Annotated in this window: 56 protein-coding genes, 1 tRNA gene and 1 pseudogene (2 of these 58 running past the window's edge); 20 read left to right on the top strand and 38 right to left on the bottom strand. The window is 72.1% G+C overall.

Going from position 1 to position 56,063, the window contains the following annotated elements; translation table 11 throughout:
• Nucleotides 1–901, top strand: the 3' portion of a protein-coding gene (locus ACERM0_RS14690; RefSeq protein WP_373679362.1) for a PspC domain-containing protein. It extends 356 nt beyond the left edge of the window; only the last 901 of its 1,257 coding nucleotides appear in the window; its start codon lies off the left edge, out of view; its stop codon occupies nucleotides 899–901.
• Entirely contained in the window at nucleotides 898–1,548 is a 651-nt protein-coding gene (locus tag ACERM0_RS14695) for a response regulator (RefSeq protein WP_373679363.1), read from the top strand. The genes ACERM0_RS14690 and ACERM0_RS14695 overlap by 4 nt, the downstream gene beginning before the upstream one ends.
• A 22-nt stretch (nucleotides 1,549–1,570) precedes the next feature.
• Here ACERM0_RS14695 and ACERM0_RS14700 read toward each other — a convergent pair whose 3' ends face one another.
• The 3 genes from ACERM0_RS14700 to ACERM0_RS14710 form a co-directional block, all read right to left on the bottom strand.
• The gene (locus tag ACERM0_RS14700) at nucleotides 1,571–3,466 is read right to left on the bottom strand and encodes an EVE domain-containing protein (protein WP_373679364.1); all 1,896 of its coding nucleotides are present in this window, start codon (nucleotides 3,464–3,466) and stop codon (nucleotides 1,571–1,573) included.
• 78 nt (nucleotides 3,467–3,544) lie between these two features.
• The gene (locus ACERM0_RS14705) at nucleotides 3,545–4,729 is read right to left on the bottom strand and encodes an MFS transporter (protein WP_373679365.1); all 1,185 of its coding nucleotides are present in this window, start codon (nucleotides 4,727–4,729) and stop codon (nucleotides 3,545–3,547) included.
• Nucleotides 4,730–4,822: 93 nt separating this feature from the next.
• Nucleotides 4,823–6,328 (bottom strand): aldehyde dehydrogenase family protein, encoded by a 1,506-nt coding sequence (locus tag ACERM0_RS14710; protein ID WP_373679366.1) that lies wholly within the window; start codon nucleotides 6,326–6,328, stop codon nucleotides 4,823–4,825.
• A 102-nt stretch (nucleotides 6,329–6,430) separates the two neighbouring features.
• On the opposite strand from ACERM0_RS14710, the gene ACERM0_RS14715 reads away from it, so the two are divergent.
• On the top strand, nucleotides 6,431–7,336 hold the full coding sequence (locus ACERM0_RS14715; RefSeq protein ID WP_373679367.1) for a MerR family transcriptional regulator: 906 nt from the start codon (nucleotides 6,431–6,433) through the stop codon (nucleotides 7,334–7,336).
• 36 nt (nucleotides 7,337–7,372) lie between these two features.
• Here the strand turns inward: ACERM0_RS14715 and ACERM0_RS14720 are convergent, their stop codons facing one another.
• The 3 genes from ACERM0_RS14720 to ACERM0_RS14730 all read right to left on the bottom strand — a co-directional run bounded on the left by ACERM0_RS14720 (nucleotide 7,373) and on the right by ACERM0_RS14730 (nucleotide 8,859).
• The gene (locus tag ACERM0_RS14720; protein ID WP_373679368.1) at nucleotides 7,373–7,576 is read right to left on the bottom strand and encodes a dodecin family protein; all 204 of its coding nucleotides are present in this window, start codon (nucleotides 7,574–7,576) and stop codon (nucleotides 7,373–7,375) included.
• A 76-nt stretch (nucleotides 7,577–7,652) separates the two neighbouring features.
• Entirely contained in the window at nucleotides 7,653–8,501 is an 849-nt protein-coding gene (locus ACERM0_RS14725) for a 2-deoxy-5-keto-D-gluconate 6-phosphate aldolase domain-containing protein (protein WP_373679369.1), read from the bottom strand.
• A 97-nt stretch (nucleotides 8,502–8,598) separates the two neighbouring features.
• The gene (locus ACERM0_RS14730; protein WP_373679370.1) at nucleotides 8,599–8,859 is read right to left on the bottom strand and encodes a hypothetical protein; all 261 of its coding nucleotides are present in this window, start codon (nucleotides 8,857–8,859) and stop codon (nucleotides 8,599–8,601) included.
• Nucleotides 8,860–8,964: 105 nt separating this feature from the next.
• On the opposite strand from ACERM0_RS14730, the gene ACERM0_RS14735 reads away from it, so the two are divergent.
• A complete protein-coding gene (locus tag ACERM0_RS14735) occupies nucleotides 8,965–9,369 on the top strand; it encodes a nuclear transport factor 2 family protein (RefSeq protein ID WP_373679371.1) in 405 nt (134 codons plus the stop codon).
• A 53-nt stretch (nucleotides 9,370–9,422) separates the two neighbouring features.
• Nucleotides 9,423–9,842, top strand: coding sequence for a pyridoxamine 5'-phosphate oxidase family protein (locus ACERM0_RS14740; protein ID WP_373679372.1), 420 nt, complete (start codon nucleotides 9,423–9,425; stop codon nucleotides 9,840–9,842).
• On the opposite strand, the gene ACERM0_RS14745 is transcribed toward ACERM0_RS14740, so the two are convergent.
• Nucleotides 9,792–11,723 carry a glycerophosphodiester phosphodiesterase family protein gene (locus ACERM0_RS14745; RefSeq protein ID WP_373679373.1) on the bottom strand — a complete coding sequence of 644 codons (1,932 nt, stop codon included), beginning with the start codon at nucleotides 11,721–11,723 and terminating at the stop codon, nucleotides 9,792–9,794. The two genes, ACERM0_RS14740 and ACERM0_RS14745, sit on opposite strands and share 51 nt — an antisense overlap.
• A gap of 164 nt (nucleotides 11,724–11,887) precedes the next feature.
• Here ACERM0_RS14745 and ACERM0_RS14750 point away from each other — a divergent pair, with 164 nt between their 5' ends.
• Together ACERM0_RS14750 and ACERM0_RS14755 are read left to right on the top strand one after the other, a co-directional pair.
• The gene (locus ACERM0_RS14750) at nucleotides 11,888–13,237 is read left to right on the top strand and encodes an NCS2 family permease (RefSeq protein WP_373679374.1); all 1,350 of its coding nucleotides are present in this window, start codon (nucleotides 11,888–11,890) and stop codon (nucleotides 13,235–13,237) included.
• A 127-nt stretch (nucleotides 13,238–13,364) separates the two neighbouring features.
• Nucleotides 13,365–13,946 (top strand): DUF2269 family protein, encoded by a 582-nt coding sequence (locus ACERM0_RS14755; protein WP_373679375.1) that lies wholly within the window; start codon nucleotides 13,365–13,367, stop codon nucleotides 13,944–13,946.
• 219 nt (nucleotides 13,947–14,165) lie between these two features.
• Here the strand turns inward: ACERM0_RS14755 and clpB are convergent, their stop codons facing one another.
• The 4 genes from clpB to ACERM0_RS14775 all read right to left on the bottom strand — a co-directional run bounded on the left by clpB (nucleotide 14,166) and on the right by ACERM0_RS14775 (nucleotide 19,673).
• Nucleotides 14,166–16,766 (bottom strand): ATP-dependent chaperone ClpB, encoded by a 2,601-nt coding sequence (clpB, locus tag ACERM0_RS14760; protein WP_373679376.1) that lies wholly within the window; start codon nucleotides 16,764–16,766, stop codon nucleotides 14,166–14,168.
• A 281-nt stretch (nucleotides 16,767–17,047) separates the two neighbouring features.
• Nucleotides 17,048–18,181, bottom strand: coding sequence for a M14 family zinc carboxypeptidase (locus tag ACERM0_RS14765; protein ID WP_373679377.1), 1,134 nt, complete (start codon nucleotides 18,179–18,181; stop codon nucleotides 17,048–17,050).
• A 117-nt stretch (nucleotides 18,182–18,298) separates the two neighbouring features.
• Nucleotides 18,299–19,111 (bottom strand): SDR family NAD(P)-dependent oxidoreductase, encoded by an 813-nt coding sequence (locus ACERM0_RS14770; protein WP_373679378.1) that lies wholly within the window; start codon nucleotides 19,109–19,111, stop codon nucleotides 18,299–18,301.
• A gap of 85 nt (nucleotides 19,112–19,196) precedes the next feature.
• Nucleotides 19,197–19,673, bottom strand: a complete 477-nt coding sequence (locus ACERM0_RS14775; RefSeq protein WP_373679379.1) for an Lrp/AsnC family transcriptional regulator — start codon at nucleotides 19,671–19,673, stop codon at nucleotides 19,197–19,199.
• Nucleotides 19,674–19,761: 88 nt separating this feature from the next.
• Here ACERM0_RS14775 and ACERM0_RS14780 point away from each other — a divergent pair, with 88 nt between their 5' ends.
• Nucleotides 19,762–20,931 carry a PLP-dependent aspartate aminotransferase family protein gene (locus ACERM0_RS14780; protein ID WP_373679380.1) on the top strand — a complete coding sequence of 390 codons (1,170 nt, stop codon included), beginning with the start codon at nucleotides 19,762–19,764 and terminating at the stop codon, nucleotides 20,929–20,931.
• 33 nt (nucleotides 20,932–20,964) lie between these two features.
• On the opposite strand, the gene ACERM0_RS14785 is transcribed toward ACERM0_RS14780, so the two are convergent.
• From ACERM0_RS14785 to ACERM0_RS14825, 9 genes are all read right to left on the bottom strand, one after another.
• Nucleotides 20,965–21,357: a VOC family protein gene (locus ACERM0_RS14785; RefSeq protein ID WP_373679381.1), complete on the bottom strand. Its 393-nt coding sequence runs from the start codon at nucleotides 21,355–21,357 to the stop codon at nucleotides 20,965–20,967.
• Nucleotides 21,358–21,506: 149 nt separating this feature from the next.
• Complete coding sequence (locus ACERM0_RS14790; RefSeq protein WP_373679382.1) at nucleotides 21,507–22,145, bottom strand: heat shock protein transcriptional repressor HspR; 639 nt, start codon at nucleotides 22,143–22,145, stop codon at nucleotides 21,507–21,509.
• 10 nt (nucleotides 22,146–22,155) lie between these two features.
• Nucleotides 22,156–23,316, bottom strand: a complete 1,161-nt coding sequence (dnaJ, locus tag ACERM0_RS14795) for a molecular chaperone DnaJ (RefSeq protein ID WP_373679383.1) — start codon at nucleotides 23,314–23,316, stop codon at nucleotides 22,156–22,158.
• A 43-nt stretch (nucleotides 23,317–23,359) separates the two neighbouring features.
• Nucleotides 23,360–24,034, bottom strand: a complete 675-nt coding sequence (locus tag ACERM0_RS14800; protein ID WP_373679384.1) for a nucleotide exchange factor GrpE — start codon at nucleotides 24,032–24,034, stop codon at nucleotides 23,360–23,362.
• Nucleotides 24,035–24,179: 145 nt separating this feature from the next.
• Nucleotides 24,180–24,617, bottom strand: coding sequence for an Hsp20/alpha crystallin family protein (locus ACERM0_RS14805; protein WP_373679385.1), 438 nt, complete (start codon nucleotides 24,615–24,617; stop codon nucleotides 24,180–24,182).
• Between the two features lie 187 nt (nucleotides 24,618–24,804).
• Nucleotides 24,805–26,664 carry a molecular chaperone DnaK gene (gene dnaK, locus ACERM0_RS14810; RefSeq protein ID WP_373679386.1) on the bottom strand — a complete coding sequence of 620 codons (1,860 nt, stop codon included), beginning with the start codon at nucleotides 26,662–26,664 and terminating at the stop codon, nucleotides 24,805–24,807.
• A gap of 279 nt (nucleotides 26,665–26,943) precedes the next feature.
• Nucleotides 26,944–27,114 carry a hypothetical protein gene (locus ACERM0_RS14815; protein ID WP_373679387.1) on the bottom strand — a complete coding sequence of 57 codons (171 nt, stop codon included), beginning with the start codon at nucleotides 27,112–27,114 and terminating at the stop codon, nucleotides 26,944–26,946.
• Nucleotides 27,115–27,190: 76 nt separating this feature from the next.
• On the bottom strand, nucleotides 27,191–28,063 hold the full coding sequence (locus ACERM0_RS14820) for an NAD(P)-dependent oxidoreductase (RefSeq protein WP_373679388.1): 873 nt from the start codon (nucleotides 28,061–28,063) through the stop codon (nucleotides 27,191–27,193).
• Nucleotides 28,064–28,125: 62 nt separating this feature from the next.
• A complete protein-coding gene (locus tag ACERM0_RS14825; RefSeq protein WP_373679389.1) occupies nucleotides 28,126–28,809 on the bottom strand; it encodes a DUF192 domain-containing protein in 684 nt (227 codons plus the stop codon).
• A 69-nt stretch (nucleotides 28,810–28,878) separates the two neighbouring features.
• Here ACERM0_RS14825 and ACERM0_RS14830 point away from each other — a divergent pair, with 69 nt between their 5' ends.
• The gene (locus tag ACERM0_RS14830; RefSeq protein WP_373679390.1) at nucleotides 28,879–29,391 is read left to right on the top strand and encodes a glycine cleavage system protein R; all 513 of its coding nucleotides are present in this window, start codon (nucleotides 28,879–28,881) and stop codon (nucleotides 29,389–29,391) included.
• 58 nt (nucleotides 29,392–29,449) lie between these two features.
• Nucleotides 29,450–29,977, top strand: a complete 528-nt coding sequence (gene def / locus ACERM0_RS14835; RefSeq protein ID WP_373679391.1) for a peptide deformylase — start codon at nucleotides 29,450–29,452, stop codon at nucleotides 29,975–29,977.
• A gap of 25 nt (nucleotides 29,978–30,002) precedes the next feature.
• Here def and ACERM0_RS14840 read toward each other — a convergent pair whose 3' ends face one another.
• A complete protein-coding gene (locus ACERM0_RS14840) occupies nucleotides 30,003–30,461 on the bottom strand; it encodes a GyrI-like domain-containing protein (protein WP_373679392.1) in 459 nt (152 codons plus the stop codon).
• A 219-nt stretch (nucleotides 30,462–30,680) separates the two neighbouring features.
• Between ACERM0_RS14840 and ACERM0_RS14845 the strand changes: the two genes are divergently transcribed.
• On the top strand, nucleotides 30,681–32,915 hold the full coding sequence (locus tag ACERM0_RS14845) for a (Fe-S)-binding protein (RefSeq protein WP_373679393.1): 2,235 nt from the start codon (nucleotides 30,681–30,683) through the stop codon (nucleotides 32,913–32,915).
• An 84-nt stretch (nucleotides 32,916–32,999) separates the two neighbouring features.
• Here the strand turns inward: ACERM0_RS14845 and ACERM0_RS14850 are convergent, their stop codons facing one another.
• Both ACERM0_RS14850 and dcd read right to left on the bottom strand, forming a co-directional pair.
• Nucleotides 33,000–33,950, bottom strand: coding sequence for a DMT family transporter (locus ACERM0_RS14850; protein WP_373679394.1), 951 nt, complete (start codon nucleotides 33,948–33,950; stop codon nucleotides 33,000–33,002).
• A gap of 313 nt (nucleotides 33,951–34,263) precedes the next feature.
• The gene (gene dcd / locus ACERM0_RS14855) at nucleotides 34,264–34,857 is read right to left on the bottom strand and encodes a dCTP deaminase (protein WP_373679395.1); all 594 of its coding nucleotides are present in this window, start codon (nucleotides 34,855–34,857) and stop codon (nucleotides 34,264–34,266) included.
• A 143-nt stretch (nucleotides 34,858–35,000) separates the two neighbouring features.
• On the opposite strand from dcd, the gene ACERM0_RS14860 reads away from it, so the two are divergent.
• Nucleotides 35,001–35,071, top strand: a tRNA-Gly gene (locus ACERM0_RS14860).
• 129 nt (nucleotides 35,072–35,200) lie between these two features.
• On the opposite strand, the gene ACERM0_RS14865 is transcribed toward ACERM0_RS14860, so the two are convergent.
• On the bottom strand, nucleotides 35,201–35,377 hold the full coding sequence (locus tag ACERM0_RS14865; RefSeq protein ID WP_373679396.1) for a DUF1059 domain-containing protein: 177 nt from the start codon (nucleotides 35,375–35,377) through the stop codon (nucleotides 35,201–35,203).
• A gap of 27 nt (nucleotides 35,378–35,404) precedes the next feature.
• A complete protein-coding gene (locus ACERM0_RS14870; RefSeq protein ID WP_373679397.1) occupies nucleotides 35,405–35,563 on the bottom strand; it encodes a DUF1059 domain-containing protein in 159 nt (52 codons plus the stop codon).
• A 39-nt stretch (nucleotides 35,564–35,602) separates the two neighbouring features.
• On the opposite strand from ACERM0_RS14870, the gene ACERM0_RS14875 reads away from it, so the two are divergent.
• Entirely contained in the window at nucleotides 35,603–36,517 is a 915-nt protein-coding gene (locus tag ACERM0_RS14875) for a BTAD domain-containing putative transcriptional regulator (protein WP_373679398.1), read from the top strand.
• Between the two features lie 125 nt (nucleotides 36,518–36,642).
• Here the strand turns inward: ACERM0_RS14875 and ACERM0_RS14880 are convergent, their stop codons facing one another.
• The gene (locus tag ACERM0_RS14880; protein WP_373679399.1) at nucleotides 36,643–37,359 is read right to left on the bottom strand and encodes a hypothetical protein; all 717 of its coding nucleotides are present in this window, start codon (nucleotides 37,357–37,359) and stop codon (nucleotides 36,643–36,645) included.
• Nucleotides 37,360–37,575: 216 nt separating this feature from the next.
• On the opposite strand from ACERM0_RS14880, the gene ACERM0_RS14885 reads away from it, so the two are divergent.
• Nucleotides 37,576–38,799, top strand: a complete 1,224-nt coding sequence (locus ACERM0_RS14885; RefSeq protein ID WP_373679400.1) for a sensor histidine kinase — start codon at nucleotides 37,576–37,578, stop codon at nucleotides 38,797–38,799.
• Nucleotides 38,796–39,455: a response regulator gene (locus ACERM0_RS14890; protein ID WP_373679401.1), complete on the top strand. Its 660-nt coding sequence runs from the start codon at nucleotides 38,796–38,798 to the stop codon at nucleotides 39,453–39,455. The genes ACERM0_RS14885 and ACERM0_RS14890 overlap by 4 nt, the downstream gene beginning before the upstream one ends.
• Nucleotides 39,456–39,498: 43 nt before the next feature.
• Here ACERM0_RS14890 and ACERM0_RS14895 read toward each other — a convergent pair.
• The 3 genes and pseudogenes from ACERM0_RS14895 to ACERM0_RS14905 form a co-directional block, all read right to left on the bottom strand.
• Nucleotides 39,499–39,840, bottom strand: a pseudogene (locus ACERM0_RS14895) (GNAT family N-acetyltransferase); the annotation flags it as partial.
• Between the two features lie 54 nt (nucleotides 39,841–39,894).
• Entirely contained in the window at nucleotides 39,895–40,353 is a 459-nt protein-coding gene (locus ACERM0_RS14900; protein WP_373679402.1) for a hypothetical protein, read from the bottom strand.
• A 68-nt stretch (nucleotides 40,354–40,421) separates the two neighbouring features.
• Complete coding sequence (locus ACERM0_RS14905; protein ID WP_373679403.1) at nucleotides 40,422–40,979, bottom strand: VanZ family protein; 558 nt, start codon at nucleotides 40,977–40,979, stop codon at nucleotides 40,422–40,424.
• A 281-nt stretch (nucleotides 40,980–41,260) separates the two neighbouring features.
• Here ACERM0_RS14905 and ACERM0_RS14910 point away from each other — a divergent pair, with 281 nt between their 5' ends.
• Complete coding sequence (locus ACERM0_RS14910; protein WP_373679653.1) at nucleotides 41,261–41,893, top strand: TetR/AcrR family transcriptional regulator; 633 nt, start codon at nucleotides 41,261–41,263, stop codon at nucleotides 41,891–41,893.
• Between the two features lie 28 nt (nucleotides 41,894–41,921).
• Here the strand turns inward: ACERM0_RS14910 and ACERM0_RS14915 are convergent, their stop codons facing one another.
• Nucleotides 41,922–43,067 (bottom strand): acyl-CoA dehydrogenase family protein, encoded by a 1,146-nt coding sequence (locus tag ACERM0_RS14915; protein ID WP_373679404.1) that lies wholly within the window; start codon nucleotides 43,065–43,067, stop codon nucleotides 41,922–41,924.
• A gap of 200 nt (nucleotides 43,068–43,267) precedes the next feature.
• Here ACERM0_RS14915 and ACERM0_RS14920 point away from each other — a divergent pair, with 200 nt between their 5' ends.
• Nucleotides 43,268–45,817 carry a M14 family zinc carboxypeptidase gene (locus ACERM0_RS14920; protein WP_373679405.1) on the top strand — a complete coding sequence of 850 codons (2,550 nt, stop codon included), beginning with the start codon at nucleotides 43,268–43,270 and terminating at the stop codon, nucleotides 45,815–45,817.
• A 70-nt stretch (nucleotides 45,818–45,887) separates the two neighbouring features.
• Here ACERM0_RS14920 and ACERM0_RS14925 read toward each other — a convergent pair whose 3' ends face one another.
• The gene (locus ACERM0_RS14925; protein WP_373679406.1) at nucleotides 45,888–46,127 is read right to left on the bottom strand and encodes a hypothetical protein; all 240 of its coding nucleotides are present in this window, start codon (nucleotides 46,125–46,127) and stop codon (nucleotides 45,888–45,890) included.
• Between the two features lie 82 nt (nucleotides 46,128–46,209).
• Between ACERM0_RS14925 and ACERM0_RS14930 the strand changes: the two genes are divergently transcribed.
• Nucleotides 46,210–46,686, top strand: a complete 477-nt coding sequence (locus ACERM0_RS14930) for a hypothetical protein (protein ID WP_373679407.1) — start codon at nucleotides 46,210–46,212, stop codon at nucleotides 46,684–46,686.
• A gap of 4 nt (nucleotides 46,687–46,690) precedes the next feature.
• Here the strand turns inward: ACERM0_RS14930 and ACERM0_RS14935 are convergent, their stop codons facing one another.
• The 3 genes from ACERM0_RS14935 to ddaH form a co-directional block, all read right to left on the bottom strand.
• Nucleotides 46,691–47,248, bottom strand: a complete 558-nt coding sequence (locus ACERM0_RS14935) for a YqgE/AlgH family protein (protein ID WP_373679408.1) — start codon at nucleotides 47,246–47,248, stop codon at nucleotides 46,691–46,693.
• A gap of 110 nt (nucleotides 47,249–47,358) precedes the next feature.
• Nucleotides 47,359–48,555, bottom strand: coding sequence for an ornithine--oxo-acid transaminase (gene rocD / locus ACERM0_RS14940; protein WP_373679409.1), 1,197 nt, complete (start codon nucleotides 48,553–48,555; stop codon nucleotides 47,359–47,361).
• A complete protein-coding gene (gene ddaH / locus ACERM0_RS14945) occupies nucleotides 48,552–49,565 on the bottom strand; it encodes a dimethylargininase (RefSeq protein ID WP_373679410.1) in 1,014 nt (337 codons plus the stop codon). Before ddaH ends, rocD begins: the two co-directional genes overlap by 4 nt.
• Nucleotides 49,566–49,667: 102 nt before the next feature.
• Here ddaH and ACERM0_RS14950 point away from each other — a divergent pair, with 102 nt between their 5' ends.
• Complete coding sequence (locus ACERM0_RS14950) at nucleotides 49,668–50,132, top strand: Lrp/AsnC family transcriptional regulator (protein ID WP_373679411.1); 465 nt, start codon at nucleotides 49,668–49,670, stop codon at nucleotides 50,130–50,132.
• Here the strand turns inward: ACERM0_RS14950 and ACERM0_RS14955 are convergent, their stop codons facing one another.
• Entirely contained in the window at nucleotides 50,133–51,428 is a 1,296-nt protein-coding gene (locus ACERM0_RS14955; protein ID WP_373679412.1) for an MFS transporter, read from the bottom strand.
• Nucleotides 51,425–51,628, bottom strand: coding sequence for a hypothetical protein (locus ACERM0_RS14960; protein WP_373679413.1), 204 nt, complete (start codon nucleotides 51,626–51,628; stop codon nucleotides 51,425–51,427). Before ACERM0_RS14960 ends, ACERM0_RS14955 begins: the two co-directional genes overlap by 4 nt.
• Nucleotides 51,629–51,748: 120 nt before the next feature.
• On the opposite strand from ACERM0_RS14960, the gene ACERM0_RS14965 reads away from it, so the two are divergent.
• Nucleotides 51,749–52,432 (top strand): winged helix-turn-helix domain-containing protein, encoded by a 684-nt coding sequence (locus ACERM0_RS14965; protein WP_373679414.1) that lies wholly within the window; start codon nucleotides 51,749–51,751, stop codon nucleotides 52,430–52,432.
• A gap of 198 nt (nucleotides 52,433–52,630) precedes the next feature.
• Here the strand turns inward: ACERM0_RS14965 and dnaB are convergent, their stop codons facing one another.
• Together dnaB and rplI are read right to left on the bottom strand one after the other, a co-directional pair.
• Entirely contained in the window at nucleotides 52,631–55,537 is a 2,907-nt protein-coding gene (dnaB, locus tag ACERM0_RS14970) for a replicative DNA helicase (RefSeq protein WP_373679415.1), read from the bottom strand.
• Between the two features lie 44 nt (nucleotides 55,538–55,581).
• Nucleotides 55,582–56,063, bottom strand: partial view of a 50S ribosomal protein L9 gene (rplI, locus tag ACERM0_RS14975; RefSeq protein WP_373679416.1) — the 3' portion only. The gene runs 181 nt beyond the window's last position; the window shows 482 of its 663 coding nt (coding positions 182–663); its start codon lies off the right edge, out of view; its stop codon occupies nucleotides 55,582–55,584.

The following is a 56,063-nucleotide window of genomic DNA, read 5'->3' on the forward strand; positions in this document are numbered from 1 at the left end:
GATCGTGTGGACCCGTGGCGACGAGGCCGACCGCACCCGCTGGTCGAGGGTCACGGCCAGGATCCCGGGCGGACACGCGCTCGCGACCGCCACCTCGGGCCCCGCCTCACCGGTCCGCCTGCTCATCGGCACGTTGCTGGTGGCGGGGGCCGTGGCGGGCTTCCTCGCGGCGCAGGACGGATTGGGTGCCCTGCGCGACCTCGGGTTCGCGGTCGTCGCGGCACTCGGTGGACTGGCGCTGCTGTTCGGGCCGTGGCTGTGGGGACTCGTGGACCAGCTCGGGCTCGAGCGGCGCGAGCGCATCCGCCAGGAGGAGCGCGCCGAGCTGGCCGCCCACCTGCACGACTCCGTGCTGCAGACCCTGGCGCTCATCCAGCGCAGCGCCGACCAGCCGCGCCGCATGGTGGCCCTCGCCCGCCGTCAGGAACGCGAGCTGCGGAGCTGGCTCTACGGCCAGCGCGACAGCCTCCACCAGCAGACCAGCCTCCAGGCCGCCGCCGAACAGGTCGTCGAGGAGGTCGAGGCCGTCCACGACCTGCAGATAGACGTGGTCGTCGTCGGCGACGCGCCACTCGACGACCGCGTCCTCGCTCTGCTGGCCGCCATGCGCGAGGCGTGCGTGAACGCGGCCAAGCATGCGGGTGTGGCGACCGCCTCCGTGTACGTCGAGGTGGAGGACGACCAGGTCACGGCGTTCGTCCGCGACCGCGGCGACGGTTTCGAGCTGGCCACCGTGCCCGAGCACCGGCGCGGCGTGCGCGACTCCATCATCGGTCGCCTGGACCGGCACGGCGGCCACGGGCGCGTCTGGTCCACGCCGGGCGAGGGCACGGAGATCGAGCTGTGCGTGCCGCGAAGCCGCAACAGCAACCACCACCACTCGACGGAGCAGCAGGCATGACCCGCGCCATCCGCGTCTTCCTCGTCGACGACCACCGCCTGTTCCGGGCGGGCGTCCGGGCCGAGCTCGGGCCGCACGTGACCATCGTCGGTGACGCCGGCGACGTCGACACCGCCATCCAGGGCATCCGCCAGACCAAGCCCGATGTGGTGCTCCTCGACGTGCACATGCCCGGCGGAGGTGGGCGCGCCGTCATCCAGGCCGTCCACGAGACGCTGCCGGACGTGCGCTTCCTCGCCCTCTCGGTCTCCGACGCGGCCGAGGACGTGATCGCCGTCATCCGCGCGGGCGCGCGCGGGTACGTCACCAAGACGATCTCGCCCGACGACCTCGTCAGCGCCATCGGCCGGGTGCACCAGGGCGACGCCGTGTTCTCGCCGCGACTGGCCGGCTTCGTGCTGGACGCCTTCGCCGGTGACCTGCCGGCCGGCGTGAGCAGCGAGGACCCCGAGTTGGACCAGCTCACCACCCGCGAGAAGGAGGTGCTGCGCCACATCGCGCGCGGCTACACCTACAAGGAGGTGGCGAGCCGGCTGTTCATCTCCGTCAAGACCGTCGAGACCCACGTCTCCGCGGTCCTGCGCAAGCTGCAGCTGTCCAACCGCCACGAGTTGACCGCGTGGGCCGCCGGCCGCGACCTGCTCTGAGGCGAATGCCCGCGAATGCCCCTCACTCTGTCACGGTCTCCGGGCGCCCGGTCTCGATCAGCTCGGCGAGCAGCCGAAGTCGGCGATATTGGATGGCGCGTGCACCCAGCGACGTGAAGCCGCCGTCGACGGCACGCAAGAGGGCGAGCGGAGATCGAGCAAGTGCGGCGGCGAACTCCTCGATCTCCTGGCGTTCCGCCCGCTGACCAGCGAACTGATCCGCGAAGGCATCCAGGTTCCAATAGAGGTCACCGGGCGTGACGATCCCTTCGTTGCCTTCCAGGTCGGTCACCTGGCGGACGATCTCGGCCGCGAGCAGCAACTCCCTTCGAAGCACCTCGCCGCGTTCGAAGACCTCGTCGGCACCCAACGCCGGTTCGAACAGGACCCGATACGCAGCGAGGTCGAGGGGCGCCACCTCGTGCTGCTGCAAAAGCTCACTCAGGGTTGTGACATCGAGCAACGCCACCGCACGGTTCGCCCGGGCGCGCTCGGCCAAGCGGGCTCCGCGGAAAGCAGGAGCCACGATGCACGCATGGTCGGCCTCGTAGAGCGTCTTGTGCTCGTCGATGGTGACCCAGTCGATCTGCTGATCGCTCACGGCTTCACCGGCCGTCGACTTCGTGTCCACGACCACCCGGTACTGGTCACGGGACCCGAGTGGCGCCGTCAGCAAGACGTCGGTCCTTCCGGCGCCGCCGTGCCAGACGGCGTCGAAGCCGAGGAAAGCGAACGCATCCCTCGCCGCCCGTTCGAACGCCGCGGGGTTCGCGGAGTCGTGCGCCGTCGACCGCAGGTGCTCGATCAGGTCGACCGCCGAACCACCCTTGAGCGGAGCCTCGCCCGATTCACGGTCGGACGCCCTGACCGGAGCGGGAGGCGTCGTCGGCGGCGGCGCCTCGACGGACGCCGTGTGGGTCTGCGCCGGCGCGAGCGTCAGCCGGCCGAGGACGGCCTCGCCGAAAGGCGTCCGGACGAGTCGCCCACTCTCGTCGACCTCGACCGCCCCGAGACCGGCGAGGAACTGCCGCCGCCGCGTGATCTGACCACGCCTACGCCAGTTGAGTGCGTACGCGTCATTCGCATACTGGCGGAGTTCCTCGAGGCTCCTCGGTCGGTCGAGCGCGGCCAGGAGTTCGCCGACGTAGCGCAGTCGCGCGTGGAAGAGCGCCAGCAAGAAGGCGGCGTCGCGCTCCTGTAGCCACCGCGCCCCCTCGGGCGACAAGCCGACACGGGCGGCGTCCAGGTACAGCAGGCCCATCTTGGCCAAGAAGTTCGCAACGCTCGCCGCCCGGTTCCGCGACCCGCCGTACCGCGGAGTCAGCCAGTCGACGAACTCCTGGCGCGCGGGTTGCGTGGCGTCGACGTAACCGAGAATCTCAGCCAGAACCTGCTGGTACGCGGCGTCGTCGGCCATGATGACACTGACCACCGATACGCGTTGCTGCCAGGAGAGCGGCGCGGGCCAGCTGGGCAGCGCCGAGGTCTGGATAGGTGGTGGCTCAGGAACGTGGTCGCGCACGGCAGACCACTGCTTCTCGTCGAGCGGGAAGACGGTTCCCATCGGCGCCGTAATGATCTGGTGGTCGGCGAGTTGCGGAAGCGAAGCGACGACGGCCTTCGGCACGAACGCGCACGGCATCACGCGAAGCGTCACATGGGTCGTGACGTCCGAGACCTCGCTGCGGTCGAAGGGCAGCTCGTCCGGGTGTGGCGACGTCTCCTGCGGCGGGGTCTCCACGGAAGCGACAGCGACGATCCCCGCCTCACGGCCGGAGCGCCACACGAGCCCTGAGTCGCCAACGCGGACGGCACCGGCATGCTGGGGGACGCGCCATCGAATCCGGTCCAGCACGGCCAGGGCGCCGTCGATGTCGAATCGGTCCGGGTTGGCCTGGAAGATCCATGCACGCGCCATGGCAACCCCACTCTGCCGACATCGGCCACCATAGAACGACTCCTGGTGCCATGCCGACGTTGCGTCGAGGTGGTGTCGTCAGTCGACGTGGCCGGGGCTTGCGGCGACCAGGCCGAACAGCAGTTGCGGGACCAGCAGGGCGATCAGGACCAGCAGTGGCGGCGTCCACGAGTCGGTGGCGTCGTGCAGCAGGCCGATCGCGAGCGGTCCGCCGGCGGCCACGAGGTAGCCGACCCCCTGGCTGAGCGCGGACAGGCGCGCGGTGCCCTCGGCGCTGCGGGCCCGCAGGCCGATGAGCACGAGCGCCAGCGGGAAGGCGCCCATGCCCACGCCGAGGAGCACGGCCCACAGGCCCGGCAACGTCGCCGGCGCGACGAGCAGGCCGACGTAGGCGGCGGCCGCGAGGACGGCCAGTCCGACGACGTAGCCGCGCTGGTCGCTGCGCCGGGCCGCCAACTCCGGCAGCGCGATGCTGATCGGCGCGCCCAGCAACGTCACGAGCGCCAGCAGCAGCCCGGCCGTCGCCGCGTCGACGCCGGCGTCCTGGTAGATCGACGGCAACCAGCCCATGACGACGTAGGCACCCAGGCTCTGCAGCCCGAAGTAGCCCGCCAGCGCCCACGACTGCCGCTGACGGTGGACCGGCGCCCGGGGAGCCGGTGACGGCGCTCGCGTGGTGTGACCAGCCGCGTGCGTGGCCGGTGCCGCCTGACGGTAGTCCGCCAGCGGCTTGGACTCCTCACCGCGGCGGCGCACCCACAGCCACACCGGCACCGCTGCCAGCGGGGGCAACGCCCACACCCCCAGGCCGACCCGCCAGGAGCCGAACGCCTCGGCGACCGGCACGGATGCGGCCGCCGCCAGCGCGGTGCCGACCGCCAGCGCCATCGAGTACAGCCCGGTGGCGCGACCGACGTGCCGCGGGAACCACCGCTTCACTGCGACCGGCAGCAGCACGTTGCCGACCCCCATGCCGGCCAGTGCGGGCACGGTCCACAGGAGCACCAGCGCCGGCCGGTCGACGAGCACGCGCGCGAGCAGCGCGGCCGAGGTCAGCAGCATCGCGGCGGTGAGCACGAGCGCCGTGTCCCTCCGGCGCGCCCACCGGCCGACGAGCAACCCGAAGACGCCGAAGCAGATCGGTGGGAGGGTGGTGATGACCCCGGCCAGGGCGGCCGGCATCCCGATGTCGCGCTGCAGGTCGGGCAGCAGCGCCCCGAAGCTCGTGACGGCCGGACGCAGGTTCAGGGCGGTCAAGACCACGGCGAGACCGGCCAGGACCGCCAGCCGTCGCTGGGTCCGGGGTTCACCGACCGCGGCGCGCGCGGCGGCGACCGGACGCCGGGCCCGCCCCACCTAGCGGTGCACGTCCGGGTCGTGCTGCGTCACCCGGGACCGGACCGTGCGGATCGCGTCGCCGGACAGGATGCCGCTGCGCCCGAACAGGCGCCCGAGCTCCCAGTTCGACAGGCCCAGCTCGGGGGTGCCCAGGGCGTACTGCCCGTCGACCCACCGCGTGAAGCCGGTGCCGACGTAGGGCGCCTCCGCCACCCGCCAGGCGCGCTGCCGGTCGTGCTCGTCCTCGGACACCACCGACAGCACGAATCGGGGGCTGTAGCGGTTGAACAGCTCGAGCGCGTGGTCGAGGTCGTCCACCACGACCAGGGTGAGCTCGGGGCTGTCCTCCCACTCCCACTCGACCCCGAGCTGGGCCTCCAGCAGCGGCTCGGCCTGCGCTTCCTCGACGTCGCCCTCGGCACGGGCGATGGGCACGACCTTCTCGAACCGCTCGGCCGGGACGTGGTCGCGGGTCGTCTCGACCACGTGCAGCTTCGCGTTGGTGCCCCGGTCGGCGGCGGCCCGGTCGAGCGCGTCGAGGAAGGTCGGAACGAGGTCGTCGGCGCGCTCGCGCACGATGCAGCACACGTTCAGTGTGTTGCAGACCTTGCGGTCCAGCGAGCGGTGCACGGCGGCGGCGAACCGTCCGGTGTCGGCGGCGGCGGTGGCCACCAGCCAGGCGCCGCCAGTGCCGTGCGCGGACACGGCGTTGCCGGCCTGCTGGGCGACCGCGGACAGCTGCCGCACCGCCTCGCCGGAGCCGCGGGCGACCGCCAGCGAGAGGCGCGGATCGGCGAACAGGGCCCAGCCGGCCGCGTGCGAGGGTGCGTCGACCAGCGACGCGGCGCCGGCGGGCAGCCCGGCGGCCTCGAGCGCCGGGTCCAGGGCGTGCTCGACGATCGCCCGGGCGGTGCCGAGCGCGTCGGAACCGATCCGGAACACGACCGTGTTGCCGCCGCGAAGCACCCCACAGGCGTCGGCGAACACGTTCGGCCGTCCTTCGAAGACGAACGCGACGACGCCCAGGCGGTCGCTGACCTGCTCGAGCGTCCAGCCTTCGTACTCGCGGGTGTCCATCACCTCGCCGCGCGGCGAGGGCACCGTGGTCCAGTTGCGCAGGCCGGCCACCATGTCGGCGCGCATGCGGTCGGACAGCACCAGCCGGGTGGTGGACCGGCCGCGCTCGCGGGCCCGGGCGACGTCGGCCTCGTTGGCGGCGGCGATGGCGGCGAACCGCTCGTCGTCCTCGAGGTGGTCGGCGAACGCGGTGTAGAAGGCGTCCAGTTGCGCGTCGTCGACGGCGCCCATGGCCCCGAAGGCCCGGACGGCGGCGTCGACGGCGGCGCGGGCGGCCTGGCGGTCGGCCCGCGGCACGTGCAGGATCTCGCCGGTGTCCTGGAGGACCACCAGGGCGTCCCCCGGGGCGAACGCCTCCGCGAGTTCGGCGCTGACGTGGGTCACCCGGTCACCGCCGAAGACCAGCGGCTGTCCGGCGACGAGCGTTTCCAATGATTGGACGTCCATGGTGACCACCGTAGCCTGACCAGCCTGCGACCCCGTCCGCAGCGCCGTCCGGTCCCGAACAACCGGCGAACCGGAACCACGATCCCGAGGACGTGCGCCTTCGTGTCCGATCCCCGAGCCGTCCTGCGCATCGGTGAGGTGTCCCGCCGCACCGGTGTCGCCGTCCCCACGCTACGGGCGTGGGAGCGGCGCTACGGGCTGCTCTCACCCGATCGCACGGAGGGCGGTCACCGCCTCTACAGCGAGCGTGACGTCGACCGTGTGAAGGCGATGCAGCGGCTGCTGGAGGACGGCTGGTCGGCGGCGGCCGCGGCCCGCGAGGTGCTGCGCGAACCCGCGACCGTCACCCAGTTGCGGCCGGTCCCGGGGCTCGGGTCGGCGTCGATGGCGCTGGTCGAGCGGCTGGAGTCGGCCATCGATGCGTTCGACGCGTCCGGCGCCGACGCGGTCGTGGACGACGTGTTCGCCCGCCTGGAGATCCCGCGGGCGCTCGACGACGTGATCCTGCCGGTGCTGCGCCGGGTCGGCGACGGCTGGCAGGACGACCCGCGGGTGATCGCCCGCGAGCACTTCGCGACCAACACGCTGCGACCCCGGCTGCAACGCCTGCTGCGCGCCACGGCACGCTCCGGCGGACGCAGCCTGCTCGCCGCCGCGCCCGAGGGCGAGGAGCACGATCTCGGCCTGCTGGCCGCCGCGGTCGCCGCCGTCGATGCCGGCTGGCGGGTGCACTACCTCGGGGCGCGCACCCCGACGCCGGCCATGGAGCGCGGCGCCGCCGACCTGCAGCCCGACGTCGTGCTGGTCGGGGCCATGTTCCGGGAACAGGCCGAGGCGTTCCTCGCCACCCGGCCCGCGTTCCCGCGGGCCGGTGTCGTGCTGGGCGGCTCCGGGTTCGTCGCCGCGGACGTGGCGCGCCTGCCCCGGGCCGTCGTCCACCAGGGCTCGATCGTGGACATCCCCACGAGCCTCGAGGTGGCACGGTCGGCGCGCAACGACGCGATCTAGCCGCGCGGTCGGCGCGGGCGGCGCGGGCGCCCCGCGTCAGCGGCTGATGCGGAACTTGATCCGCACGTGCGTGTGGTACTCGCTGATCTCGTTGCCATCCACCACCGCGGAGGTCTCCAGGACGTTGAACCCTTCGACGTTGCGCAGCGTCTTGGTGGCCTCCTCGAGTGCCTTGTGCGCCGCGTCGCGCCAGGACTCGGTCGACACGCCGACCAGATCGATCGTCTTGATGACCGCCATCTCGAGCAAGCCTCCTCGCACGTGTTTCTGGCCGTGCAATGTGGGAATGACGCCCGGCGGGGGCGCGGGCGCGGGGTCAGGCGTCGGTGACGGCGTCCCCCTGCATCGCCGCGATCGCCTGACGCAGCCGTTCGGCGACCGCCGTCGCGGCCGCGTCGTCGTCGAGGGCGCCGGAGCGCCGCTGCGCGAGCACATCCGACCAGATGGAGGGCCCCAGCACGAAACCACGGTAGGCGCCGACGCTCGCGGCGTGGCGCAGACTGCGCAGCGGGTCACCGGCAGCGCCGCCCGGCTCGTCACGGACGAGGACGTGCACGTGGTCACGGCCGGCGTCGCGCACGAGCCCGGAGACGGCGTTCGCTTCCTCGACGTCGCGCGGGCCGGGTAGGGCCCACAGGTCGGGTTCGACGCCGATCTCGCGGACCTCGCGCGCGGCCCGCAGCACATGCTGCGTGCGCTCGTCGCCGGCGTCGAGGTCGTCCGTGCCGGGGACGTCGATGTCGACCAGCAGTGCGCGGTCGGTCTCGTGCAACCACGCCGACAGCCGGGTCAGGTCCAGGGCCTGGGTCTTCTTCACCTCGGGGTCGACGTCCGGCCCCCAGCGCAGCTCCACCTCGACGATCCGCGGGGAGAAACGGTCGACGTACGCGCCGAAGTCGTCACCCGGCGCCAGCCGGAAGGCGCCACCTTCGTCGCTGACCGGCAGCACGAGCTGCAGCGGCTCGCCGGTCACCTCGGCGGCCAGGTCCGGCAGCATGTCGCCGTCGACCAGGACCCCCAGCTCGTCCGGCGCGGCGGCGCTGCCGGCCGCCGCGACCTGGCGCACGCCGGTCAGCACGACCCGTGCGGCGTCGGCGTCCAGCGCGTCGGCGCCGCGGTGCTCGAGCCGCACCGCGTACAGCCCGTGGTCGTAGCCGAGCTCCATGCCACACCTCCGTCGCCGGGCACCCGAGCGTAGTGACCGCCGCGTGGTCGCCCGGGCCGCCCGGCACGGACGGACGGCGGCGCCTGGAGACCGGCGGTCAGCGCAACCAGAACGTGATCGACATGCCGATCACCATGGCGATGCCGGCGACCACCGCGGCCGGCATGCCGAGGCGGCTGCCCTTGACGTGGGCGATCAGCCCGAGCGCCATGCCCAGCGGCCCGGCCAGCACCTCGGCGTAGCTGACGACGCTGAGCACCGCGCAGGCCAGGGCGATGACGGCGAGGATCGTGCCGAAGCGCGGGGACGCGTCGATCGGCGCGAACGGATCGCGCTCGGGATCGGAGGTCTTCGCCACGGTCGAAAGCTCGCTGGGAGGCGGAGGTGGTCGCCCGGCAGGCTACCGCCGGCAACACACCGCCACGTCCGGCACGCTGCCGAATCCACCGAAGGGGAGCCCACCTTGCCCGACGCCACCGCCATCGATCTCGTGCGCACGCTGTACCAGGCGTTCGAGGACGGGGACCACGACGCCATCCGCGACTGCCTCGCCGACGACCTGCGGTGGCGGCAGGCGGCGTCGGCGGTGCCCGCCGCGGGGCAGGACACGACCGGCGCCGACGAGCTGCTGCGCCGGGTCGTCGTCCACTTCGAGCAGGAGTGGGACGGTTTCACGGAAGAGGTCGACGACGTCTTCGCGGCCGACGGTCGCGTCACCGCCACGGGGACCTACCGCGGCACGTACCTGGCCACCGGTCGTCGCCTCGAGGCCGAGTTCTGTCACCTGTGGTGGGTGGAGGGTGGCAAGATCCGCGGCTTCCGCCAGTTCACCGACACGGCGGCGTTCGCCGCGGTGATGCGCGGGTGACGACGCGTGGTCGCGGGCCGGAAGCGCCGGCGACGAGCGGAGGAGGAGCCGGAGTGGGACGGCTGGCGATGGACGACGGCGAACTCGGCGCCTTCCTCGCCGAGCAGCGCGTGCTGCGCCTGGCCACCGTCGACGACGACGGCTGGCCCGCCGTCGTCCCCGTCTGGTTCGTCTGGCACGCCGGCGCGTTCTGGGTGTGGAACCTGGAACGCGCGAAGCGCACGGCGCGGCTGCGGGCCGGCACGCGCTGCGCATTCGTCGTGGACGGCGGGCACGACTACGGCGAACTGCGCGGCGTGTCGGGCCGGCTCGCCTACGCGTTCGTCGCGGACGACGAGGTGCCGGTCGACGTGCGCCGCGGGTTCGCTCAGCGTTATTTCGGCGTGGACGAGCCGCTGCCACCGGCCGACCACCACGCCTGGCTACGACTCGACCCGGTCGGGGTCGCGAGCTGGGACTTCCGCAAGCTCTGAGGTGCCCTGCGGAGCCGGGTCCGCCAGCCCCAGCCGGCGGAACAGCAGCGGCGCCAGCCCGCCGACCCAGGCGCCGACGAGCAGGTAGCGGAGGTAGCGCAGCAGCAGGGCCACCGCGTCACCGCCGGCCGGGAACACCGCGCCCAGCCCCTGCCAGAGCACCACCACGCCGACGAGCCCGAGGCCGACGCGCGCCGCGCGGCGGCCCAGCGTCCCGCCGCTGTCGAACCCGCCGCGCGGAACCAGGACGGCCAGTCCGACGACCAGGCCGGCCAGCGTGGCCGCGGCGGTGACGACGTCGGCGGCGCTGGTGGCCTCGGTCGGGTCGAGGAGTCCCGGCCAGCCCGGGTCGAAGCCGCGCAACCGGGCCGACAGCAGTACGCCGACCAGGATCAGTGCCCAGGACGCCACCAGGCCCGCCAGCACCCACTCCACCGGACCGCGCGTGGCGGCCCAGCGGCGCACGCGCGGCTCGAGCAGCCAGAACGCCACGAGCAGCAGTGCCCCGATCGTCCAGCCGACCAGGACGTCCTCGCGGAAGTGCGCGCCGAGGTGGATGCGGGACCAGCCGATCGCGGCGATCAGCCCGACCAGCGCGACCCGCACGAGCGGATGGCGCAGGCTCACGGCGAGCAGCCCCCACACGGCGGCGCCGTTCTGGGCGTGCCCGGACGGGACCCCGAACGTCGCTTCCGGCACGCGCTCCAGCGTCGGGTCGAGGAACGCCGGCCGCGGCGTGGTCGTGACCAGCTTGCCGATCGAGTTGATGCCGGCGGTCAGCAGCAGCATCACGCCCAGCCGGACGCCGAGCCGCCGGCTCACCGCCCAGTACAGCAACGGGAATACCAGCAGGTAGAACTCCTCGTCACCGAGGAACGTGACCACGTGCAGCAGCGTGGTCCACCACTCGGGCCCGGCCTGCAGGTCGACCGCCCGCTGCAGCTGCGTCCCGTACCCACCGGGGTCGCGCGCCTGGGCAGCGGCACGGTCGTTCAGCACGTCGACGAGCACGTCGGGATAATCGGTCATGATCCCGTGCACGCCGGCGTCGAGCAGCCGGTGCATCTGCTCGGGGTCGTTTACGGTCCACACCTGCACGTCGACGCCGAGGCGCTCGGCGGCGCGCACGAACCGGGGCGTGACGACCCGCCGGCCGTCGTGCACCTCGGGGACCTGGAACAGCTCGCCCGGCGGCGACCACCACGGGTGCAGGCCGACGAGCTGCCGCACGTAGAACCCGGTCGTCTCGCCCTCGGGCATGTTGGTGGGCACGTCGGGCAGCTGCTCGCGGACCGGCGCGAGGTAGTCGGTGCTGAAGCTGGCGACGGTGACGCTGCCGTCGTCGCGGCCGTACTCGCGCAGCAGCGCGACGACCGGGTCGACGATGGCGAGGTCGCCGTCGGTCTTGAGCTCGACGATCAGGTGGGTGTCGGGGTAGCGCTCGAGCACCTCGCGCAGCGTCGGGATGCGCACGCCGCGGTCCGCCCACGGACGGTTGCCGGCCGCGTCCTCGAAGTACCAGCCGGCGTCGAGCTCCTGCAGCTGCGCGAGCGTCAGGCCAGCGACGTCGCCGGACACCCCCGTGGTGCGGTCCACGGTCCCGTCGTGGATGACCACGACCTCGCCGTCGGCCGTGATCTGCAGGTCCATCTCCAGGGTGTCGGCACCCTGTTCGAGGGCGAGGTCGAACGCCTCGATGGTGTTGCTGGGGGCGTGGCCCTGGGCGCCGGCGTGGGCGATGACGCTGACGTCGCGGGCGGCGAAGTGGGCGACGCGTTCCTGCGGCGGCTGCTGGAGCGCCACGGCCAGCAGGCCGGCCAACAGCAGCAGCCCGACGACGACCAGCCGGCGTCGGCTCCGTGTGCGCGCCCCAGCGACCACCTCAGCGACCTCCCCGCGGAGCGGGCACCCTAGTGCGCCCACCGGCTGCCCCCGCGGGTCGGTGTCCGGCTGCGGCACCCGGGCCCTCTAGGCTGCCGCATGTCCCGACGGCCACTGTCCGTGCCGTCGTGCCTTCGAGCGACTTCGGCCCAGGAGAGAGCGCCGTGAGCGAGGACGTCCGCACCGAGGAGCGTCGCAGCGACGTGACCTCGAGACTCGACCGCTTCTTCAAGTTGCGCGAGCACGGCACCGACGTGCGCACGGAACTCGTCGCCGGCCTGACGACGTTCCTCGCGATGGCCTACATCGTGTTCGTCAACCCCGACATCCTGAGCGCCACCGGCATGGACGCCGGCGCCGTCTTCGTGGCGACCTGCCTCGCCGCCGCGATCGGCACGCTCATCATGGGGTTGTACGCGAACTTCCCCATCGCGCAGGCGCCGGGCATGGGACTGAACGCGTTCTTCGCGTTCACGGTCGTGCTGGGGCTCGGCGTGCCGTGGCAGACGGCGCTGGCCGGCACGTTCGTGTCCGGCCTGCTGTTCCTGGTGCTCGCCCTGACCGGGGTGCGCGAGGCCGTCATCACCGCCATCCCGCTGCAGCTCAAGCTGGCCGTCGGCGCCGGCATCGGGCTGTTCATCGCCTTCATCGGGCTGAAGAACGCCGGCATCGTCGTCGCCGACGAGGCCACCACCGTCACCCTGGGCAACCTCGGGGCGCCCACCACGTTGCTGGCCATCTTCGGCATCGTCGTCACGTGCCTGTTCCTGATGCGCGGCCTGCGCGGCGCGATCTTCTACGGGATCGTCGCCACGGCCGTGGTCGGCGTGATCTTCGGCATCAACGAACTCGGCGGCGTCGTCGGCCGGGTCCCCAGCCTCGCCCCGACCTTCGGCGAGGCGTTCGGCGCGCTGCCCGAGCTCCTGACCGTCCAGATGCTGGTGGTGGTGTTCACGATGCTGTTCGTGGACTTCTTCGACACCGCCGGGACGCTGATCGCGGTCAGCAACCAGGCCGGCCTGCTCGACGAGCAGGGCCGCCTGCCCGACGCCAACAAGGCCCTGGTGTCCGACTCGGTCGCCACGATGGGCGGCGCGATGCTCGGCACCTCGACGACCACGTCCTACATCGAGTCGTCCGCCGGCGTCGGCGCCGGCGGCCGCACGGGGCTCACGTCCGTGGCGACGGCCGGGTTCTTCCTGCTGGCGCTGCTCTTCTCGCCGCTGCTGTCGGTCATCAGTGGTGAGGTGACGGCCGCGGCGCTGATCCTGGTCGGCGTCATGATGGCGCGCGGCCTGGGCCAGATCGAGTGGGACCGGCTCGAGTACGCGATCCCGGCGTTCGTGACCGTCGTCGCGATGCCGCTGACCTACTCGATCGCCACCGGCATCGCCCTGGGGCTGCTGCTGTTCCCGCTGATGATGCTGTTCAAGGGCCGCGCCCGCGAGGTCAGCCCGATCATGTGGGTCCTGCTCGTGACCTTCGCCGCCTACTTCCTGTGGCTGGTGGAGTAGCCCGACGCGCCACCGTTCCCGACCCCCGCCGCGCGGAAACGCTTGACGCGGCGGGGCCCGCCCCGGATGCTTCCGCGGGTCGTCCGCGCCGTGGGGGTCGCGGACCTGGGGAACGAGGGGGCCGACGGTGTCGGGCTACTCCGTCGTCGTGTTCGTCCACGTCGTCGCGGCGATCGCCGTCGTGGGAGGGTCGCTGTTCGGCCCGCTGCTCGGGATGTCGGTGCGACGCGCCGACGACGTCGGCGCGCTGCGCCAGGTCGCCCGTCACCAGGCGGCGGTGAGCACGACCGGCGGCGCCGCCGCGGCGGTCGTGCTGGCCAGCGGCCTGTTCCTCGCCTTCCGCGGCGGCTGGTGGGGCTCCGGCTGGCTCGAGGTGTCCTTGGGCCTGTTCGCGCTGGCCGGCGTCCTCGCCATGGGGGTGGTCGACCCGGCGATCAAGCGGCTGCTGGCGGCGCTTGACGAGGCGGGCACCGGGCCGGTGACGCCGGCCGTCGATCGGCTGCGGCGCGAACCGCGCGCCACCGTGGCGGATGGCGTCCTGCTGGGCGTCGACGTCACGATCGTGTTCCTGATGACGAACAAGCCGGGCCCGGTGGGGGCCCTGGCGGCCGCGGCTGTCGGGCTCACCGTCGGCGGGCTGGTCGCCGCCCGCGAGCGACGCCACGACGCCGCGGCGCTCGCCGACGCGGAGGCCGCGCCGGCTGCCTGAACGCACCGGCTGACGCGGCGGTCACTGCTCCAGCGTCAGGTCCAGGGTGACGGGCGCCGGTTCGTCCTCGGCCAAGCCGAGCAGCACGAGCGAACCGTCCGGATCGACGACCCGGCCACGACACGAAGCCCCCGCATGCACGCCCCCGCACCGCCGCGTGACGGTGCCACGCCGTGCGGCCGGGGAGCGTGCGTCGCTCGGGTGTCGCGCGTGGGCCGATCAGGCGACAGGGATCCGCTCGCGGCCGGTGACGTGCAGCCCGCCGTCCTCGCCGAGGTCGACGAGGACCCGCTGGCCGTCGACGATCCGGCCGTCGAGCAGCGCCTTGGCGAGGGCGTCCTCGACCGCCTGACGCAGCAGCCGCTTGACCGGCCGGGCGCCGTAGAGCGGGTCGTAGCCGCGCTCGGCCAGCCACCCCATGGCCGCGTCGGTGACCTCCAGCTCCAGGTCGCGTTCGGCCAGGCGGCGACGCAGCCGGTCGAGCTGGATGTCCACGATCGCCCGCAGCTGGTCCGGCGCGAGCCGGGAGAAGATCACCGTCTCGTCGATGCGGTTGAGGAACTCCGGCCGGAAGTGCGTGCGGACCTCCGCCATGACCTGCTCGCGCAGCTCCTCGTCCGACAGCGTCGGGTCGAGGATGTGCTGCGAGCCGAGGTTGGAGGTCATGATCACCACGACGTTGCGGAAGTCGACCGTGCGGCCCTGCCCGTCGGTGAGTCGGCCGTCGTCGAGCACCTGCAGCAGCACGTTGAACACGTCCGGGTGGGCCTTCTCCACCTCGTCGAGCAGCACCACGCGGTAAGGCCGGCGGCGGACCGCCTCGGTGAGCTGGCCGCCCTCGTCGTAGCCGACGTAGCCGGGGGGCGCACCGATCAGCCGGGCGACCGTGTGCTTCTCCTGGTACTCGCCCATGTCGATGCGGACCATGGCGCGCTCGTCGTCGAACAGGAACTCCGCGAGCGCGCGGGCGAGCTCGGTCTTGCCGACCCCGGTCGGGCCGAGGAACAGGAAGCTGCCCAGCGGCCGGTCGGGGTCGGCGATGCCGGAGCGGCTGCGACGGACCGCGTTGGCGACCGCCGCGACGGCCTCGTCCTGGCCGACGACCCGCTGGTGGAGCTGGTCCTCGAGGTGGACGAGCTTGGCGGCCTCGGACTCGATCAGCTTGGCGACCGGGATGCCGGTCCAGCGCCCGACGACCTCGGCGATCTCGGTCTCGGTCACCTCTTCCTCGAGCAGGCTGTCGCCGGCGGCCCGCTGCTGCTCGATCTGGTGCTGGGCCTCGGCGATCTGGCGCTCGAGCTCCGGCATGCGCGCGTAGCGCAGCTCGGACACGCGGGCGTAGTCACCCTCGCGCTCGGCGGCGGCGGCCTCCTCGCGGACGCGCTCGAGCTCCTCCTTGGCGGCCTGGAGCTGCTCGATGGCGCCCTTCTCCTGCTGCCAGCGGGCCCGCATGGCGGTGTCGCGCTCGCGCAGGTCGGCCAGTTCGGCGTCCAGGTCGGCCAGCCGCGCCCGCGCGGACTCCGTCTCCTCCTTGGCCAGGCTGTGCCGCTCGATCTCCAGCTGCCGCATGCGCCGGTCGACCTCGTCGATCTCCGGCGGCAGCGAGTCGATGGCGATGCGCAGTCGCGCGGCCGCCTCGTCGAGCAGGTCGATGGCCTTGTCCGGCAGGAACCGGTCGGTCAGATAGCGGTCCGACAGCGCCGCGGCGGCGACGATCGCGTCGTCGGTGATGCGCACCCCGTGGTGGACCTCGTAGCGCTCCTTGAGGCCGCGCAGGATCCCGACCGTGTCCGGAACCGACGGCTCGGCGACGTGGATGGGCTGGAAGCGGCGCTCGAGCGCGGCGTCCTTCTCGATCGAGCGGTACTCGGCCAGGGTCGTGGCGCCGATCATGCGCAGCTGGCCGCGGGCGAGCAGCGGCTTGACCATGTTGGCCGCGTCCATCGCGCCTTCGGCGGCACCGGCGCCGACGAGCGTGTGCAGTTCGTCGATGAAGGTGATGATGCGGCCCTCGGAGGACTCGATCTCCTTCAGTACCGCCTTCAGGCGCTCCTCGAACTCGCCGCGGTACTTGGACCCGGCGATCATGGCGGACAGGTCGAGCTCGACCAGCCGCTTGTCCTGCAGCAGCGTGGGGACGTCGCCCTCGACGATGCGGCGGGCCAGGCCCTCGACGATGGCGGTCTTGCCGACACCCGGCTCGCCGATCAGGACCGGGTTGTTCTTCGTGCGGCGCACGAGCACCTGGATCGTGCGCCGGATCTCCTCGTCACGGCCGATGACCGGGTCGAGCTTGCCGTCGCGGGCCAGGGCGGTGAGGTCGCGGGCGTACTTCTCCAGCGCCTCGTAGGTGGTCTCCGGGTCCTTGGACGTGACGCGCTGGGCACCCCGGACGTCCTTGAGCACGCCGAGGATGGCGTCGCGGGTGACGCCGGACTCCCGCAGCACGGCCGCGGTGCGGTCGCCGCCGTCGGTCAGGGCGAGCAGCAGGTGCTCGGTGGAGACGTAGTCGTCGCCGAGTTGGCCGGCCTCGTCGGTGGCGCGCTCCAGGGCCTGCGCCAGGCCGCTGCTGAGCCGGACCTCGCCCGAGGAGCCGTACGCGGCCGGCATGGCGGCCAGTACCTCGCCGATGCGGTTGCGCAGGGCCGTCGGGGTCACGCCCAGCTTCTGCACCACCGGCAGCACGACGCCCTCGGCCTGCGAGACCAGGGCGAGCAGCAGGTGCGCCGAGCCGACCTCGGGATGCTTGCGGTCGCGCGCGATCCCACCGGCCTGCTGCAGGGCCTCCTGGGACTTGTGGGTCAGTCGATCGAAGTCCACCTGCTCCCCCTTTCCGTGCGTGTGAGCCGAACGGGAACTCCTCGCCGCAAAGGTAGGAAGGACCCGCGGTCGCATCAGCCCGGATGCGGGACCAACGTGCAACCAACCTGCGCCAGGGTGGCGCAACGCACGACGCCGGTGACCGGCGGACGCACGTGGCGTCCTGCACGGTCACCGGCGTCGATCTCCGGCGTGGGTCACCCGGTGTTCAGCGCCCGGTGTGGCTCACCCGGCGTTGGCCGCAGGGCGTGGTCACCGGGCATGGTCACCGGCGTGGATCATCAGTAGCCGAACTTGGCCTGGTTCGACAGGAAGCCGCCGCGCGGCAGGATGTCGTCCCAACGGTCGGCGTCGACCGTGTCGATCGAGCCGTCCGCGACCGCGTCGACGATCGCCCACAGCGCGTCGACGTTCTGCTTGACCAGGTAGCCGCGGCTCTTCTGCCCGATGCCGCCGCGCGACTCGAAGAACATCGCTCCCCGCGGCGTCCAGTCCGCGTACTCACCCTCCGGGCCCGGGCCGTTCAGCATCGCGGCCGACACGACGCCCTCGGGGATGTTGATGTACGGGTAGCGGGTCGGGGTGACCGCACCGTGCCGTCCGGCGGCGTCGGCGGCGAGCACGCCCATGCGGCGCACGGTGTCCCACTGGTCCGACGACAGCATCAGCTCGTCGAGCGAGATGCCGACGGAGAACGTCGTCATGTCGTCGGTGTCGCCGGCGTAGTAGGTCCCCTGGTGGTGGATGTCCACCATGTAGTGGGGCCGGAACTCGGCGAACGCGTACCAGAAGGCCTGTGACTCGACGGCCCGCAGCTGCGTGTAGTTGTCGAACGTCGACTGCGGCAGCGGGTTCTGGCCGCGCTGGACCCGGACGGCGTTGAGCTGGTCGAAGATGTCCTGGTCGACGCCCCAGTCGCGGTTGAGGTCGATCCGGTGGACCGTGTCCTGGCGGATGTAGGCCTCGGAGCCGTCCGGGTTGTACATCGGGATGACCGCGAAGGTGACCTCCGACAGCACCTGGCTGGCGTGCTGGCCACCGGCGACCAGGGTCTTCAGGAACGCGAGTGCCGCGTCGGGGCCGTACGGCTCGTTGCCGTGGATGCGACCCTGCACCCAGACCCGCTCGTCACCGGTGCCGATCGTGGCCATGTACAGCGGGCGGCCCTCGCCGCTCTGTCCGACCACGTCGAGCTGCATCGCGCCCTTGCTGCGGCGCTCCAACGCCAGCAACTCGCGCTCGACGTCGTCGGCCGACAGGATCGCGGCACGGTTCGGGTCGCCTTCGGCCGGCGGTACGAATGGGCCGCCCGGCTTCGACACCGGATCGGCGGCCGCGGACAACGGGATCGCCAGCACCAGGCAGGCGGCGCCGAGCAGCGCCGTCAGGCGGCGACGGCGTGTGGTGTTCGTCATGTGCTCCCCTCCCAGGGCCGGTCCTCGGGGGTGGACCGGCGCACACGGGAGAGGTCTAGTCCGTTCGGGGGGCCGGTTCCAGACCTCGTGCGGTCCGGGCGCGCCAGACGAGGTGGCTCACCAGCGGGTGTCGTAGCGGCCGAGTGCCGCCGCGACCACCGCGGGGGCCCGGGGACCGAGCAGCCGCTGCAGGGCGTCGATGACGTGGGCGTCGGTGCCGACGAGGATGCGCGGGCGTCCCCGCCGCACCCCGCGGAGGATCGCGCGGGCCGCCGCGTCGGGGGACGTCCGCGCGATGCGGTCGAACACCGCCGCGGTGCGCTCGGCGTCCTCCGAGACGCCCACGCGGGCACGGCGGGCGATCTCGGTCCGCACCCCACCCGGGTGCACGCAGTGGGCGGTCACCGGTGCCCGCGCCAGCGCCAGCTCGCCCTGCAGTGCCTCGGTGTAGCCGCGCACGGCGAACTTGGCCGCGTTGTAGGCCGACTGCTTCGGCACGCCGACCAGGCCGAACACGCTGGAGACGTTGACGAGGTGCCCGCCGCCCGCGGCCAGCAGCCGCGGCAGGAACGCCTCGGTGCCGTGGACGACGCCCCAGAAGTCGACGTCGAGGATCCAGCGAACGTCCTCGTGCTCCTGTTCCAGCACGGAGGCGTGCAGGGCGACACCCGCGTTGTTCACGACCAGGTCGACGCGGCCGAAGCATTCCTCGACCGCCTGTGCGTGGGCCTGCACCGCCGCGCGCTCACGGACGTCGAGGTGCTCCGCGAGGACGGGCCCGTAGGGCTCGAGCCGGGCGACCGTCTCCTTCAGTCCCGCCTCGTCGACGTCGGAGACCGCCAGGGCGAAGCCGTGGCCGGCCAGGCGCCACGCCAGCGCCCGCCCGATGCCGGAGCCGGCACCGGTGACCACCGCGACCCTCTGCTGCATCCGTCCTGCCTCCCGGCCACGACCGACGAACCGTGACACCATATCGTGTCAGGGTTTCGGCGCCGCACGCCGGCGTGCTCGCGTCTCAGCGTTCGTCGCGGGTCACGACCGGCCAGGCGGTGGACAGCACGTGCTCGTACACGATCGCCGTCTCCAGGCGGGCCACCTCGGGCCGGGTCGTGAACGCGTCGAGGGCCAGGTCGCGCAGGTGGTCGCTGTCGCGGACGCCGACCCGCACGAGGAAGTCCATCGGGCCGGTGACGTGGGCGACGGCCAGCGTCTCGGGCAGGGACAGCGCATGCGCGCGGAACGCGGCGAGTGTGTCCCGGGAGTGCTGCGTCAACTGCACCTGGATCAGCGCCTGCAACCCGATGCCGACGGCGGCGGGGTCCAACGCGGCGTGGTAGCCGACGATCACGCCCGCCTGCTGCAGGCGCCGGACGCGGTCGTGCGCGGCCGAGGGCGACAGGCCCGCAGCCGCGCCGAGTTCCTTGACCGTGGCCCGCGCGTCGGCCTGCAGGGCGTGGAGCAACACCCGATCCGTCCGGTCCAACGGGTACATCGGCGCCTCGATCCGGAAGATGTCCGATGGACGCGCACACTATCCGCTGCGAGGCTGTCTCCTTGGGAGATCGACGGGAGGACGTCCGGTGGCGACGGGTGAGTGCACGACGGCGGTCCACGCGGGCCGCCACGACTTCCGTGACCTCGGGGTGCACGCGCCGCCGCTGGACCGCTCCACGACCTATCCGCTGACGAGTCTGGCGACGGGCACGGCGAGCCTGGGGGCGATGGCCGCGGGGGGCGCCCCCCAGGGCTCGCCGGTCTACGCCCGCCTGCACAGCCCCACCGTGGCGCGCTGGGAGGCGGCGATCGCCGAACTCGAGCGGGCCGACGAGGCGGTCGCGTTCGCCTCCGGGATGGCCGGCATCACGGCCGTCCTGGTCGCGGCCGGGGCGGTCGGGCGGCACGTGGTCGCGGTCCGGCCGCTGTACGGCTGCACCGACCACCTGCTGCAGAGCGGACTGCTGCGCTGCGAGGTCGACTGGGTGGAGCCCGACGCCGTCGCCGGCGCGCTGCGACCGGACACCGCGCTGGTGGTGGTGGAGACCCCCGCGAACCCGACGCTGCGGCTGGTCGACCTGCGGGCACTGGTCGCCGCCGCCGGGGACGTGCCGGTCCTGGTGGACAACACCTTCGCCACGCCGGTGCTCCAGCGCCCGCTCGAGCTGGGCGTCACCTGGTCCGCCCACAGCGCCACGAAGGCGCTGTCCGGCCACGGTGACGTCATGGCCGGCGTCGTCGCCACCTCGGCCGAGCGGGCCGGCGAGCTCCGCCAGATCCGTATCCTGACCGGGGGGCTCCTGGACGCGCAGGCGGCCTACCTGCTGCACCGCAGCCTGCCGACCCTGCCGTTGCGGGTGCGCGCGGCGCAGGCGAACGCGACGGAGTTGGCCGCACGGCTGGACCGGCATCCCGCGGTCGCGGCCGTCCACCACCCGAGCCTGCCGGCGTGCGACCCGCTGGGACTCGTCGGACGCCAGATGGACGGGCCGGGCGGCAACCTCGCCTTCGATCTGCATGGGGGCTACGAGGCCGCGGCACAGGTGATGAAGGCGGTGGAGTTGATCACGCCGGCGGTCAGCCTGGGCTCGACCGACACGCTGGTGCAGCACCCGGCCGGGCTGACGCACCAGATCGTCGGCGAGGAGGGACGCGCGGCCGGCGGCATCACCCCGGGCATGCTGCGGCTGTCGGCCGGCATCGAGGACGTCGAGGACCTGTGGCGGGACCTGGCGGCGGCGCTGGAGCTCACCTAGCGCTGCGTTCGGCACTCGCGCCGGCGAAGAGCATCAGACGGGCTCGAGACGCGCCTCGAGCAGGCAGAAGACGTTGCCTTCGGGGTCGCTCAGGACATGCCACCCCTCGTCGCCTGTCTGGCCGACATCGGCCGGGCGCGCCCCGAGCTCCAGCAGACGTTCGAGCTCGTCGGCCTGGTCCCGGTCGGTGGCGTTGAGGTCGATGTGCAGCCGGGATCTGCCCGTCTCCGGCGCATCCCTCCGAGCGAGGATGATGGTCGGCTGCGGGCCGCCCCACCCTTCGGGCGGCCCGATCTCCACCATCACCGTCGCGCCGTCGTCCTCCTCGCGATCGAGCTCCACGAAGCCCAGGACCTCGCACCAGAACCGCGCCAGCACCTCCGGCTCGCGGCAGGCGAGCACGAGCTCACCGATACGGCATGCCATCTTCGGCCCCCACGTTCGGCCCCGGGAGCTTCCGGGGCAGTCACGCGGCAACGTAACGACCTCGGCCGTGAAGGAGCAACGAAGGCGAGGATCGCCCCGGGAGCGCAGCAAGGCGCTGACGGACGTTACGGTCGCCGCTGCCGGACGGGTCAGCCCTCTGCGGCCCGCTGGTCGGGCGGCGGGACGGGCCGGGCGCGCTGCACCGGCGGTGACGCGGGCGGGCGCTGGCCCGTGCGGCGCCGCAGCTGGTGCACCTCGACGTCGCGACTGGGCGCCTTGACGATCTCGAAGCGCTCGCCGGCCGGGCGATGATCCACGCGGGCAGCCAGCACCCGGACCATCTCCTCGAGCTCACCGATGCGCCGGCGGGCGCCCTCGAGCTTCTCGCCGAGGTCGAGCACGACGCGGACGCCGGCGAGGTTGAGCCCCTCGTCCTGGGTGAGCGTGCGGATGAACCGCAGGCGCTCGACGTCGCGACGCGAGTAGCGCCGGGTACCGCCCTCGGTCCGTGCGGGGTGGAGCAGACCCTCGCGCTCGTAGGCACGCAGGGTCTGGGGGTGCAGCCCGGCCAGCTCGGCCGCCACCGAGATCACGTAGACGGGGGCGTCCTCGTCGTCGGTCTGGCGGAAGCGGGCGGTGGGGTCCGGGTCGGCGTCCTCGCGGCGCCGGGACCAGGACCAGTTCGCGCTGGCGTGCGGCTCGAGGAAGCGTTGCGGTGCGAGGCCACCCGCGTCCTCCGGACCGGCGGTGGTCTCCGGGGCCTCGTCCGAGGTCGGGGCTGTCGCCACGGTCGTCTCCTCAGCTGCCGTCGGCCCCGAACAGGAAGCGCTGACGCTCGTCCGGGGTCGGGTCGTGCTCGGCCAGCTCCTGCAGGAGCCGCTTCTGGTCGCGGCTGAGCTTCGGCGGCACCTGCACCTTGACGGTCACGAGCAGGTCGCCGTGCCCGCCACCGCGTCGGGGGGCGCCCTCGCCACGGATGCGGAAGGTGCGACCGCTGGACGTCCCGGCGGGCACCTTGATGGTGCGGGTGTGCGCGTTGGGTGTCGGGACGGTCAGCTTGGTGCCCAGGGCCGCCTCGCTGAAGCTGACGGGCACGTCCAGGGTCACGTCGTCGCCGCGACGGCCGAAGCGTGGGTGCGGCGCGACGTGGACGGTGACCAGCACGTCGCCGGCCGGTCCGCCGCCGGTGCCCGGCCCACCGCGGCCCGGGACCCGGATGACCGCGCCGTCCTTCACACCGGCGGGGATCCGGACGTTGAGCTCGCGCGGCTTGACGACCCGGCCGGACCCGCCGCAGGTGGCGCACGGCGTCTCGATCCGCTGGCCGCGACCACCACAGGCCTGGCAGGGCTGCGCGAACGAGAACGGCCCCTGGTCGATGGTGACCTGCCCGCGCCCGCCACAGACGGTGCAGACCGTCGGCGAGGTGCCCGGCGCCGCACCGGACCCGTGGCAGGTGTCGCAGGCGCCGTCACCGGTGACCCGCAGGGTGGTGCGCACCCCGGCGAGGGCGTCCTCGAACGTCAGGTGCACGTCGGCACGCAGGTCGGCGCCCTTGCGCGACGGGGCACGCCGCCGGTCGAACGGGCTGCCGCCGAACGGGCTGCCCCGGGACGCGCCCCCGGCGCCGGCGTTGCCGAAGATCTGGGTCAGCAGGTCACCGAGGTCGCCACCGTCGAAGCCGCCGAAGCCACTGGCGCCGGCGCCGCCGAACCCGGCCGCGCCGAGCCGGCGGATCTCGTCGTACTCACGGCGGCGGGCCTCCTCGCCCAGGACGGCGTAGGCCTCGCCGACCTCCTTGAAGCGGCGCTCGGCCTGCGGGTCGTCGGGGTTGGCATCGGGATGGTTCTCCCGCGCCAACCGTCGGTAGGCCTTCTTGATGTCGTCGGCGGAGGCGTCCCGCGCAACGCCGAGGACGTCGTAGTAGTCCTTCTCCAGCCATTCACGCTGTGGTGCCACGTCGGCTCACCTCCTTCCGGTTCCGGTCATAGGTCCGCTTCGCTCACTGCTCGACGACGACCATCGCGGGGCGCAGCACGCGCTCGCCCATGCGGTAGCCGGGGCGGAACACCTGCGCGACGACGGGGTGCTCGGCGGGTTCGTCGGCCGGCTGCTGGCTGACGGCCTCGTGGTGGTTGGGGTCGAAGTGCACGCCGGTGTCGTCGACGCGTTCCAGGCCCAGGCCCTGCAGTGTGCGCACCAGCTTCTCGGCCACGAGCTGGACGCCCTTGGCCAGGTTCTCGTCCGAGGACTGTTCGGCGGCCTCCACGGTGCGGTCGAGGTCGTCCAGCACCTCGAGCAGCGCGCCGGTCACGTCGGCCTTGCCGACGTCGCGCTGGGCCGCGGCCTCGCGGGCGGTCCGCTTGCGGAAGTTCTCGAACTCCGCCCAGGCGCGGCGCAGGTCGTCGAGGTACTGGTCGCGCTGGCTCTCCGCGGCGGCCAGCTCGGCGAGCAGCTCCTCGCGCGAGCGCGGGTCCTCGACCGGTTCGACGTCGTGCGGCTCGGCGGCGTCGTCGGCGTCGGGCGTGGCGGGGGTGGCGGTGGGGTCTCCGGTGGCGGGGCCCGCCGCCGCGTCGGTGTCGGCCGCCTCGGCAGCGACGTCGGCCAGGTCCTCGGAGGCGGTCTGCGGGCCCGTCTCGGCCTCGTCCATCGGGATCGGCTCGCCGGCGTCGGTCACGTCTCGCTCCTGCGGGGGTGGACTACGGGGATGAGCTGGCGGTGTTTCGGGGGAGTGTTCGGGCGGTGGGGGTCCGGGCCAGCGGGTGGGTCTGCGGGTGAGCGGGGCGGCGCCGTCGGCGCCGCCCCGTCACGTCCTTCTGGTATCAGCCGTTCTGGACGGTGATCCGGCGCGGCTTGGCCTCCTCGGCCTTCGGGACCTCGATCGTCAGCAAGCCGTCGCGATAGGTCGCGGTGACGCGCCCACCGTCGACCCGGTCGGGCAGCCGCACGGCGCGGTGGAACCGGCCGAAGTGGCGCTCGATGCGACGGAAGCCGTCGGCGTTCCTGTCGTCGTAGAACCGACGCTCGCCGGCGATGGTCAGCACGTTCTCCTCGAGCGACACCTCGACGTCGTCCGCGGCGACCCCGGGCAGCTCCACGTGCAGCGTGAAGCCGTCCTCGGTCTCCTCGACGTCGAGCGCCGGGCTGAAGGCCCCGGCGGTCGCGGCGCCCTGCCCGAAGGCGGTGCGGAAGACGCGCTCGACCTCGTCCTGGAGCGACGCGACGTCGCGGAACGGCTCGTAGCGGGACAGCGTGTTCATCACGTCCTCCTCTCGGTGGTGCGTGTTTCGGTGGTGCGTGTTTCGGTGGTGCGGTGTTTCGGTGGTCGGTGTTTCAGTGTTTCGGTGCTTCACGAGTGCGGGGTTTCGGTGCTGCGGGGTGGTGTGGCGCCGGGACGGCGAACGTCGATTCGATCTGCCGTCCCGGACGTCGGGTGCCGGGCCGGGCTCAGCCGGCCTGCTGCTCGTCGTCGCCCTCGTCGATGACCTCGGCGTCGACGACGTCGTCGTCGTTGCTCTGCCCACCGCTGGCGGCGCTGCCCTCGGCCGAACCCGCGGCGGCGCCCTGGTCGGCACCGGCCTGGTAGATGGCCTGGGCCAGCTGCTGCGACTTCGACGCCAGCGCCTCCATCTTCGTCTTGATGGCGTCGCTGTCGTCGCCCTTGAGCGCCTCGCGGAGGTCGGTCAGCGCCTGCTCGATGTCGGCCTTCGTGCCGGCGTCGAGCTTGTCGCCGTGCTCCTTGAGGGTCTTGTCGGTCTGGTAGGCCAGCGTGTCGGCCTGGTTGCGCAGCTCCGCGGCCTCCTTGCGGCGGCGGTCCTCGTCGGCGTGTGCCTCGGCGTCCCGGATCATCTGCTCGATGTCGTTCTTGGGCAGCGCCGAGCCGCCGGTGATCGTCATCGACTGCTCCTTGCCCGTGCCGAGGTCCTTGGCGGACACGTGCACGATGCCGTTGGCGTCGATGTCGAAGGTCACCTCGATCTGCGGCATGCCACGCGGGGCCGGCGGGATGTCGGTCAGCATGAACTTCCCGAGCGACTTGTTGTCGCTGACCATCTCGCGCTCACCCTGCAGCACGTGGATCTCGACCGAGGGCTGGTTGTCGTCGGCGGTGGTGAACACCTCCGACCGCTTGGTCGGGATCGTGGTGTTGCGCTCGATGAGCTTGTGCGTGATCCCGCCCTTGGTCTCGATGCCCAGCGACAGCGGGGTGACGTCGAGCAGCAGCACGTCCTTGACGTCGCCCTTGAGCACCCCGGCCTGCAGGGCGGCGCCCACGGCGACGACCTCGTCGGGGTTGACGCCCTTGTGGGGCTCCTTGCCGCCGGTCAGGTCCTTGACCAGGTCCTGCACGGCGGGGATGCGCGTCGAGCCGCCGACCAGGATGACGTGGTCGATCCGTGCGACGTCGCCCCCGGCGTCCTTGACGGCGCGCTGGAACGGGCCGCGCAGCCGGTCGAGCAGCTCGCTGGTGAGTTCGTTGAACTTCGCGCGGGTCAGGGTCTGCTCGAAGTGCAGCGGCCCGGCATCGGTGGCCGTCAGGAACGGCAGGTTGATCGAGGTCTCCTGCGAGGACGACAGCTCGATCTTGGCCTTCTCCGCGGCCTCCTTGAGGCGCTGCAGGGCCATGCGGTCGTTGGAGAGGTCGACGCCGTGCTCGTTCTTGAACGTCGTGACCATCCAGTCGATGAGGACCTGGTCCCAGTCGTCACCGCCGAGCTGCGAGTCACCCGCGGTCGACTTCACGTCGAAGACGCCCTCGGCGATCTCCAGCACCGACACGTCGAAGGTGCCGCCACCGAGGTCGAAGACGAGGACGGTCTGCTCGGCCTCCTTCTCCAGCCCGTAGGCGAGCGCGGCGGCGGTCGGCTCGGCGACCAGGCGCAACACCTCGAGGCCCGCGATCTCGCCGGCCTCCTTGGTGGCCTGGCGCTGGGCGTCGTCGAAGTACGCCGGGACGGTGATGACGGCCTGCGTGACGTCGTCGCCGAGGTAGGCCTCGGCGTCGCGCTTGAGCTTCATGAGGATGCGCGCGGAGATCTCCTGCGGCGTGTAGTGCTTGCCGTCGATCTCCGTCTTCCAGTCACCGCCCATGTGCCGCTTGACCGAGCGGATGGTGCGGTCGGCGTTGGTCACGGCCTGTCGCTTGGCCACCTCACCGACGAGGACCTCGCCGGACTTGGACCAGGCGACGACGGACGGCGTCGTGCGCGCGCCCTCGGCGTTGGCGATGACGGTGGGCTCGCCACCTTCCATGACCGAGACGACGGAGTTGGTCGTCCCCAGGTCGATACCGACGGCTTTGGCCATCTTCGAGCCTCCTCGCGGGCAGCAGAGTCTTGTCTACGGCGGGTGCGGACCACGTTCGGCCCGCTCGGGCCTCAACGGTACGCCTGCACATCCGTCACGCAACCCGCAGACGAAGGGTGCATGCATGAAATCTGAGCCGAGCCGACTCAGATTTCATGGTCGCGCGTGTACGACCGAACGGGCCTCACTCTGCGTCCGGCGGTCCGCATACCAGGCACCGGCCGCGCCAGCCCCCTCGGGACGGCGTCGCGGGCCCGCCAGACCGCGACGGCGGGCGCGTCAGTGGTGCTCGTCGTGACCCTCGACGTGGGGGTGGTACTGCCGGTGCCAGGGCCGCGGCAGCGGGCGGCCCTGGTAGTCGAGGCGCTCGCGCTCTGGCCAGAAGTCGACCATCAGCACCAGGGGTGCGAGGGCCAGCCCGATGAACAGCACGACCTGCCACAGCTCCACCGCGCCACCTCCACCACGGGCTCGTCGGCCAAGCCTACGCCGCCGTCGGCGTCGGGCCGCAACCGGCGCCCGCCCGTCAGTGCAGTTCCACGCCGGTGGCCCGCTCGACCATGCGCACCAGCTCCGTGTGGTCGACGTCGGGGCCCAGGGCGCTGGCCGCGGCGGCGGTCAGACGGTCGACGAGGTGCAGCACGGGCCCCTCCACCTCGGCGGCGTCCAGCGTGGCCCGCGCCAGCCCGACGTCCTTGGCCAGCAGCCCCAGCGCGAAGGTGTTCGGGAAGGCGCGGGTCACCACCCGCTGCGGGAAGAGGTTCTCCGTGCCGTTGGAGCGCCCGGACGAGGCGTTGACCACCTCGAGCGCCACCGAGGTCGGCACGCCGGCCTTCTCCAGCGCGGCGAAACCCTCCGCGGCCGCCCACAGCGCGGCCGCCAGCAGCGCGTTGTTGACCGCCTTGACGGCCATGCCGGCACCGGACGGACCGACGTGCACGACCCGGCCGGCGACGGCGTCCAGCACGTCGCCCACCTCGGCCAGCGCGTCCCTGTCGCCGCCGACCATCACCGTCAGCGTGCCGGCCCGGGCACCGTCGGTGCCGCCGGACACGGGCGCGTCGAGGTAGTCGACCCCCTGTCCGCCGAGCCACGCCGCCAGGTCGCGGGCCTGCTGCGGGTCACCGCTGGTGTGGTCCAGCCAGACCGTGCCCTCCTCCAGGGCCGGCGCGAGCACCCGCGCGACCGCCTCCACCTCGACGGTCGTCGGCAGGCACGAGCAGACCACGTCGACCCCGGCCAGGTCGGTCAGCTCCTCCACGGCCTGGCTGCCGTGGGCGTCGGCATGTGCCTGGGCGACCGTCGCGGTGCGGTTCCACACCCGCGTGTCCAGGCGTGCGGCCAGGTTCGCCGCCATGGGAGCGCCCATGGCGCCCAGCCCGATGAACCCGACCTGCATCCGCTGCTCCTCGTCTCGGATCGTCCTGCTCGCGCGCCGACGCCGCCCGGCCCGCCGACGCCCTAGCCGCCGGTGTCGCCGCCCGCGGTGGGCACCGGCTCCCACGTCAGCTCGTCGCCCTCCTCGATGCCCACCTGCGCGAACCAGCCCTGGGGCACCTCGAGGGCGCTCTGGTAGCTCAACCCCGGGTCGTAGACCTCGCAGGGGTCCTCGGTGCACGGCTCCATGGCGAGGATGGAGCGGATCTCGCCGTCGGGTCCCACGTAGGCGATGTCGAGCGGCACGAGGGTGTTCTTCATCCAGAACCCGCCGGTGCGCTCGTCCTCGAACACGAACAGCATCCCGGTGCCGTCCGGCAGCTCCTCGACCTCCATCAGCCCGTGCTGCCGCCGGTCGGCGGTGTCGGCCAGCTTGACGTGGAGCACCTCGGTGGCGTCCGCGCCGGTGAGCTCGACGCGGGCCTCGGGGTAGTCGTCGACCGACGGGTGCAGTGGGGGCACCTCGCCACCCGAGGTTGCCTCGGGGGCGCCGTCGTCCGTGGTGGCGGGTTCGTCGTCCGCGACCGCGGGTTCGTCGTCCGCGACCGCGGGTTCGTCGGCCGCGACCGCGGGCTCGTCCGTCTGGCCGTCGTCCGCCGTGGGCGGTGCCTCGGTCGTGGTGGCCGGTTCGTCGGCCGTGCCGGCACAGCCGGCCGCGAGGGTCAGCACGAGGACCGTGACGGAAAGGGGACGCGGGAGTCGGCGCATGGCCGGGGACGCTACCGCCGGGTCGTCTAGGCTCGCACGCTCCGTGCGCCTTCGAGGAGAACGACTGCCGTGGCCGAACTCGCCGTCACCGCGGTCGGTGCCGACCGCCCCGGCATCGTCGCCGCCGTCGCGGACGTCCTGCACGAGCGCGGCGGCAACGTCGAGGACTCGGCCATGACCATCCTCGGCGGCCACTTCGCCATCGTGCTGATCGTCAGGACCGACGACCAGCCGCAGGAGCTGCGCGAGGCGCTGGAGTCGGCCACCTCCGGGCTCGGGCTGGTCGTCTCGGTCAGCCGCGCGGAGGGCACCCGCCGGCCGGCCGAGCCTACGCACCTGCTGTCGGTGTACGGCGCGGACCGGCCGGGGATCGTGGCCGGGGTCACCCGCACGCTGGCCGAGCTCGGCGCCAACATCACGGACCTGGAGACCCAGGTCATCGGGCAGGACGAGCCCGTCTACGCGATGGTGATCGAGCTGGTCGCCGACGAGGAGAGCCAGCTCGACGACCGGCTGCGCACGGTCTGCGCCGGCCTGGGCGTGGACTACACGCTGCGCACCATCGAGGCGGAGACCTACTGAGCCGGGACGCCGGTGCGCGGGGCAACGCGCGCGCCGGTCACGGAAAGGAACGTCCACGGTGGCCGCCAAGCGGGTCGTCCACTACCCCGCCCGCGTCCTGAAGGGCCTGGCCGGGCCGGTCGGCGAGATCGGTGACCGCGAGCGCCAGCTCGCCCAGGACCTCGTCGACACGATGTACGACTCCCCCGGCTGCGTCGGGCTGGCCGCCCCACAGATCGGCGTGCCGCTGCGGGCCTTCGTCCTGGACGTGTCGGTGATGCGCAAGCCGCCGAAGGGCAACCACGGCCTGGTGGTGCTGCTCGACCCGGAGCTGCTGCTGGCCAGCGGGTCCGACTACCGCCGCGAGGGCTGCATGTCGGTGCCCGACTACACCTGCGACGTGCGCCGGGCGACCCAGGTGGTGGTGCGTGGCACGACGCCGGAGGGCGTGCCGCGGGTCGTGGAGGCGACCGGCTTCGAGGCGCGCGCGTTCCAGCACGAGCTCGATCACCTCGACGGCCTGCTGATCCTCGACCGGGTCGCGTCCGCCCGCACCGACGTCTTCCGTCGCAAGCGCTACGCGGACCGGGGCCAGCACCTGACGTGAGCCGCCGCCCGCGACGCGGCCCGGTTCAGGTGTAGGGCTGCACCACCTCGGTGCGGTGCCTGGACGGGTCGGGTTCCGTGTCGGGGTCGGTGTGGTACTCCTCCCACGGTGCGGCGGCCGGCTCGTGCCCGTGCTCGGCCAGCCAGACGTGCGCGGCCTCGTAGGCGGCGCCGACCTCGTCGTAGCGACCGATGTGCACCACGACGGCGGCCGGTCCGCCCGGCAGGCTGCCGGTCTGCAGCCGCGGCCCTGGTTCGACGGTCGCGGCGAGGGCGATGCCGGCCTCGACCTCGAAGACCCCCTCCGACAGGGTCCGGTAGCGGGCGAACGGCATGCCGGCGGCGGTCGCGGCGCTCGCCTCGACCTGCGCCATCACCAGCGCGTAGGTCTCGCCCAGCCAGCTCGGCAGGTCACCGACACCGAGCTTCGCGCGACGGACCAGGGTGGGATGCTCCTGCCGTTCGCGGGTCTCCACCTCGTACACGTCGACCTCCGTCCTGGCGGGGCGCGCGCCGCCCCCGCGGCCGCTCCGACCCCGAGCGTCCGCAGCTCCCGGACCGCGAGCCAGGGGCGATGGCCCCGGCGTGCCGTGCCCGGCCGTCCGGCCCGACACGGGCGTCACGTTGGGTGCCCGATAGCGCGCACCTACACTCGATCCACCCCCGCCTTCCCGCCGGGCGAGGCTCGAGGAGAGGGACCGCGCGTGAACGAAGACGTGCTGCTGACGCTGATCCGTATCGGGGGCGCCGTGGCGCTGGTCGCCGTGGTCGGCACGCTGGCCGCCCGCCGGGTCCAGTTCCTCTACGGCCTGGTCAAGGTCGCCCGCCCGCAGCCCGAGCGCGTCACCCGCGACGCCATCATGGGCAACGTCAAGTACCTGTTCACCAAGATCCTCGGCCAGCAGAAGCTGCTGCGCTGGTCGCTGCCCGGCATCGCCCACTTCTTCGTGTTCTGGTCGTTCCTCGTCATCCAGACGACGCTGATCGAGGCGGTCGGGGAACTGTTCGACCCGACGTTCCAGATCCCGTTCCTCAATCGCATCGCGCTGTTCGGGGTCACCGCCTACGACCTGCTCGGGTTCCTGCAGGACAGCTTCATCCTGCTGACCACCGTGGGCATCGCGATCTTCGCCGTGATCCGCCTGGCGCTCGACCCCCGAAGGATCGGCCGTCGCAGCCGCTTCTCCGGCTCGAACCTCAACCAGGGCTGGTGGGTCCTGATGGGCGAGTTCCTGGTCGTGTGGACGCTGCTGGTCGCCCACGGCGTCCGGGCGGCGCTGGACCACGCCCCCACCGAGGCCGCCTTCCTCTCGATCCGCTTCGGCGAGCTGTTCGCGGGCATGAGCCCGTTCGCGCTGGAGCTCACCAGCGCGATCATGCTGATCGCCCACCTCGGCATCGTCGGCTGGTTCCTGCTGTTCACGCTCAACTCGAAGCACCTGCACATCGCCACGATCCCGTTCCAGGAGCTGTTCGCCCGCCAGCCCAAGGCGCTGGGCAAGCTCCCGACCGAGATCATCGACATGGAGAACATGGACGAGGACACGGTCCTCGGCGTGGGCAAGATCGAGGACTTTGGGTTCAAGCACGTCTTCGACATGTACACCTGCACGGAGTGCGGGCGCTGCCAGTCGCAGTGCCCGGCCTGGAACACCGGCAAGCCGCTGTCGCCCAAGATGCTGGTCATGGACCTGCGCGACCACCTCTACGCCAAGGGTCCCTTCCTGCTCGGCAAGCAGACCGAGGAGCAGGCCGCGGACGTGCTGAACATGCAGCTCGTCGGTGACACGCCCGGCCAGGACAACGCGGTCATCGACTACGACGTGCTGTGGTCGTGCACCACCTGCGGCGCCTGCGTCGAGGAGTGCCCGGTCGACATCGAGCACGTCGACATGATCATGGAGATGCGCCGCTACAAGACCATGATGGAGTCGAGCTTCCCGCAGGAGGCCGGCGTCATGCTCCGCAACGTGGAGAACGCCGGCGACCCGTGGGGCGTCGGACAGTCCAAGCGCGAGGAGTGGACGCAGAAGCTGGACTTCGACATCCCCGTGCTCACGCCCGGCACCGAGGCACCGGCCGACGTCGAGTACCTGTTCTGGACCGGGTGCGCGGGCGCGGTCGACGACCGCTCGAAGAAGATCACGCAGGCCACGGCGCAACTGCTGCACGACGCCGGGGTGTCGTTCGCGATCCTCGGCAAGAACGAGACCTGCAACGGTGACCCGGCCCGGCGTCTGGGCATGGAGTACCTGTTCCAGATGCTCGCGCAGCAGAACGTGGAGACGCTGAAGTCGATCGGCGCGGACACCACCAACCCGCGCGCGTCGGGCAACCACCTCAAGATCATCGCCTGGTGCCCGCACTGCTTCAACACGCTGAAGAACGAGTACCCGGACTTCGACGGGCACTTCGAGGTGCTGCACCACTCCGAGGTCCTGGCCCACCTGATCGACGAGGGTCGCCTGGTGGCGACCAAGGAGATCGAGGCCAAGATCACCTACCACGACCCGTGCTACCTCGGTCGCCACAACGAGGTGTATTCGACCCCGCGCAAGGTGGTCGACGCCGTCCCGGGGCTGCAGCCGACCGAGATGGGCCGCTGCCGGTCCAACGGCTTCTGCTGCGGCGCCGGTGGGGCCCGCATGTGGGTCGAGGAGCACATCGGCAAGCGGGTCAACATGGAGCGGGTCGAGGAGGCCCTCGAGATGGACCCGGACCTGATCTCCACCGCGTGCCCGTTCTGCACGACGATGCTGTCCGACGGCATCGCGCAGAAGGTCCAGGAGGGTTCGCTGGAGGAGGGCAAGGTCGAGGTGCTCGACATCTCCGAGGTGCTCCAGCGCGGCCGGCTGCTGCCGATGGCGACGCAGGGGGTCAAGGGCGGCGGCGGTGCCAGCGACCCGGCCCCGACCCAGGAGCCGGCCGGCCAGGCCTGAGCCGGCCGGCCAGGACTTGACCGGGCCGGCGAGATCGACGAAGCGGGTGCGGCCGGAGGCCGCACCCGCTTCACGTCTCGGTGATCAGCGGTGCAGAGCGGGTTCGGGTGCCTCTGCCTCGACGCCCACGTGCTCGTAGCCGCGTTGCGACAGGCGGCTGAGGACGACCAGCGTGCCCGCCAGCAGCCCGATGCCGAGCCACTGCGTGGCGGTGAGCGTGGTCCCGAACGCGAACCGGTTGATGATGATGGCGCTCAAGGGGAAGGCGAGCTCCGCGAGCGTGGCGGCGGAGGCGGGCGTACCCGCGAGGCCGCGGTAGTACAGCCACAACGCCAGCAGCCCCGGGACGGCCGCGAGGGCGAGCAGCGCGGGCACGTCGGTGGCCTGGACCACCGTGAAGCCCACCGGGCCCTCGTCGACCAGCAGGATCAGCGCGCTGGCCGGCAGCCCGATGGTGAAGCGCAGCGCGGTCAGCTCGGCCGGTGCGAACGTCGTCGACATGCCGCGCCCGAGGACCGTGCCGAGCCCCCACAGCGTCGCCGCGCCAACGGCCAGCAGCGCGGGCGCCAGCTGGGCGACGCTCGCCTGCGTCGGCTGCGGGATGCTGATGAGGTAGGCGCCGAGGATCGCGACGGCCGCGAACCCGCCCAGGCGTACGCGCGGGCGCTCGCCCAGCAGGGCCCAGGCGGCCGCGATCGCGATCAGCGGCTGCAGCTTCTGCAGCAGCAGCGGCGTCGTGGGGTCGCCGTAGCGGAACGCCATCGTGAACAGGAACGTCGCGGTCGCGGACGCCCCGATGCCGATCAGCGCCAGCGACGCGATCACGCGCGGCGTCCACTGCACGCGTCGCCAGGGGATCCGGGCCAGGAGCGGGATCGTCGCGAGCGTCAGGAACAGGTGTTCGTAGAAGACGACCACGCTGGCGGGCAGCTCCAGCGCGAGCCCGCGACGGAACAGGGCGTCCGTGCCCCACAGCGCGGCGGCGAGCGCCACGAAGACGATGCCGGGGACCACGCGGCGGCGGGCTGCGGACACGGTGACCTCCCACCGGTGAGGGGACGAGGAACCGTAACGCCTCGGCACGACGGCGCGCGGTCCGAACACGAAGCGGGCCCCCGGTGTGGAGAGCACCGGGGGCCCAAACGACCCGAGTTACAGGGATGTCCACGGGGCCCGGAGGGGACGTCCAGGCTCCCGGGGCGACCGTGAAGCCGCGAATCGGGTCGACCGTGAATCGACGAGGACGGGTCCGGGACAAAGACCGTGCCCTCGTGCTACCGCACCATACCGCGCCGGTAGCCCGATGTCACTAGTCCGTGACTGTCCGTATCGCCACGGCTGCGAAACGTCAGTGCCCGGCGGGTGTCGCCCGCGGGTCGTCGATCCGGTTGAGGTGGTAGCGCGAGGCGGTCGGCCCGCGCTGGCCCTGATACTTCGAGCCCGGCGCGTCGCTGCCGTAGGGGTGCTCGGCCGGCCGGTCGAGCTGGAAGAACGCGAACTGGGCGATGCGCATCCCCGGGTAGAGCAGGATCGGCAGCGTCGCCACGTTGGACAGCTCCAGCGTCACGTCCCCGTCGAAGCCGGCGTCGACGAACCCGGCCGTGCTGTGGATCACCAGGCCGAGCCGCGCGAGCGAACTCTTGCCCTCGATGCGGGCCACGAGGTCGTCGGGCAGGCCGATGCGCTCCAGCGTCGAACCCAGCACGAACTCACCCGGGTGGAGCACGAACGGCTCGCCGGCCGGGACCTCGACGAGGTCGGTCAGGTCCGGCTGCTCCTGGCGGACGTCGATCATCGCGTAGCGGTGGTTGGCGAAGACCCGGAATTGCGACGCGAGCCGCACGTCGACGCTGGAAGGCTGCACCGCACCCTCGCCGAGCGGATCGACGATCAGCCGGCCGGCGTCGAGGGCGTCGCGGATGGAACGGTCGGACAGGATCACGCGGGCTCCGGCTGGCATCGGGGTGGCGCGTTCCGGCCGCGTGTCGCGTTGCCAGCGCGCCCGTCGGGGCAGTACCTTCCGCAGCCGCGCCGGAGTGGTGGACGACCCTGCGATCCAGGGACGGGCGCCGCTCAGCGCGACCCGCGGGTGTAGCTCAATGGTAGAGCCCCAGCTTCCCAAGCTGGTGACGGGGGTTCGATTCCCCTCACCCGCTCCGTCCGTCCGTCCGCCGGCGATTGCCCGCTGGACTTCGGGGTCAGCCCCACCGTCCGTGAGCTGCCGTGCGATCGCGCTCGCCGGTGAGCCTCCGCTCTCGTCCGCCCCGGAACCGCTCTCTCGTCCTTCACGCCGGGTGGATCGCCGCCTCCAGCGCCGACCGCGTCGACGCATCGATCTCGGTCAGTCCGTGAGCGTCGGCGGCGTGCGCCGACGCCAGGCGGAGCACCTCCTCCCGGCTCTCGGCGGCGACGACCCCGTCGCATCCGCCCACGACATCGCCACAGCGCAGTTCCAACGTCATCGCCCTCGCCCGCTCCTCGTCAACTCCTCAGGTGGGTCTCGCCATCGCGAGGGCCTGCTCACGCGTCAGCTGCTGTTCGTGGATGTTCCGCGCGTGTTCCTGCGCGGCGGCCACCACCTCGTCATCGTCCTGCCCGTGCAGCGTGTAGCCGCAGGGGCACCGGATGAGCTTCGCGGATCCACTCACACCGACCTCCTCCGTGCGAGACTGAGCCCATCCTCGTCCATGGAGGTTGGCGAGACGTTGGCGTCGAACGTGCTGCGCTTCTACCTCACCGGCCGACTCGCGATCGAGGGTGCCCGCACGGTCGACCAAGCCGACTTGCCGGGGCGGCAAGGGCGGCTCGCACTCGTCTACCTCGTGCTCGAACGACATCGGCCCGTCCCGGTCGAGGAGCTGGCGGACGCGCTGTGGGGTGACACCCTCCCGCCCAGCTGGGACCGGTCCCTACGCGTCGTGGTCAGCAAGCTCCGCAGGGTGCTCCTCGCCGCTGTCGGACCGAGCGCACCCCCGGGCGACGGTCCCCCCGCCGGTCGCGACGAGACGGCCATCGATCGAAGCCCAGCCGACGAGGTGCTGGTCACGAGCGATTCCGGCTGTTACCAGGCACGACTCGGGGGCGCATGGATCGACGTCGAGGCAGCGGCCAACGCCGTCGACCGCGCCGGCGGCGCCTGGCGGCGGGGCGCCGTGGACGTCGTGTGGTCGGAAGCGACGGTGGCGGCGGCGATCACCCGCCGGCCATTGCTGCTCGGGGAGGACGGGCGACCGTGGATTCTGTCCGAGCGAGCACGACTCGACGGGCTACGTCGGCGCGCCCTGGAGTTGCTGGCCTCGGTGCATCTCGCCCGCAACGACATGGATCTCGCCCGTGACGTCGCCACGGAGCTGCTCACGCTCGATCCGCTTCGCGAGGCGAGCCACCGCCTGCTGATGCGGATTCATGCCGCCGCTGGCGACCGGGGCGAAGCGCTCCGCGTCCACCAGCGGCTGCGCGAGACACTGACCGAAGAGCTCGGGGTCGATCCGTCCTCGGAGACCCTCGAGCTCCACCGGGCCATCCTCCAGAGCGGCACGCCGGGGGCCGCGGGACCGTCCAGCCAGCACGACCACACCGGAGCGGAGCCGGAGACGAGCTGACACCGGCGTCGCGAAGACCCCTCTGCGAGGCACGAAACGCCCAGGTCAGTGCGGTTGTCCGCCGACCTGGGCGTCGTCGTTCCCGCCCGATGACGGGACGTGACCGATGCCGGTGTTGCCTGGGCTCAGGCCGGCCTACTCGCTGGCGCGGTGGCCTGCAGCATGCGCGTCAGTGCGATCGCCAGTGCGATCGTGCCCACGGCGAAGGGGATGCCCGGCGCGAAGGGCGGCAGACCCAGGTTGAAGCCGAGGTTGACCCCGATCGGCGTGAGTAGGACGACGATGCCGAGCCAGCGCGGGAGCGCACGGGAGCGCAGGAGCCCACCACCCACGAGGAACATCCCGACCGACACCAGCATCGGTCCCGTGTTGACCGCCAGGATGGCCGGGTGCTCGAAGTAGGCCCCGTGGATTTCGAAGGACGTCGCCGGGTCGACCTCGGTGAGCGCGAACCCGACGGCACCGTGGGCGATGTCGCCGACGGCCATCGTGATGGCTCCCAGCGTCATGGCGATGGCGCCCATCGCCGTCAGGGTGGCGCCCCGGTCACGCCGCAGGGCGTGAAGGAGGCCGGCCGCGCCGACGGCCACGATGGCGAAGCCGAACCCGAGCAGCAGGTGCGACGCCAGCCAGCGGGTCGGCGCCTCGGCGATCGCGATCGTGAGACCCACGTCCTCCGCCATCGCCGGCAGGTGCAGCGCCATCCCGGCGGCGGCGAGCAGCGACCCGACCACCAGGGCGGCAGGAGCACCGCGTCGGGCGATCGGGTGCGGTGACGACGAGCGCGACGACGCGGGGCCCGCGGTCGCGGAGCTGGTCGCCGTCGGTGACGTGCCGGACATGTGGACCTCCAGGGTCGGTGTCGGATCCCGTGCTCGGGTGTGCCGTCCACCCTGCTGGCGGGCGCCTCGCCGCGCGTCCACTGCCGGTCGTCACCTGGAGGCTTCCCGGGCGGATCTCCAGCCCCACGTGTCCGCCCGCTCGGACGACCTGGGTCGTACCTCGATGACGACCTGGATCTGACGTTCGGAGCGACCCTCCTTCGCTATCGTCGGCCGATGATCGCCATCTTCCGCCGACTGCCGCGCCCGCCGGCCACCGACGTCGCCATCGCCGCGGCGTTCGTCGCCATCGGCCAGGCCATCCACTGGGGCCAGCTGGACGGTCAGGTGACCTGGAGCGCGTCGCGTCCACTGAACGCGACGATGAACCTGCTCTTCCTCGTGCCGTTGGCGTGGCGGCGTCGCGCCCCGCTGGCCGCCGTGTCCTTCGCGGTGGCCGTGTACCTGTTGACCATGCCGGTCCTCGGGCACGACATCACGTTTCTGACGGGTGGCGTGCCGCTGATTCTGATGACTGCCTCCGCCGCCTACTGCTGCCCCCGCCCTCGGGCTGTGCTCGCGGCCATCGTCGGCGTCCTGGGACTGGCCGCCGCGTCGCTGTCCACGCCCGAGCTCAACCACTGGGACGCCTTCGCCTGGAACCTCGGGTTCCTGCTCGTCCCCTGGCTTGGGGCGCGCGGCATCCGTGTGCGCGAGCGCCGGGCCGCGGCGCTCGCCACCGAGCTCGCCGAGGAGCGGGCGGCCAGGGACGCTGCCCGGCGTGAGGCCGCCGCGGCGGAACGCGCCCACATCGCCCGCGAACTGCACGACATCGTCGCCCACAGCGTGTCGATGATGGTCATCCAGGTCGGCGCGGCACGGATGCGGTTGCAGCTCGGGGACGCCGAGGCGGAAACCCCGCTGCTCGACGCCGAGGAGGCCGGCAGGCAGACGCTCGACGACCTGCGCCGCCTCCTCGGGGTGCTGCGCGCCGACGAAGGCCTCGCCGGGGCCGGCGCGCATCCCGCGCCGCCGCAACCTGGCCTGGCGAGACTCGAGACGCTGATCGGGCCGGTCCGTGAGGCGGGGCTCGACGTCGACGTGCAGATCGCGGGCGACCCGGTGGCGCTCCCCGCCGGCCTCGACCTCACGGCCTACCGGATCGTGCAGGAGTCGCTGACCAACACGCTCAAGCACAGCGGCGCGGGCACGGCGACGGTACGACTCACCTACACGCCCACGACCCTGTCCATCGAGGTCGGCGACGACGGGGTGGTCGGCCCCCCGTCCGACGGCACCGGGCACGGCCTGGTCGGCATCGGCGAGCGGGTGGCGCTGTACGGCGGCACCGTCACCGTCGGACGCGACGAGCACGGCGCCGGCTGGCATGTGCGTACCGAGCTGCCCCTGCCGCCGCCTGCCGACGATCGGCACGCCGCAGCGGCCGTTCCCACCTCGTGATCCGCGTCCTCGTCGCCGACGACCAGGCACTCGTGCGTGGTGGGCTCGGCATGATCCTCGCCGCCCAGCCGGACATCGAGGTGGTCGGGATGGCGGAGGACGGCGCGCAGGCCGTCGACCTCGCGGCGGAGCTCGTGCCCGACCTCGTGCTGATGGACGTGCGCATGCCGGTGATGGACGGCCTGGAGGCCACCCGGCGGATCCTGGCCTCGTCGGGCGTGCGCCCGAAGGTGGTCATGCTCACGACCTTCGACGCCGACGAGTACGTGTACGAAGCCCTCGCGGCGGGGGCGTCGGGATTCCTGCTCAAGGAGACCCGTCCCGAGGTGCTCGCGGACTCGGTGCGCACGGTGGTCGGCGGCGAAGCCCTGCTGGCGCCGGCCGTCCTGCGCCGACTCGTGGACCGGCACGCCCCGACGTCCGACGGCGTCGATGCCAGCCGGCTCGCGGTACTGACCGACCGCGAGGTGGAGGTGCTGCGCCTGATCGCGCGCGGCGCGAGCAACGCGGAGCTGGCACGGACGCTGTGGATCAGCGAACCCACCGTGAAGACGCACATCACGCGCATCTTCCGGAAGCTGGACCTGCGTGACCGGGCCCAGGCCGTCGTGCTCGCCTACGAGACCGGCCTCGTGAAGCCCGGCGAACCCGGCTGACAGCCTCCCCGCTTCGCGGGCGAACCGACCGGCGCCCGTCACTTCACGCCGATCGCACCATCGACACGAGGTCGTCCGGCACGAGATGGAGGTAACGCGAGGCGTCCTCGGCGATGACCTTGCGCACGAAGGGGCATCTCGGCACGACCGCCAGCCCACGTTCCTCGACGTCAGCGAGCATGCCGGTCACGAGCTCCTTGCCGAGCCCTTCGCCGGCGTACGCCTCCTCGACCTCGGTGTGCAGGAACGTGATGCGCTGCCCGTCGAGCTGGTAGCCGGCGAACCCGGCGACCTCGCCGTCGACCACGATCTCGTAGCGGTGCTCGTCGGGGTCGTCGCGCACGGTCGCGTTCATGGGGGCCCTTCGGGCTCGGCGTCGTGGCCGAGGGTGCCACCGGTAGCGACGTGCCTCGCGACCCGATCCCTCCGTTCGGGCCCCTCAACCGGCCCAGCGGTCGGCGAGGAGCACCTCGAGGTGGTCCAGGACGTCGTGGCGCTCGACGGCGGAGCGGCCCTCGAGGTCGCACGCGGCCCGCGCCCGCTCCTGCACCTCCGCCACCGTCGCCTGCTGCTGGTCCCACGGCTCCGACTCGACCACGTCGGCGGCCTCGCGCATCTGCCGGCACGCACGCTCCTCGGCGCCGGTCCCGGCAGGGCCCCAGACGACCCCGTTGAGCTCATCATGGGCGGACGCGACGAGCGCGTACGTCGCCGAGTCCGGGCCACCGAGTCCGAGCAGCTCGCGGACCACGCCCGGACGGTCGTGCCCTCCTCGGACGCGCTCGCCACCGGTCAGGCCCTCCAGGGCCCACAGGCCGGCGGCCACCACCCCGAGGAGGCCGACCACCACGACGCCCGTCCGCCGCCCGGACCGGCGGGTCGTCTGCTGCTTCGTCACGCCGCTGCTCGCCCCTCGCTCGCCTGCGCAGGGACCCTAGTGGGCGCCGAAACGTCGGGCGGAGCGCCTCAACCCGTGCCCATGGGTTCGCGGCCGCGGCGGTCCCGGCGACTGCCGACGGCACGTCGGCGGCTGGGGCGCAGCGGTCGTGCCATGGCGCCCAGCAGCCCGCCGACGACCACGCCGGCGGTGTTCAGGATCAGGTCGTCGACGTTGGTGCCGCGCTCGGGGTGCAGCAGCTGCAGCACCTCGATGATCAGCGACACCGACGCACCGCCGGCGACGGCCGCGAGGTAGCGGGGACGCCGGCCCCGGAGCACGAAGAGGAAGCCGAGCGGCGCGAGCAGCAGGGTGTTGACCACCGCATAGGCGACCGGCGCGCCGTGCAGACGCTCGAACGGCGTGAGCACCACGTCGGGGCGGCCGCCGACCTCGAGGAAGGCGTCGAGCGGCGTGAGGGTCGCCACCGCGACGGCGACCAGCCAGCCCACGATGGCGCCGTCGATCCAGGCGTCGCTGGTCGCCCGGTGCGCCGCGCGACGGCGCCGCCAGACGAGCACGCCGACGAGGACACCGACGGGCAACGCCGCGGACGCGGCGGCGACGACGTCGATGGGGCCGAACACCGGTGCAGGACCTCGGGCACGAAGATGAGCGCAACGGGCCCACGCTATCCGCCGAGCACCGTCTGCTCCGCGGTCCGGGTGCAGACCGACGTCGGCGGTGCTGGCGCTTTCGTCCCGGCCGCCGGACCTTTCGGTCGGTCGGTCCGACCGGCCGAAGCGCCGTGGCAACGCACGGTCGCGTGCGCTGTAGGCGTGGACGGCTGACCAACGACCAGGATGGCTACAGTCTGGTGCCGGGCCCGTCGAGACCGTTGCGGGTCCGGTCCGGAGCCGGTTTGACCGTGCAACGCACCCGACGGAGCGTCAACGAGCGTCGTGAGGAGCTCGTGGACGCCACGTTGGCGATCCTTGCGACCGAAGGCCTGTCGGCGGCCACCACCCGCCGCATCACCGACGAAGCCGACATGGCACTCGGTGCCTTTCATTACGCGTTTCGCTCCAAGGACGAGTTGCTGCGTGCCGTCATCGAGCGGATGGCGAACCAGATCGACGACGCCATACGCGCCGCCGTGGCCGCCGATGGGGAGAACCTCGCCAGCGCCCTCGAAGCGATCGTGCAGGCGTACTGGGACTACGTCGAAGGCACGCCGCACGTCCAGCTCGCGCAGTTCGAACTCACCATCCACGCCTTGCGCGACCCGGACCTCGAGCCCCTCGCCGCGTGGCACTACCAGCGGTTGGCCGGCACCGTGTCCTCGGTCATCGCGACCGTTCCCGGGGCACCGGACGAGCTCGAGCGCGAGCAACTGGCTCGCTACCTCATCGCCACGATGGACGGGCTGATCCTGCACCACTGCGTGCAGGCCGACCTCACGTCCGCACGTGACCGGTTGCAGCGCTACCTCGCGGCTCTCCACGCGGCACCGTGGGCGCAGCACGTCAACGGCCAGGCGCGACCCGGCACCCCGGCCTAGCCGGAGCGGCGTCTGCGGCCCGACGCGCTCAGAGGCCCATCGAGCGGCCGATGATCTCCTTCATGATCTCGTTCGTGCCGCCGTAGATGCGCTGCACGCGGGCGTCCACGAAGGCCCGCGCGATCGGGTACTCGCGCATGTAGCCGTAGCCGCCGTGCAGCTGCACGCACTGGTCGACCACCCGTCCGAGCAGCTCCGTCGTCCAGTACTTGGCCATCGCGGCCTCGTCGACCCCGAGCCGTCCCTCGGTGTGCAGTTCGATGCAACGATCGACGAACTGCTGGCCGATCGTGACCTCGGTGCGCAGTTCGGCGAGGACGAAGCGCGAGTTCTGGAACGAGCCGATCGCGCGGCCGAACGCCTGCCGCTCCTTGCAGTAGGTGATCGTCTGCTCGAGCGCTGCCGCTGCCCCGGCGATGGCCGCGACGGCGATGGACAGCCGCTCCTGCGGAAGCGCCTGCATGAGGTGGACGAACCCGTGGCCCTCCTCGCCGAGGAGGTGGTCGGCGGGCACGCGCACGTCCTCGAAGAACAACTCGGCCGTGTCCTGCGCGTGCATGCCGATCTTGTCGAGCTTGCGGCCCCGCGTGAAGCCGGGCATGCCCTCCTCGACCAGGAGCAGGCTGATCCCGCCGTGCGCCGCGGACGGGTCGGTCTTGGCCACCACGATCACGAGGTCGGCGAGGATGCCGTTGGTGATGAAGGTCTTGGCCCCGTTCAGCAGGTAGCTGCCGTCGGGCTGACGCAGCGCGGTGGTGGCGACCGCGCCCAGGTCCGAGCCGGTGGCGGGTTCGGTCATCGCGATCGCCGTGACCGTGTCGCCGCTGGCCATCGCCGGCAGCCACCGCTTCTTCTGCTCGTCGGTGGCGTGCGCGAGCAGGTAGGGCACGACCACGTCGTTGTGCAGTGGGAAGCCCACCCCGCTGGCGCCGACGCGACTCAGCTCCTCGGTGATCACGACGTTGTAGCGGAAGTCCGGGACACCACCTCCGCCGTACTCCTCGGGGACGTCGGTGCACAGCAGCCCCTGCGCGCCGGCACGCCGCCACAGTTCGCGTGGCACGTGCCCCTGCTGCTCCCAGTCAGCGTGGTGGGGCGCGATCTCCTCGTCGACGAAACGCGCGACCGTGGCCCGGAAGGCCTCGTGCTCCTCGCCGAAGATGCGTCGCTCCACGACCGGCTCTCTCCCGTCCACTCGGAACGATCCCTGACAGATCGTTCGCCCTCCCAGGCGACGGTAGCGCCTTCGCGGCCCTCGGCGTCATCCGTGGCGCACGGTTCCTCGCCACCCCTTGGCACCGGACCTTCGTCCAGGGTAGGAACACCCCCGCTATTCACCGGGGGATGGGAGTCCCTGTGACGATGGGAGCACACGTGTTCAGACGCCGATTGGCGGCCGCACTGGCCGCCGCAGCCCTGCCCTTGTCCGCACTACCGACGGTGGCGGTCGCCCAGGAGGCCGCGCCGGGAGCCTCGGAGAACGCGCCGTTCGGGCGCCTGCCCGAGGACCGTGGCCCGGCCATCGATGTCCCGGGGCGCCGCGTGGTGGAGTCGACGCCGCGCGAGACCCTGCCAGGGCAGCCGCGCAACGACGTGATCGAGGACGTGCCGGTCGACCCCGGCGACGCCTCGATCCCGCTCAACCTGATCCCGTACCACGAGATCCCGCCGGCGCTGCGCGCTCTGCAGGAGAGCGACCGGATCAGCGTGGAGATCATCGGGCAGTCGGTGCAGGGCCGCGACCTGCACCTCGTGGTCGCCACCAGCCCGATGAGCAACGCCGAGTGGGCGGAGTGGCAGGAGCTGTCGGACCTGCGCACGGCCGACCCCGACGCGGCCATGGCCCTGCTCGAGGCCGGCGGGTACGACGACTGGAAGTCGCCGCTGTTCATCAACAACAACATCCACGGCAACGAGTGGGAGGGCACCGACGCGGCGCTGGAGGTGCTTGAGGACCTGGCGTTCTCCGACGACGCGGAGACCGTCAAGTTGCTCGACGAGCACGTGATCGCCTTCGTGGTCACCAACAACCCGGACGGGCGCGTGAACGCGACGCGGGCGAACGCCAACGGCTTCGACATGAACCGCGACTACATCACGCAGTCGCAGCCCGAGGTCCGCATCGTCCGTGACCAGATCATCCGCTACGACCCGCTGACGTTCCTCGACCAGCACGGCTACGTGGGCTGCACGCTGATCGAGCCGACCACCGGGCCGCACGGCGACAACTACGAGTACGACCTCTACATCCGTCACGCGCTGCGCAACGCGCTGTCGATGGAGCAGGCCGTCGTCGCGCTGGGCCAGACCTATCCGAACGCGACGTGTTCCGACGGGCAGGGCGGCCAGCGCACCCGCATCCCCTACCGCAACAACACCACCGGCTGGGACGACTGGCCGCCGATCTTCACCCCGATGTACGCGATGTACCACGGCTCGGTCGGGCACACCATCGAGTTCCCGTTGAACCCGCGCAGCAGCGCCCTGACGGAAGCCGACCGGCACGAGCGGACCCGGATCAACACCGCCATCTCGCGCGCCACGATGGAGGGCAACTTCGCCTACGCCAACGAGAACCGGATCGAGCTGCTCAGGGACCAGATCGAGATCTACCGCCGCGGCGTCCACGGTGAGCCGCTGCGCCCGATCGACGACCCGCTCGCCCTCGAGTTGGCGGCCGGCGACAACGCCCAGACGGTGGAGATCGACCTGCCCCGTGCCTACGTGATCCCGGTCGGCGACGTCCAGCGCAGCGACTCGGCGGCGGCACGCGTCGTGCAGTTCCTGCTCGACAACGACGTCGAGGTGCAGCGGGCCGAGAAGGCGTTCACGCTGAACGGCACGCGCTACCCGGCGGGCTCGTACGTGGTCGACGGGCACCAGGCCAAGCGCGGCATGGCCAACGTCATCCTCGACACCGGCCGTGACGTCACCGACGCCTACCCGACGATGTACGACATCGCGGCGTGGAGCATCGGTGAGCTGTGGGGTGCCCGCGTGGACCGCATCGCGGACGGCAGCCTCGACAACGTGCGTTCGGCCCCGATCCACGCGCCGGTCCGGACCGGGTCGGTCGCACCGGGCAACCGCTCGCACTACGCCTTCACCGTGGACTCGAAGTTCGGCGTGCAGGCCGTCAACGACCTGCTGACCGCGGGCGTCGAGCTGTCGCGGACGCCGGACGGCACGTTCGTCGTGCCCGGCTCGGCGCTCGCACAGATCCGTGAACTGGCCACGACCCGTGGGATCGTCTTCGAGGCGATCACCCCCGCACGGGTGCGGACGGCGGAGCCGTTCGACACCTTCCGGATCGGCATCAGTGCGCCGAACGACGAGGCGTACGCGCTGCGCGAACTCGGCTACGACGTCACGGTCGTCAACCACACGGGCTTCAACAACGGCTCGTACGCGTTCGACGACTTCGATGCCTTCTACGTCAGCAGCACGGCGTTCAACCCGCTGAACCTGAACGCCACCCAGCAGCAGGCCTTCGCGGACTGGCTGGCGGCGGGCAACGCGGTCGCGCTGCGTGGCGCGAACGGCAAGACCTTCAGCGACCGTGCCCAGCTCTTGGTCACGGAGCTGGGTCCGGTCCGCAGCGACGCCAACGGCATCGTGGCGGTGGTCAACGATCCCGACTCCCGGATCACCGGTGACGCCGGGCCACGCTCGTTCGTGAACTCGCCGCGCTGGTTCACGAGCTACCCGGAGACCGCGAACGTCGACCAGCACCTGGCCGAGGGGGACTTCTTCCTCGCCGGCCACTGGATCGGCAACGCGGCCGCGGCGGGACAGCCGGTGGTGATCAGTGACACGGCGCGCGGCGCCCACGTCACGATGTTCACCACCGAGCCGCTGTACCGCAACCACTCGGAGGGCCTGTTCATCCAGGTCGCCGAGGCGTTGTGGGCCACGGCCGACTGACCCACGCGCACGCAGCAGGACCGGTGGGCCGGCGCGATTCGCGCCGGCCCACCGCCGTTTCTCCGTCGGGTCAGATGAGACCCTGACGTTGCAGGGCGACCACGCCGATCACGGTCAGCACCGCGCCCACCCCGACACGCAGCCAGAGCGCGATCAGCCGGCCGCGCGGCAGCTCCTCGCCGGCCGTGGCGCCCGGGAACTCGCCGGTGCGCCGGTAGCGCAGCAGGGCGGCCAGCGTGCCGAGCGCCATCGCCGCCCCCACCGCCGCGAAGCTGCCGACCAGCAGGAAGGACCAGGACGGGTCACTCATGGACGACTCTCGAAGGCGGCGATTCGAACGCGACAGTCTACGGTGACGGGCAGGACCCCCGATCACGATGCGAGGCACCTGCATGTCCCGGAACCGCCGCCCGCGCTCGTTGGCCGGCCTGCTGCTGGCCGCCTGTGTGCTCGTCGTCGGCTGCGGCGACCAGGAGGCCGCCGACCAGCCGCCGGGACTGGACGCCGGCGATCCCGAGGCGACCGAACCGGCGCCGGGCGAGGACGAGGGTGAGACCGGGGCCGAGGAGGACTTCATGCCGCTGGACGGTGATCCCGAGGAGCTGGTCATCCGCGACGCCGCCGACCGCGCGGGTGTCGAGCTGGGCGAGGTCCAGGTCGTCAGCAACGAACCGGTGACCTGGTCCGACGGCTCGCTCGGCTGCCCGGAGGAGGGCCAGTTCTACACGCAGGCGCTGGTCGAGGGCTACCGCATCGTGGTCGAGGCCGGCGGCGAGTCCATGGAGTACCACGGCCAGGCCGGCCAGGCGCCGTTCTACTGCGAGGACCCACAGGAGCCGGTGCAGGACGAAGGCACCGTCGAGGAGTGACGGGTCAGTTCAGGGAGGGGTCGGCGGGGAAGGTCGAGAACAACGCCAGCTCGTCGCGCTGGCGGCGCAGGACCGCCTGCCAGAGTCGGTCGGGCTGGTGCGTGAAGACGTCGGTCGGCTCGGCGTCGACGGTGAACCACGCCCCCGCGTCGATCTCGCTCTCCAGCTGCCCGGGACCCCAGCCGGCGTAGCCGGCGAACACCCGCACCCGTTCCAGGTCGGTCGCCGCCAGCACCGGGTCGTCGGCGAGGTCGACGAGGCGCACCCGGTCGAGTCGGGTCGAGAAGCCCTCGTCGGCCGGCACGGCCGCGTGGGCGCGGCCGAGCGCCACCACGGCCGTAGGCTCGACCGGCCCGCCGCCGAAGACGACGGGAGGTGACGCGACCAGGTCGCTCCAGCCCGTCAGCGTGTCGTCCACCGCCAGGTCCGACGCGCGGTTGAGCACGACCCCCAGGGCCCCGTCGTCGTCGTGGTCCAGGACGAGCACCACGGAGCGGGCGAAGTTGGGATCCTCGAGTGCGGGTGTCGCGACGAGGAGCCGTCCGGTCTGCCAGTCGTGCATGTCGGTCGCCTCCGCTCGCGGAAAAACCGTACCGCGAACCGGGGGCCTCGCGTGACCGACCGGCGGTGCCGCCGGTCGGCCACGCGGACGGTCTCAGCCCGGGGAGCCGGTCAGCCGATCGCGTCGGCCAGCACCTCGACGAGCCGGTCGACCTCGGACTCGGTCACGACCAGCGGCGGCGCCAGGCGGACGGTGGTCTCGTGGGTGTCCTTGGCGAGCACGCCGTTCGCCAGCATCCGCTCGCAGACGTCCCGCGCCGGCCTGCCCGGCACCAGCTCGATGCCGGCCCACAGACCGATCGTTCGCACCTCGGCGACCTTGTCGGACGGCAGCGCGTGCAGCCCGGCCGCCAGGCGGGCGCCCAGCTCGCGGCCGCGGGCCTGGAACTCGCCGGTCTCCAGCAGGCCGATGACGGCGCGGCCGACGGCGCAGGCCAGCGGGTTGCCCCCGAAGGTGCTGCCGTGCGAGCCGGGGGTGAACACGTCCATCAGCTCGCGGCGGGCGGTGATGGCGGACACCGGCACCACGCCGCCGCCCAGGGCCTTGCCGAGCAGGAAGACGTCCGGCACGACGTCCTCGAGCTCGCAGGCGAACGTCGTCCCCGTGCGCCCCAGTCCCGACTGGATCTCGTCGGCGAGGAACAGCACGCCGCGCTCGTGGGTGATGCGGCGCACCTCGCGCAGGTAACCGGCCGGCGGGATGCGGATGCCCGCCTCGCCCTGGACCGGCTCGAGGAGCACGGCCACGGTGGTGTCGTCGATGGCCGCCTCGATCGCGGCCGCGTCGCCGTAGGGCACCTGGCGGAACCCGGGCGCATAGGGGCCGAAGTCGTCGCGGGCGTCGGGGTCGGTGGAGAAGCCCACGATCGTGGTGGTGCGGCCGTGGAAGTTCTCGCGCGCGACCAGGATGGTCGCCTGGTCACGCGGGACGCCCTTGACGCGATAGCCCCAACGACGGGCCAGCTTGATGGCGGTCTCCACCGCCTCGGCGCCGGTGTTCATCGGCAGGACGGCGTCCATGCCGGTGAGGCGGGCCAGGTCGCTGCAGAACGGCCCGAACTGGTCGTGGTGGAAGGCGCGGCTGGTGAGCGTCACCCGGCGCAGCTGCGCCTCGGCCGCACCGATCAGCGTGGGGTGCCGGTGCCCGAAGTTGAGCGCCGAGTAGCCGGCGAGCGCGTCGAGGTAGCGCCGGCCGTGCACGTCGGTGACCCACGCGCCCTCGGCCTCGGCGATGACCACGGGCAGCGGGTGGTAGTTGTGCGCCGCGTGGGCCTCGAGCGCGTGCAGGTCGGTGGTGGTCGTGGTCACGACAGCTCCTCTTGGGTCACTCCGGGCGCGGGGTGCAGGTCGTATGCCCCGGGCGCGGGGTGCAGGTCGAAGGCCTCGTGCCCGAGGCTCTGATCGGGGGTCTCGGGCGCGGGCCGCAGTTCCAGTGTGCAGCACTTCACGCCGCCGCCGGACTTCCGAAGCTCCGACAGGTCGATCGGGATCGGGACGTAGCCGCGCTCGGCCAACCGGTGGACGAGGTGGTCGGCCTCGTGCGCGACGACGACGTGCCGGCCGTCGCTGACGGCGTTCAATCCCAGCACCAGCGCGTCCTGCTCGCTGGCCACGATCGCGTCCGGGTAGCGGCGCGCCAGCTCGGCCCGCCCGACGTCGTCGAACGCCCCCGGGTAGTAGGCGACGTTGTCGTCGTCCAGGGCGAACACGGCGACGTCGAGATGGTAGAAGCGCGGATCCACCAGCCGCAGGGACACGACCTCGCGCCCGGTGAGGCGCGCCAACTCGGCGTGGGCACGGATGTCGGTGCGGAACCCGGTCCCGGCCAGGATCGTGTCGCCGACGACGACGTAGTCGCCTTCGCCCTCGTTGACGTACGACGGTTCGTGCACCACCTCGATGCCGGCGTCGGAGAGCGCCTCGCGGTAGAGCGCGGCCTCCGGCGCCCGCTGCGGTGTGGCGAACCTGGCGCCGACCGCGATGCCGCCCACGACCACCCCGCCGTTGGCGGCGAACACCATGTCGGGCAGCCCGGGTGCGGGGGTGGCACGCACGACGTCGTGGCCGAGGCTCTCGTAGACGGCGACGAGGTCCTCCCACTGGCGAATCGCGCGCTGGCGGTCGACCGGCGCCGACGGGTCCATCCACGCATTGATCGCGTAGGCCACCTCGAAGTGGGTGGGCGGCGTCATCAGGAAGCGACGGCGCGTGGCCTGGCGGTCGGTCTGCTCGGGCGCCGGCTGCATCAGCGGGGGCTGCCGGCCATCGGCGACGGACACGTCGGGTCGCCGGCCGTCGGGGACGGCGGGAACGCTCACGGGGGCACACCTCCTGCACACGGTGCGGCGATCGAAGCGCGCAACGTACGCTGTGGTCAGATGTCCCAACATCGGCGAGACTTGCGAACCAGGAGCGAATCGTTGCGTCTTGATGGGCTGGACGAGCGGATCGTTGCGTGGCTGTCCAGCGACGCACGGGCGAGCTACCGGGAGATCGGCGACGCGATCGGGCTCTCCGCGCCGGCGGTGAAACGCCGGGTCGACCGTCTGGTCGACGAGGGCGTGATCGAACGCTTCTCCGCGGTCATCGACCCGCGCGCGCTGGGATGGACGACCGAGGCCTTCATCGAGCTGTTCTGTGAGGGCCGGACCCCACCCACGCTGATCGGTACGGCCCTGTCCCGCCACCCCGAGGTGGTGGGCGCCTACACCATCACCGGGGACCCGGACGCGCTCGTCCACGTCCGCGCGCGGGACACCGCGCACCTCGAGGAGACCCTCGAACAGATCCGCAGCGAGCCGTTCGTGGCGCGGACGCGGTCCGTGCTGGTCCTCTCGCGCCTGCTCGAACGCCAGGTCCGGCCGACGGAGCGAGGTGGCACCTGATCAGTCGCGCGCCGGACGGTCCTCGCGCGGCGCGCTGACGGCCGCGACGGTCTCGTCCGCCCCGTCGGCGGCGGCCGTCGCCTGTTCGATGGCCGCGGCGTCGACCGGCCGCAGCAGGAGCCGGCCGAGCAGGACGCAGGTGGTGGCCAGCAGCGCGGGCCAGCGCACGCCGTACGCCTCCGCCACCAGTCCGCCGGTCAGGCCGCCGAGGGGTGCGGCGATCAGGGCCACGAAAGCGCTGGTGGCGGTCACCCGCCCGAGCAGCGAAGCGGGGACCAGCTGTTGGCGCAGGACACGCACGCCGACGTTCCAGGTCATCCCGGTCGCGCCCAGCAGCATGACGCCCACGGCCGTGACGGCGGGGTCGGCGACCAGCGCGATCGTGGCGACGACGCCGGCGACGAACACCGAGGTCCGCCGCAGCAGGCGCGACAACCCGACACGGCGAAGCAGCCGGTCGGCGACCAGGGAGCCGAGCACGCCGCCCAACGCGACCGCCGCCAGGAACCAGCCGTAGGCCTGGGCGGGCAGTCCGAGCGGTCCGACCACGAAGACCGGGAACACCGCGAAGAACGCCATGTTCCCGAAGTTGACGATCCCGGCCACGATCGCGAGGCGACGCAGCACGACATGACGGCCGAGGTAGCCGACCCCGTCGCGCAGGTCCCGGCGCAGCTGGCCGCGGGCGTGCGGCTCCGGCGTGGCGGCCGCGCGGAGGCGCAGACGCGCCACGAGCGCCGCGGCGAGGGCGAACAGCAGCGCCGGCCCGCCCAGGACGAGCGCCGCGCCGGCGCCGGCGAGGAAGCTGCCGACCGGAGCACCGACGGCGTCGTTCATGACCACCTGGGTGCCGCCGAGGCGGGCATTGGCCCGGCCCAGGTCCTCGCGTGGGACCAGCATGGGCACCGCGGTCTGTGCCGTCGTGTCGACGACGATCTCGCTGCCGCCCGCCAGCGCGGCGACGGCGTAGACGAGGGCGAGGTGCAACTCGCCCAGGACGACGGCGACGGTGGCCGCCAGCAGGCCAACGACGCGCAGGACGTTGAAGGCGACGAGCAGGTGGCGGCGGTCCACACGGTCGGCCAGGACGCCGGCCGGCAGGGCGGTGAGCGCCATCGGCAGTTGCAGGGCGACGGCAACACCGGCGACCAGCGCGGGCGAGTCGGTCACCTGCAGCGCCAGCACCGGCAGGCCGGCGAACAGGATCCCGTCCGCGAGGTTGGACGCGCCGGCTCCCAGCCACAGCTGCCCGAAGCCGGCGCGTTGACCGACGCTGGCGGTCGCCGGCGCCGTCATCGATCGGTCGCCTGGCCGCCGTCGCGGCGCGGCCGGGTGTCGACCGGTCGCGTGCTCCCCTGCCGGCGGTCGCGCCGGGCCTGGCGGCGGGCGCTGCGCTCGGTGCGACGCGCGCGGCGGGTCTGGCGGCGAGCCGCGGCGTCCGCCCGGGCCGCGGCGGTCTCGAGTGTGGCGAGGTCGGCGAGTTGGTCCGGGTGCATGGCGCGCTCCTGCGGTACGGTGACTGCAAAGATTTCTTTGCGATGACGTCACCCTACACCGCAAAGAGATCTTTGCAAACACTTCTTTGCAAAGTTCGCTTTGCGATCGGGAGCGCGCGCGTGACGGACCAGAAGACGATCGGCGAGGAGCGGCCGGTGTGGCCGCCGGCCGACGACCGGGTGCTGGACGCGGCGGCGCTGAAGGCGCTCGCACATCCGGTGCGATTCCAGTTGGTGGAGCTCCTCGGCGAGCACGGCCCGTCGACCGCCAGTGCGCTCGGCCGGATGATCGGCGAGAACAGCGGCTCCACGAGCTACCACCTGCGCCAGCTCGCGGCCCAGGGGCTCATCGAGGAGGCGACGGAGCTGGGCTCCAAGCGCGACCGGTACTGGCGGCTCGTGCGTGGCGGGTGGACGCTGGAGGGCTTCGAGCTCCTCGAGCGCGAGGACACCCGTGACGACGCCCTGATGGTGCTGGACGAGGTCCTGCGTGCCCGCTTCAACAGCCTTCGCCGGTGGCATCGCGACGGCAAGCGGTGGGGCGACGACTGGGTGGAGTCCACGATCGAGATGACGGGCCGGTTCCGTCTGACCCGCGACGAGTTGCGCGACATGCGCGACGAACTGGTCGCCGTCATCGACCGCTATCGCGACCTGCAGGCCGACCGGCGCGAGAGGCCGGGTGCCGAGCCGTCCGACGTCGTGCCCGTGCGCGTGCAGGTGGACGCCTACCCGACCGGCGACCCGCCGGACGACGCCGACGGCGGCGCCGCTGCCGAGGCCGCCTCGGACGACGCCCCCTGACACGCGACACCGGACCGCGAGCGCCGTGAGGTTTCCGTCGCCCGCGACGGCTTCCCCTCGCCGGCGGGCGTCGCAGCCGCGAACGCCGTGAGGTTTCCGTCGCCTGCGACGGCTTCCCCGCGCCAGCGGGTGTCGCAGCCGCGAACGCCAAGAGGTTTCCGTCGCCCGCGACGGCTCCCCTCGTCGGCCCCGCTGCCGCTACATCGGCGTGGGCATCCCGCCGGCCCCGCCGCCACCGGGCGCGCCGGACGAGCCCCGCGCGAGGTTGGCGAACTTGGTGAGGTGGTTGAGGAAGGCCAGCTTGACCACGCCGGTGGCACCGTTGCGGTGCTTGGAGATGATCAGCTCCGCAATGCCCTTGTCCGGGCTGTCCTCGTCGTAGACCTCGTCGCGGTAGATGAAGCTGACGATGTCGGCATCCTGCTCGATGGAACCGCTTTCACGAAGGTCGGCGAGCTGTGGGCGCTTGTCGGTGCGCGACTCGGGCTGGCGGGAGAGCTGCGACAGCGCGATGACCGGGACGTCGAGTTCCTTCGCGAGCATCTTCATGCCACGCGAGATCTCCGAGACCTCCTGCTGGCGCGAGTCGGTCTTCTTGTGCGACTGCATCAGCTGCAGGTAGTCGACGATCACCAGATCGAGCCCGTGCTTCTGCTTCAGGCGGCGGCACTTCGCACGGATCTCCATCAGGGAGATCGACGGCGTGTCGTCGATGAACAGCGGCGCCTCCGACAACGCCCCCAGGGCGTCGCCGAGCTTGCGCCAGTCGGTGTCCTCCAACCGGCCGGTACGTAGCTTGGAGGAGTCGATCCGCGCCTCGGAGGAGAGCATGCGGTTGACGATCTCCAGCTTGCTCATCTCCAGGCTGAAGATGATCGCCGGACGCCGCAGCTTCACGGTCACGAACTGCGCGATCCCGAGGCTGAGCGAGGAGTTGTGCACGATCAGGTCGTCGGCCACGAAGTTGTGCAGCCCGGGCACCGTGAGGTCGAAGACCCGTTCCTCACCGGCAGGCTCGACCGAAACGACCTCGTCCCAGAACACGTCCGAGGTGGCCACCTCGTGTAGCGCCTGGCTGCCGAGGGCTTCGGCGAGCTCCGCCACGAGGCGCCGGGACGGGCGGCGCTTGCCGACGTGCCAGTTGTGGTTGCGCGGTCGTCCGGTCGTCTCGGAGACGTCGGCCCAGGACCGCTGACCCTTCTCGGCGAGGATCAGGTCCCACACCTCGATCGGTAACAGGTCGGTGTTGTCGCCCCACGCGCGCGGCGCATCGGAAGTGTGGGGCACGCCGCGACGCTCGACGTACTCGAGCACCTTGGCGCACTGCTCCTCCTTGGAGAAGATCCCGATCTCCGTCAAGAAGCGCCGGACGTTGGCGGCGTCGCGGATCTCGAGTTCGAACGCTCGGTTGTGGCCCTCGAGGTACTTCACCTGCCGTTCCCGGATCCGCGACAGGATCCCGAACCGCAGGAGCAGGTGTTGCACGTCGTGGATGAGCTGCTCCGACACCGAGCAGTAGCTGATGCCGAAGTAGCCGTGCTCCTCCGCGACCCAGGCGCTGCCATCCGTCGCGAACAGCCGCGACAGGAACAGCGCCATCTGCTCACGGGGGAGCGTGAAGATCGGCGCGGGCACGAACTTGGTGTGGCTGTCCCTGCCGGCCAGCCCGAGCTCCTCGAGCCGCTGCTGCAGGAAGTTGTCAGCATGGCGGCCGGTGTAATCGAGGTCCGCAGCCGCTGCGCGGATGCGGGTCACGAGTTCCGCGCTCAGGCCGCGTCGGCCCGACAGCGCCTGGCTCACGACCGAGATGGTGGTGCCGGCTCGTGCGGCTACATCAGCCCGCGTGACGCGGTCGTGCGCCAGGCCGAAACGGATCGTCCTGGCCTGGGTTCCCTGCTTCGGCTGTACCACACCGATGGTGCCGAAGGCTGCAGCACAGGCGAGCGCCTCCATTTCGACAGCGACCGATTCCGTGGTCAGTTCCGGCGCGTTCTTCGTGAGGCAGCCATCACCGAGGAGATAGCCGAGCAGCTTCACCTCAGCAGCGGGAAGGCGCTGGTCACCGAAGAAGTCGATTCGTCGCGGCGCCGCAATGAGATCGCCCGGGCGCAGATCGGTGAGTTGCCGCCACCCGCGGGGCGTCAGAAATGGGTGATTCGCGGTCGCTCTCGTGCGACGCCCGCTCCGGGTTCGCAAGAGGAAGACGCTTCGAGTGCCGTTGTCGTGGAACTCCGTGGCATCGACGCCGACCAGCACCCCTGACTCGTCGAGGGCCGCGACCTGGATGGCTTCGCCAGACCGACCGCGCTCGACGAGTTGCTCGATTGGCGCCCACTCCCCGGTCTTGACGGAAAGTGCTCGGGAACCCACGCTCAGGCACTTGCCCATCGCCGGCCTGGCGGCCAGGATGATCAGGTTCTGGGGCTGCAGGCCGGCGGTGAGGCGGTCGAGGTCGTCGAAGCCGGTGGACAGGCCGGTGACCTCGGAGTTCTGCTCGGCGAGCTTCTCGATCTGCTCGAACGACTCGTTGAGCAGGTCGCCGAGACGGGCGTAGTCGGCCGTGGTCGAGGTCTGGGCGACCTCGTAGATGATGGACTCGGCCCGGTCGACGACCGTCTCCGCGTCCTCGGTCGCCTCGTAGCCGAGCTTGGCGACCGCCGTGCCCGCGTCGATGAGGCGACGCAGCAACGCCCGCTCGCGCACGATGCGGGCGTAGAAGGCGGCGTTGGCCGCGGTCGGCACGGCGACCGTCAGGTCGTGCAGCGCCGCCGGGCCGCCCACCTCGTCGAGGCGGTCGCGGCGGGCGAGCCACTCCGTCAGCGTGACGGTGTCGATGGGCTCGCCGGCGGCCAGCAGGTCGCGGATGCCCTCGAAGACGGTGCGGTGCGCGTTGCGGTAGAAGTGCTCGGGTTCGAGCACCTCGATCGCCTCGCTGGCCGCGTTGCGCGACAGCAACGCGGCACCGAGGACGGAGACCTCGGCCTCCAGCGAGTGCGGCGGGACGCGGTCGTAACCACGTCCCGCCGACCCGTTGGCGCGCGGGCCTGCTGGTGGTGCTGCCGGCGCGTCGAGTGGTCCGCTCGGTGGCGGGGGGAAGTCACTCATGCGGGTGTGCGTCCGTGGACGTCGGCCACCTCACGAGAACCTCCTCACGCCTCCTCGGCGTCCTCACCCTCGACGACCGTGGCGGCGCCCTCGGTCGCTTCCGTGTCCGCCTCGGTCTGCTGCTCGTCGAACTCGGCAGCAGCCTCGAGGGCCTGTTCGGTCAGCGCCTCCACGTCAGTGTCGCTGGAGGCTGCGACGTCCTGCGCCGCCTCCACGACCGCCTCGGCGTCCACGATCGCGCCGTCGCGCAGGCTGATGCGGCCCTCGGCGTCGACGACCTCGACCGTCACCGTCGCGGTGACCTGCGGGTGCACCCGGACCGGGATCTCGTAGGCGCCGATCGACTTGATGGTGCCCTTGAGCTCGATGCGCTTGCGCTCGATCTCGTGGCCGCGCTCGCGCAGCACACGCTCGACGTCGTGGGCGCTGACCGAGCCGTAGAGGTGACCGCGTTCGTCGACGCGGGCCTCGATGCGCAGCGTGCGGGACTCGAGCGCGTCCTTGGCGGCCTGTGCGGAGCCCAGGG

The sequence above is a fragment of the Egicoccus sp. AB-alg2 genome (genome assembly GCF_041821065.1).
In the GTDB taxonomy this organism is placed as follows: Bacteria; Actinomycetota; Nitriliruptoria; order Nitriliruptorales; family Nitriliruptoraceae; genus Egicoccus.

Bases quoted from the DNA above. Each gene is read 5' to 3' on its own strand.
- ACERM0_RS14695 (WP_373679363.1), top strand. From the start codon at position 898: ATGACCCGCGCCATCCGCGTCTTCCTCGTCGACGACCACCGCCTGTTC.
- ACERM0_RS14700 (WP_373679364.1), bottom strand. From the start codon at position 3,466: ATGGCGCGTGCATGGATCTTCCAGGCCAACCCGGACCGATTCGACATC.
- ACERM0_RS14710 (WP_373679366.1), bottom strand. From the start codon at position 6,328: ATGGACGTCCAATCATTGGAAACGCTCGTCGCCGGACAGCCGCTGGTC.
- ACERM0_RS14720 (WP_373679368.1), bottom strand. From the start codon at position 7,576: ATGGCGGTCATCAAGACGATCGATCTGGTCGGCGTGTCGACCGAGTCC.
- ACERM0_RS14725 (WP_373679369.1), bottom strand. From the start codon at position 8,501: ATGGAGCTCGGCTACGACCACGGGCTGTACGCGGTGCGGCTCGAGCAC.
- ACERM0_RS14765 (WP_373679377.1), bottom strand. From the start codon at position 18,181: ATGACGAACACCACACGCCGTCGCCGCCTGACGGCGCTGCTCGGCGCC.
- ACERM0_RS14770 (WP_373679378.1), bottom strand. From the start codon at position 19,111: ATGCAGCAGAGGGTCGCGGTGGTCACCGGTGCCGGCTCCGGCATCGGG.
- ACERM0_RS14775 (WP_373679379.1), bottom strand. From the start codon at position 19,673: ATGTACCCGTTGGACCGGACGGATCGGGTGTTGCTCCACGCCCTGCAG.
- ACERM0_RS14785 (WP_373679381.1), bottom strand. From the start codon at position 21,357: ATGGCATGCCGTATCGGTGAGCTCGTGCTCGCCTGCCGCGAGCCGGAG.
- ACERM0_RS14805 (WP_373679385.1), bottom strand. From the start codon at position 24,617: ATGAACACGCTGTCCCGCTACGAGCCGTTCCGCGACGTCGCGTCGCTC.
- dnaK (WP_373679386.1), bottom strand. From the start codon at position 26,664: ATGGCCAAAGCCGTCGGTATCGACCTGGGGACGACCAACTCCGTCGTC.
- ACERM0_RS14820 (WP_373679388.1), bottom strand. From the start codon at position 28,063: ATGCAGGTCGGGTTCATCGGGCTGGGCGCCATGGGCGCTCCCATGGCG.
- ACERM0_RS14825 (WP_373679389.1), bottom strand. From the start codon at position 28,809: ATGCGCCGACTCCCGCGTCCCCTTTCCGTCACGGTCCTCGTGCTGACC.
- ACERM0_RS14865 (WP_373679396.1), bottom strand. From the start codon at position 35,377: ATGACGTTGGAACTGCGCTGTGGCGATGTCGTGGGCGGATGCGACGGG.
- ACERM0_RS14875 (WP_373679398.1), top strand. From the start codon at position 35,603: ATGGAGGTTGGCGAGACGTTGGCGTCGAACGTGCTGCGCTTCTACCTC.
- ACERM0_RS14880 (WP_373679399.1), bottom strand. From the start codon at position 37,359: ATGTCCGGCACGTCACCGACGGCGACCAGCTCCGCGACCGCGGGCCCC.
- ACERM0_RS14885 (WP_373679400.1), top strand. From the start codon at position 37,576: ATGATCGCCATCTTCCGCCGACTGCCGCGCCCGCCGGCCACCGACGTC.
- ACERM0_RS14925 (WP_373679406.1), bottom strand. From the start codon at position 46,127: ATGAGTGACCCGTCCTGGTCCTTCCTGCTGGTCGGCAGCTTCGCGGCG.
- ACERM0_RS14930 (WP_373679407.1), top strand. From the start codon at position 46,210: ATGTCCCGGAACCGCCGCCCGCGCTCGTTGGCCGGCCTGCTGCTGGCC.
- ACERM0_RS14935 (WP_373679408.1), bottom strand. From the start codon at position 47,248: ATGCACGACTGGCAGACCGGACGGCTCCTCGTCGCGACACCCGCACTC.
- ACERM0_RS14955 (WP_373679412.1), bottom strand. From the start codon at position 51,428: ATGACGGCGCCGGCGACCGCCAGCGTCGGTCAACGCGCCGGCTTCGGG.
- ACERM0_RS14960 (WP_373679413.1), bottom strand. From the start codon at position 51,628: ATGCACCCGGACCAACTCGCCGACCTCGCCACACTCGAGACCGCCGCG.
- dnaB (WP_373679415.1), bottom strand. From the start codon at position 55,537: ATGAGTGACTTCCCCCCGCCACCGAGCGGACCACTCGACGCGCCGGCA.